The organism is Pseudomonas sp. WS 5027, from assembly GCF_012985695.1.
Taxonomy (GTDB): Bacteria; Pseudomonadota; Gammaproteobacteria; order Pseudomonadales; family Pseudomonadaceae; genus Aquipseudomonas; species Aquipseudomonas hygromyciniae.
On sequence record NZ_JAAQWU010000030.1, the window covers coordinates 1 to 56,986 of the forward strand.

The 56,986-nt window shown below is 62.6% G+C and carries 49 protein-coding genes and 1 pseudogene (1 of these 50 cut by a window edge); 13 read left to right on the forward strand and 37 right to left on the reverse strand.

What is annotated here, in order from left to right; all coding sequences use genetic code 11:
* Positions 1-246 precede the first annotated feature (246 nt).
* From HBO09_RS26005 to ureE, 5 genes are all read right to left on the reverse strand, one after another.
* Positions 247-1,368, reverse strand: coding sequence for an AGE family epimerase/isomerase (locus HBO09_RS26005; protein WP_169998511.1), 1,122 nt, complete (start codon positions 1,366-1,368; stop codon positions 247-249).
* Between the two features lie 175 nt (positions 1,369-1,543).
* Positions 1,544-2,116 (reverse strand): HupE/UreJ family protein, encoded by a 573-nt coding sequence (locus HBO09_RS26010; RefSeq protein WP_169998501.1) that lies wholly within the window; start codon positions 2,114-2,116, stop codon positions 1,544-1,546.
* A gap of 22 nt (positions 2,117-2,138) precedes the next feature.
* Positions 2,139-2,753 carry an urease accessory protein UreG gene (ureG, locus tag HBO09_RS26015; RefSeq protein WP_029300789.1) on the reverse strand — a complete coding sequence of 205 codons (615 nt, stop codon included), beginning with the start codon at positions 2,751-2,753 and terminating at the stop codon, positions 2,139-2,141.
* Positions 2,754-2,762: 9 nt separating this feature from the next.
* Positions 2,763-3,437: an urease accessory protein UreF gene (locus HBO09_RS26020; protein ID WP_169998499.1), complete on the reverse strand. Its 675-nt coding sequence runs from the start codon at positions 3,435-3,437 to the stop codon at positions 2,763-2,765.
* The gene (ureE, locus tag HBO09_RS26025) at positions 3,434-3,934 is read right to left on the reverse strand and encodes an urease accessory protein UreE (protein ID WP_029300785.1); all 501 of its coding nucleotides are present in this window, start codon (positions 3,932-3,934) and stop codon (positions 3,434-3,436) included. Before ureE ends, HBO09_RS26020 begins: the two co-directional genes overlap by 4 nt.
* Positions 3,935-4,244: 310 nt before the next feature.
* Between ureE and HBO09_RS26030 the strand changes: the two genes are divergently transcribed.
* Positions 4,245-4,766, forward strand: a complete 522-nt coding sequence (locus tag HBO09_RS26030; protein WP_169998497.1) for a C40 family peptidase — start codon at positions 4,245-4,247, stop codon at positions 4,764-4,766.
* A 5-nt stretch (positions 4,767-4,771) separates the two neighbouring features.
* On the opposite strand, the gene HBO09_RS26035 is transcribed toward HBO09_RS26030, so the two are convergent.
* Both HBO09_RS26035 and HBO09_RS26040 read right to left on the reverse strand, forming a co-directional pair.
* On the reverse strand, positions 4,772-5,404 hold the full coding sequence (locus HBO09_RS26035; protein WP_169998495.1) for a TetR family transcriptional regulator: 633 nt from the start codon (positions 5,402-5,404) through the stop codon (positions 4,772-4,774).
* 152 nt (positions 5,405-5,556) lie between these two features.
* A complete protein-coding gene (locus tag HBO09_RS26040) occupies positions 5,557-5,895 on the reverse strand; it encodes a hypothetical protein (RefSeq protein ID WP_169998493.1) in 339 nt (112 codons plus the stop codon).
* 368 nt (positions 5,896-6,263) lie between these two features.
* Between HBO09_RS26040 and HBO09_RS26045 the strand changes: the two genes are divergently transcribed.
* Entirely contained in the window at positions 6,264-8,333 is a 2,070-nt protein-coding gene (locus HBO09_RS26045; RefSeq protein ID WP_169998491.1) for an AsmA family protein, read from the forward strand.
* A gap of 112 nt (positions 8,334-8,445) precedes the next feature.
* Here HBO09_RS26045 and HBO09_RS26050 read toward each other — a convergent pair whose 3' ends face one another.
* Entirely contained in the window at positions 8,446-8,976 is a 531-nt protein-coding gene (locus tag HBO09_RS26050) for a ferritin-like domain-containing protein (protein ID WP_169998489.1), read from the reverse strand.
* Positions 8,977-9,151: 175 nt separating this feature from the next.
* Between HBO09_RS26050 and HBO09_RS26055 the strand changes: the two genes are divergently transcribed.
* Complete coding sequence (locus HBO09_RS26055; RefSeq protein WP_169998487.1) at positions 9,152-10,042, forward strand: triacylglycerol lipase; 891 nt, start codon at positions 9,152-9,154, stop codon at positions 10,040-10,042.
* Here the strand turns inward: HBO09_RS26055 and HBO09_RS26060 are convergent.
* Positions 10,039-10,917, reverse strand: coding sequence for a DMT family transporter (locus HBO09_RS26060; protein WP_169998485.1), 879 nt, complete (start codon positions 10,915-10,917; stop codon positions 10,039-10,041). The genes HBO09_RS26055 and HBO09_RS26060 overlap by 4 nt on opposite strands.
* Before the next feature lie 97 nt (positions 10,918-11,014).
* Here HBO09_RS26060 and HBO09_RS26065 point away from each other — a divergent pair, with 97 nt between their 5' ends.
* The 3 genes from HBO09_RS26065 (at position 11,015) to HBO09_RS26075 (ending at position 13,531) form a co-directional block, all read left to right on the forward strand.
* Positions 11,015-11,803: a helix-turn-helix transcriptional regulator gene (locus tag HBO09_RS26065; protein WP_169998482.1), complete on the forward strand. Its 789-nt coding sequence runs from the start codon at positions 11,015-11,017 to the stop codon at positions 11,801-11,803.
* A 71-nt stretch (positions 11,804-11,874) separates the two neighbouring features.
* The gene (locus tag HBO09_RS26070) at positions 11,875-12,174 is read left to right on the forward strand and encodes a PsiF family protein (RefSeq protein WP_169998480.1); all 300 of its coding nucleotides are present in this window, start codon (positions 11,875-11,877) and stop codon (positions 12,172-12,174) included.
* Positions 12,175-12,517: 343 nt separating this feature from the next.
* A complete protein-coding gene (locus HBO09_RS26075; protein ID WP_169998477.1) occupies positions 12,518-13,531 on the forward strand; it encodes an AI-2E family transporter in 1,014 nt (337 codons plus the stop codon).
* 136 nt (positions 13,532-13,667) lie between these two features.
* On the opposite strand, the gene HBO09_RS26080 is transcribed toward HBO09_RS26075, so the two are convergent.
* Complete coding sequence (locus HBO09_RS26080; RefSeq protein ID WP_169998475.1) at positions 13,668-14,936, reverse strand: Hsp70 family protein; 1,269 nt, start codon at positions 14,934-14,936, stop codon at positions 13,668-13,670.
* A 271-nt stretch (positions 14,937-15,207) separates the two neighbouring features.
* Between HBO09_RS26080 and HBO09_RS26085 the strand changes: the two genes are divergently transcribed.
* Positions 15,208-16,152, forward strand: coding sequence for a DnaJ C-terminal domain-containing protein (locus HBO09_RS26085; protein ID WP_169998472.1), 945 nt, complete (start codon positions 15,208-15,210; stop codon positions 16,150-16,152).
* Positions 16,153-16,389: 237 nt separating this feature from the next.
* On the opposite strand, the gene HBO09_RS26090 is transcribed toward HBO09_RS26085, so the two are convergent.
* From HBO09_RS26090 to urtA, 12 genes are all read right to left on the reverse strand, one after another.
* Positions 16,390-17,517, reverse strand: coding sequence for a HAMP domain-containing sensor histidine kinase (locus tag HBO09_RS26090; protein WP_169998469.1), 1,128 nt, complete (start codon positions 17,515-17,517; stop codon positions 16,390-16,392).
* Positions 17,518-17,612: 95 nt separating this feature from the next.
* Positions 17,613-19,313: an urease subunit alpha gene (gene ureC, locus HBO09_RS26095; protein WP_169998466.1), complete on the reverse strand. Its 1,701-nt coding sequence runs from the start codon at positions 19,311-19,313 to the stop codon at positions 17,613-17,615.
* 111 nt (positions 19,314-19,424) lie between these two features.
* Positions 19,425-19,730, reverse strand: a complete 306-nt coding sequence (locus HBO09_RS26100) for an urease subunit beta (protein WP_169998463.1) — start codon at positions 19,728-19,730, stop codon at positions 19,425-19,427.
* On the reverse strand, positions 19,727-20,260 hold the full coding sequence (locus HBO09_RS26105) for a GNAT family N-acetyltransferase (RefSeq protein ID WP_169998460.1): 534 nt from the start codon (positions 20,258-20,260) through the stop codon (positions 19,727-19,729). Before HBO09_RS26105 ends, HBO09_RS26100 begins: the two co-directional genes overlap by 4 nt.
* A 5-nt stretch (positions 20,261-20,265) precedes the next feature.
* A complete protein-coding gene (locus HBO09_RS26110; RefSeq protein ID WP_169998458.1) occupies positions 20,266-20,793 on the reverse strand; it encodes a GNAT family N-acetyltransferase in 528 nt (175 codons plus the stop codon).
* A 9-nt stretch (positions 20,794-20,802) separates the two neighbouring features.
* Positions 20,803-21,105 carry an urease subunit gamma gene (locus HBO09_RS26115; RefSeq protein WP_032862374.1) on the reverse strand — a complete coding sequence of 101 codons (303 nt, stop codon included), beginning with the start codon at positions 21,103-21,105 and terminating at the stop codon, positions 20,803-20,805.
* Positions 21,106-21,249: 144 nt separating this feature from the next.
* Positions 21,250-22,089 carry an urease accessory protein UreD gene (locus HBO09_RS26120; protein ID WP_169998456.1) on the reverse strand — a complete coding sequence of 280 codons (840 nt, stop codon included), beginning with the start codon at positions 22,087-22,089 and terminating at the stop codon, positions 21,250-21,252.
* A 30-nt stretch (positions 22,090-22,119) separates the two neighbouring features.
* Positions 22,120-22,818, reverse strand: a complete 699-nt coding sequence (gene urtE, locus HBO09_RS26125) for an urea ABC transporter ATP-binding subunit UrtE (protein WP_029297740.1) — start codon at positions 22,816-22,818, stop codon at positions 22,120-22,122.
* Positions 22,819-22,960: 142 nt separating this feature from the next.
* Positions 22,961-23,794: an urea ABC transporter ATP-binding protein UrtD gene (gene urtD / locus HBO09_RS26130; protein WP_169998541.1), complete on the reverse strand. Its 834-nt coding sequence runs from the start codon at positions 23,792-23,794 to the stop codon at positions 22,961-22,963.
* Positions 23,795-23,817: 23 nt separating this feature from the next.
* Entirely contained in the window at positions 23,818-24,897 is a 1,080-nt protein-coding gene (urtC, locus tag HBO09_RS26135; RefSeq protein ID WP_169998454.1) for an urea ABC transporter permease subunit UrtC, read from the reverse strand.
* Entirely contained in the window at positions 24,897-26,399 is a 1,503-nt protein-coding gene (gene urtB / locus HBO09_RS26140) for an urea ABC transporter permease subunit UrtB (RefSeq protein ID WP_169998451.1), read from the reverse strand. Before urtB ends, urtC begins: the two co-directional genes overlap by 1 nt.
* Positions 26,400-26,495: 96 nt before the next feature.
* On the reverse strand, positions 26,496-27,761 hold the full coding sequence (urtA, locus tag HBO09_RS26145; protein WP_169998449.1) for an urea ABC transporter substrate-binding protein: 1,266 nt from the start codon (positions 27,759-27,761) through the stop codon (positions 26,496-26,498).
* A gap of 293 nt (positions 27,762-28,054) precedes the next feature.
* Here urtA and HBO09_RS26150 point away from each other — a divergent pair, with 293 nt between their 5' ends.
* A complete protein-coding gene (locus HBO09_RS26150; RefSeq protein WP_169998447.1) occupies positions 28,055-35,929 on the forward strand; it encodes a DUF4329 domain-containing protein in 7,875 nt (2,624 codons plus the stop codon).
* Positions 35,930-35,937: 8 nt separating this feature from the next.
* Here HBO09_RS26150 and HBO09_RS26155 read toward each other — a convergent pair whose 3' ends face one another.
* From HBO09_RS26155 to cbiE, 13 genes and pseudogenes are all read right to left on the reverse strand, one after another.
* Entirely contained in the window at positions 35,938-36,948 is a 1,011-nt protein-coding gene (locus HBO09_RS26155) for an iron ABC transporter permease (RefSeq protein ID WP_169998445.1), read from the reverse strand.
* Positions 36,945-37,892, reverse strand: a complete 948-nt coding sequence (locus HBO09_RS26160; protein WP_169998443.1) for an ABC transporter substrate-binding protein — start codon at positions 37,890-37,892, stop codon at positions 36,945-36,947. The genes HBO09_RS26155 and HBO09_RS26160 overlap by 4 nt, the downstream gene beginning before the upstream one ends.
* Entirely contained in the window at positions 37,889-38,677 is a 789-nt protein-coding gene (locus HBO09_RS26165) for an ABC transporter ATP-binding protein (protein ID WP_169998441.1), read from the reverse strand. Before HBO09_RS26165 ends, HBO09_RS26160 begins: the two co-directional genes overlap by 4 nt.
* Positions 38,678-38,824: 147 nt before the next feature.
* Positions 38,825-40,933: a TonB-dependent receptor gene (locus tag HBO09_RS26170; RefSeq protein ID WP_169998439.1), complete on the reverse strand. Its 2,109-nt coding sequence runs from the start codon at positions 40,931-40,933 to the stop codon at positions 38,825-38,827.
* Between the two features lie 153 nt (positions 40,934-41,086).
* Positions 41,087-42,469, reverse strand: a complete 1,383-nt coding sequence (locus HBO09_RS26175; protein ID WP_169998437.1) for a PepSY domain-containing protein — start codon at positions 42,467-42,469, stop codon at positions 41,087-41,089.
* 38 nt (positions 42,470-42,507) lie between these two features.
* A pseudogene (locus HBO09_RS29100) lies at positions 42,508-42,594 on the reverse strand (outer membrane lipoprotein carrier protein LolA); the annotation flags it as partial.
* Between the two features lie 24 nt (positions 42,595-42,618).
* A complete protein-coding gene (locus HBO09_RS26180; protein WP_169998435.1) occupies positions 42,619-44,694 on the reverse strand; it encodes a TonB-dependent copper receptor in 2,076 nt (691 codons plus the stop codon).
* Positions 44,695-44,788: 94 nt separating this feature from the next.
* Complete coding sequence (locus HBO09_RS26185; RefSeq protein WP_169998433.1) at positions 44,789-45,211, reverse strand: DUF2946 domain-containing protein; 423 nt, start codon at positions 45,209-45,211, stop codon at positions 44,789-44,791.
* A 19-nt stretch (positions 45,212-45,230) separates the two neighbouring features.
* A complete protein-coding gene (locus HBO09_RS26190) occupies positions 45,231-45,713 on the reverse strand; it encodes a copper chaperone PCu(A)C (protein WP_169998431.1) in 483 nt (160 codons plus the stop codon).
* Between the two features lie 45 nt (positions 45,714-45,758).
* Positions 45,759-46,154 (reverse strand): DUF2946 domain-containing protein, encoded by a 396-nt coding sequence (locus HBO09_RS26195; RefSeq protein ID WP_169998429.1) that lies wholly within the window; start codon positions 46,152-46,154, stop codon positions 45,759-45,761.
* 102 nt (positions 46,155-46,256) lie between these two features.
* Entirely contained in the window at positions 46,257-46,580 is a 324-nt protein-coding gene (locus HBO09_RS26200; RefSeq protein ID WP_169998427.1) for a transcriptional regulator, read from the reverse strand.
* Positions 46,581-46,695: 115 nt separating this feature from the next.
* The gene (locus tag HBO09_RS26205) at positions 46,696-47,421 is read right to left on the reverse strand and encodes a cobalt-precorrin-6A reductase (RefSeq protein ID WP_169998425.1); all 726 of its coding nucleotides are present in this window, start codon (positions 47,419-47,421) and stop codon (positions 46,696-46,698) included.
* Positions 47,418-48,623, reverse strand: a complete 1,206-nt coding sequence (gene cbiE / locus HBO09_RS26210) for a precorrin-6y C5,15-methyltransferase (decarboxylating) subunit CbiE (protein ID WP_169998423.1) — start codon at positions 48,621-48,623, stop codon at positions 47,418-47,420. Before cbiE ends, HBO09_RS26205 begins: the two co-directional genes overlap by 4 nt.
* A gap of 111 nt (positions 48,624-48,734) precedes the next feature.
* Here cbiE and cobG point away from each other — a divergent pair, with 111 nt between their 5' ends.
* From cobG to HBO09_RS26235, 5 genes are all read left to right on the forward strand, one after another.
* The gene (gene cobG, locus HBO09_RS26215) at positions 48,735-50,039 is read left to right on the forward strand and encodes a precorrin-3B synthase (protein WP_169998539.1); all 1,305 of its coding nucleotides are present in this window, start codon (positions 48,735-48,737) and stop codon (positions 50,037-50,039) included.
* Positions 50,032-50,658 (forward strand): precorrin-8X methylmutase, encoded by a 627-nt coding sequence (locus HBO09_RS26220; RefSeq protein WP_169998421.1) that lies wholly within the window; start codon positions 50,032-50,034, stop codon positions 50,656-50,658. Before cobG ends, HBO09_RS26220 begins: the two co-directional genes overlap by 8 nt.
* Entirely contained in the window at positions 50,658-51,389 is a 732-nt protein-coding gene (locus HBO09_RS26225) for a precorrin-2 C(20)-methyltransferase (protein WP_029297692.1), read from the forward strand. The genes HBO09_RS26220 and HBO09_RS26225 overlap by 1 nt, the downstream gene beginning before the upstream one ends.
* On the forward strand, positions 51,389-53,026 hold the full coding sequence (cobJ, locus tag HBO09_RS26230) for a precorrin-3B C(17)-methyltransferase (RefSeq protein ID WP_169998419.1): 1,638 nt from the start codon (positions 51,389-51,391) through the stop codon (positions 53,024-53,026). The genes HBO09_RS26225 and cobJ overlap by 1 nt, the downstream gene beginning before the upstream one ends.
* 299 nt (positions 53,027-53,325) lie before the next feature.
* Positions 53,326-54,108: a hypothetical protein gene (locus HBO09_RS26235; protein WP_169998417.1), complete on the forward strand. Its 783-nt coding sequence runs from the start codon at positions 53,326-53,328 to the stop codon at positions 54,106-54,108.
* An 8-nt stretch (positions 54,109-54,116) separates the two neighbouring features.
* Here the strand turns inward: HBO09_RS26235 and HBO09_RS26240 are convergent, their stop codons facing one another.
* Complete coding sequence (locus tag HBO09_RS26240) at positions 54,117-54,713, reverse strand: MarC family protein (RefSeq protein ID WP_029297681.1); 597 nt, start codon at positions 54,711-54,713, stop codon at positions 54,117-54,119.
* A 297-nt stretch (positions 54,714-55,010) separates the two neighbouring features.
* A protein-coding gene (locus tag HBO09_RS26245; protein WP_169998415.1) for a hybrid sensor histidine kinase/response regulator crosses the window boundary here: on the reverse strand, positions 55,011-56,986 show its 3' portion. It continues 802 nt past the right edge of the window; the window shows 1,976 of its 2,778 coding nt (coding positions 803-2,778); the start codon falls outside the window, past its right edge — the gene reads right to left on this strand; its stop codon occupies positions 55,011-55,013.

Genomic DNA, 56,986 nt, shown 5'->3' on the forward strand with positions numbered 1-56,986 from the left:
CACAGGGCTGGGCGCGGCGGACAAGGCGCGTTGGCTGACCATCAGCTTTACCGGCGATCGCAAGTGGATTGCCGGATAGTCAGTTAGACCGCGGTGAGGCCATCGCAGGCATAGGTATCTACATAACTTTGCCGCAACGCCTAAATCCAGGCAGATAGCGCAGTTGTGGCAAGCCCGCTCGCCACGGGGGAGTTCGTCAGTTTCTGAAAGTTGTGTGATACCTATGCTGCGATAGGGCAGCAAAGATCAGCCGAAAAATTCGATCAGGCCCTGATAGCACGTCGCCAAATGGTAGGGCGTAGTCGAAGGCATATCCCGCCGGCTCACCTCACCCTTGGCATCCAGGCATTCATTCCAGCCCCTGGCATGCAAGAAATGCTGCTGCAACGCCAGCAACTGGCGCTCCAGCACCGCTTCGCTGCCTGGCCGCAGCGTCAGCGCGCGCAAATACTCGGCCTGGGCCCAGATGCGTTGGGTGCCGTCACGCACGGTACCGTCCAGCGCCAACATGCCACTGACGGCGCCGCTCAAGTTATCCACACCGGTTTGCTCGGCATAGGCAAATGCCCGGCTCAGCGACGCATGCAGCGCTGTGCCGCGCAGTACGGGCGAGGATTCGAGCAGGAAGAACCACTCGAACTGGTGCCCCGGTTCGAACCAGTTATCCACAGCGCCCAGCGGCTTCTCCATCATCACGCCATGCTGGCGTTCGATGAAACGCTGCTGCATGGCCGTCGCCAATGCCAGCAGGGCCTGTTGCACCGCCGCGTCTTCACGCACCGCGAGGGTGGCGAGGAAGCCTTCGGCCAGATGCATCAGCGGGTTCTGCAGCGGGCCGGACTTGAGGGACGACCAGTTGCGCTCCACTACCGCTTCATAAAGGCCGTCGCCCGTGGCAAAGCGTTCGGCGACGACTTCCAGGGCGGCATTGAGCACCGACTCCACCAGTGGCTCACGGACCTTGGCCCAGTAATGGGCGCAGGCGAAGATGATAAACGCGTGGGTATACAGGTCTTTGCGCTTGTCCAGCGGCTTGCCGTGGGGGTCGATGCTGTAGAACCAGCCGCCATGCTCGGCGTCGTGAAAGTGCCGCTGCAGCGAGCGAAACAATGCCGCTGCACGTTCTTCGGCAAAATCCTTGCCCGGCTCGCCGATCAGGCTGGCAAACACGTACAACTGCCGGGCACAGGCCATGGCGCGGTAGCGTTGGGGGGGCAAAGGACGGTGATCGGCATCCAGCGCCTCATAGGGCAACGCCAGCTCGGCATTCCAGCCAGGACCCTGCCAGAGCGGCACGATCAGGTCGTTGAAGTGCGTGAGCACAGCGTTCAATTGAGGCTTATTGGCAGAGCTTGGAGCGATGGGCATCGGCTGGCGTCGTCACGGCAGGGGTGTTTGCCGCGCATGGTAGCAGGCTTGTGATCGGTGGTGTCTTTGCGAGCGCTATCGCGGGCAAGCTCGCTCCCACATTTTTGAATGGTGAATCCGTTCAAATGTGGGAGCTGGCTTGCCTGCGATGAGTGCCTTACAGGCACTGCATGATTCAGCCCGCCAGCAACCAAACCCCAGTCGCCGCCGAAGCCGCCCCCGCCACCCGCACCAGCGGCGCAGCGGCTGCTGGCAGCAAGCGCACCACGGCATAACCGGCGGCGTGCAGCACAGCAGTGGCCCCGACAAACCCGGCCGCATACGCCCAAGGGCTGGTCATGTCCGGCAGCTCCAGGCCATGGGCCACGCCATGGAACAGGGCAAACACGGCTGTGGCAACCACGGCCATCGCCACCGGCGGGCGAATCGCCAAGGCCACCGCCAGGCCCAGGGCCAGCACCGACGCAGCAATCCCGCTTTCCAGGGCCGGCAGGGCCAACCCTTCAAAACCCAACACGCCGCCGAGCAGCATGGTGCCGACAAAAGTACACGGCAGCGCCCAACGCGCTGCGCCTTGTTGCTGCGCCGCCCATAGGCCGACGGCCAGCATCGCCAGCAAATGGTCGAGCCCGCCGAGTGGATGGCTGATACCGGCCACCAGGCCATTGTCGCCATGACCCGGATGGGCAAAGGCCAGGGCCGGGGCCAGTAGCAGGGTGGCGGCGGCAAACAGTTTGTTGAGGCTCATAAACAGCTCCTTGGTAAGGGGATCAGGCTGCGCTCAGCAGGCCTTGGCGTTCGATAAAGGCGACGATTTCTTCCAGGCCGACGCCGGTTTTCTGGTTGCTGAAGACAAACGGCTTGCCGCCGCGCATGCGCTGGGTGTCGCTGTTCATCAGTTCCAGCGAGGCGCCGACCAGCGGTGCCAGGTCAATCTTGTTGATCACCAGCAGGTCCGACTTGCAGATCCCCGGCCCGCCCTTGCGCGGCAGCTTGTCGCCGGCCGACACATCGATCACGTAGATGGTCAGGTCCGACAGTTCGGGGCTGAAGGTAGCCGACAGGTTGTCGCCGCCCGACTCCACCAGAATCAGGTCGAGGCCTGGAAAACGCCGGTTCAACTGGTCCACCGCTTCCAGATTGATCGACGCGTCTTCGCGAATGGCCGTGTGCGGGCAGCCGCCGGTTTCCACGCCAATGATGCGCTCGGGTGCCAGCGCCTGGTTACGCACCAGGAAGTCGGCATCTTCGCGGGTATAGATATCGTTGGTGACCACCGCCAGGTTGTAGCGATCACGCAGGGCCAGGCACAGCGCCAGGGTCAGGGCGGTCTTGCCGGAGCCAACGGGGCCGCCGATACCGACGCGCAGGGGTTGTGTGTTCATGGGGCTCTCCTAGGAACGGAACAGGCGGCTGTACTGGCGCTCGTGGGCCATGCATGCCAGGGACAGGCCGAACGCGGCGCTGCCAAAATGATGGGGATCGCGCTGGCGGGCGTCCTGCTGGGCTTGTTGCAGCAACGGCAGCAGTTCGCTGGTCAGGCGTTGGGCGGCCTGTTGGCCCAGGGGCAGGGTCTTCATCAGCACCGCCAATTGGTTTTCCAGCCAGCTCCACAGCCAGGCGGCCAGGGCATCGTCGGGGCTGATCGCCCAGGCGCGTGCAGCCAGTGCCCAGCCCAGGGCCAGATGGGGTTCGTGGGTAGCGTCGAGAAAACGGCGGGCCGGCTCATCCAGCTCCGGCAGGCCGTTGAGCAGTTGTTGCAGGGAGTAGCCCATTTGCCGGCTCTCCTGGAACAGCTCACGGGTTTCGCGGCTGGCGCGGTGTTCTTCACACAGTTGGCGCAGTCTCTCCCAGTCCTGGTCCGCAGCGGCCTGGCAATGGGCAAGCAGCAGCGGCGCTTCAAAGCGCGCGAGGTTGAGCAACAGTTGGTCGCTGATCCAGCGTCGGGCGCTGGCGGCATTGCTGACACGGGCGTTGTCCACGGCCATTTCCAGGCCTTGGGAGTAGCTGTAGCCGCCAATCGGCAATTGCGGACTGGCCAGACGCAGCAGCGCCCAGGCCGGGTTCACAGGCGCACGCCGAACTGGTGCAGTTTGGGCGGGTAGTTGAAGTCTTCATCACCATGGCGCGAGTGATGATGACCGCCACCATAGGCGCCGTGCTCTGGCTGGAACGGCGCTTCGAGGGTTTGGGTATGGGCGCCCAATTGCTCGAGCATGGCCTTGAGCACGTAGTCATCGAGCAGGCGCAGCCAGCCGTCACCCACTTGCAGGGCCACATGACGGTTGCCCAGGTGATAGGCCGCACGGGTCAACTCGAAGGCGCTGCTACAGGTGACGTGCAGCAGTTGTTCAGGACGCGCGCAGACACGTACGACACGTCCGTCTTCAGCCTGTAGGAACTCACCATCATGCAGCGGCGGCTGGCCGCGCTCCAAAAACAGGCCGACGTCTTCGCCCTCGGCACTGAAACAGCGCAGGCGGCTTTTGCTGCGGGCCTCGAAGTTCAGCAGCAACTCCGCAGCCCAGGTGGATTGGGGCGCAATTTTGCGGTGGATCACCAACATCGGGAAGCTTCCAGCTATGAGCGATAAACAGGCTAGAGCAAGGGGCTTGCCAACCAGGCTGGATGTAGGAAAACGCCGTAGGTGCGGGGCGTTGCGCCACTAAACGGGGCAAGGGGGCTGGGCTAGAGTGAGCCAATATGGTGCGCGATGGGGCGGGCGGGCACCCGAATTGGGCGATTTGAACGTGGCGTATTTATCAGTATTGATGTTTTGGGATTTGTCCTACGAGCATCTTAGATTTTCCGTTCATCATGCTACGCGTCGTTTTACTAGGATTTCGCCCCGTGTTTAATCCATTGCGACGTTCATTATGTTCAAGTCACTTTTATGTGTCGTTCTTGTCGGTCTGTTTGGCATCACTTCATCGGCCTCGGCCAACTTCAATAAGCGCGACAACACTGGCCTGGCGCCGTTCGGTTCCTCGCTGCAGGCCGTGCCGCAGCCGACCATCGAGAACGTGATCGACCGCGCCCATCAATTGCTGGGCACCGCCTACACCTGGGGCGGTACCTCCCAGGAGCAGGGGTTTGATTGCAGCGGCTTGCTGGTCTATCTGTTCAAGACCGAAGCCAACATTGTCATCCCGCGCACCACGGCGGCGATGCACCGTTCAACGGCGGCGACGATCAAGCGCAACGCGCTGCAACCCGGCGATGCGGTGTTTTTCCGGGCCAATGGCAGTCGCCAGATCGGGCATGTCGGCCTGTATGTGGGCGAGGGTAAATTTATTCACTCGCCGCGCAAGGGCAAGAGCGTGCGCATCGACTCGCTGGCCAACAATTACTGGAAGAAAAACTACACCACGGCCAAGCGTTTCCACGCGGTGCGTTGATCGCTTTACTCGGTGCTGCCCAGACCTTGCCAGTGCTTGAGGCCGATAAAGATAAAGCGCAGTTGCTGGGTGATCTTGGCCTGTGGCGTCAGGTGCGCCGGCAGGGCAGCGGCGGGCGGGTCGATGATGTCGGGCAGGGTGGCGAACACGCTCTTGACGATCAGGTCGGCCATCACATGCAGGCCCTCGGCATCCAGGTGCTGGAGTTTGGGCATCAGCGTCAGGTCGGCCGCCAGGTCCGAGGTGATGTCTTCGCGCAAGGCGCCGATGGCTTGGCGCACGGCCAGGCAGCCGCCGTATTGTTCGCGGGCCAGGAACAAAAATTGCGAACGGTTGGCCGTCACCACATCGAGGAAGATGCGCACCGAGGCGTCGATGATGCCACCCATGACGAATTCGTTGTGGCGTACCAGGCGGATGGTGGCGCGGAAGGTCTGGCCGACCTCACTGACGAGCACCAGGCCCAGTTGGTCCATATCGGCAAAGTGTCGGTAAAAACCGGTGGGCACGATCCCAGCGCTCTTGGCCACTTCGCGCAGGCTCAGGCTGCCAAACCCTCGGCCACCCTCCATCAGATGGCGGGCTGCGTCCATCAAGGCAAGGCGGGTCTGTTGCTTCTGTTCGGCGCGGGGGAGCATGGGCGGGTGGGCTTTGTAGACAAGGACAGCGACGCACTCTAGCAAAACAACTTTGCCGGCGTCGAACTTGAAACAGGACAAAGGTGCTGCCGGTTGCACAAAGTCAAAGCCCGATCTCAGGGGATCGGGCTTTTTTCAGGGCCAGCACCGGCTTAGCTCGTTGCTTTATGCATTTCATCCAGACGGTCGGAACCGCCTTCGGCGACGAATTCGCGTTGTTGCAGACGGTCTGAGCCACCTTCAACCAGGCCTTTTTGTTCCAGGCGATCACGGCCACCTTCGGCAACGAATTCGCGTTGTTGCAGACGCTCGGAACCGCCTTCAACCAGGCCTTTTTGTTCCAGGCGATCACGGCCACCTTCGGCAACGGTCTGGCTGATGTGTGCAGCGTCAGATTTGATTTGTGGAATGGCTTGTTCTGCGGCTGGCAGGGCAAAAGCACTGGTGGCCAGGACGGAGAGTGCAACACTGAGCAGTAATTGGCGTTTCATGATGAGTTGCTCCTTGGGAGGGCGATAAAGTGGGTACGGAGCCAATGCTACTCTCGATAACTCGATATAAAAGTTCATAAACACAATGGTAATAATCAACAGAATTGATTGTTCTGCGCTGAGGCTCTAACTCGCGGCTCTCAAGCACGGGCGTTTGCACCGAGGTGGGTATTTTCGACACGAGGATGGGTAACAACGGTGCGCCGTCGATCAAAGAAGCTGGCGGATGAGTCAGGAAAAGTGCTTTTCGCGGTTAATTCCACACGGCGGTTAAACCCCCAGGCCATTTGCCAGTCGTAGCCATATAAGCTTTAGTCCTTGCGCGCGTTGCCGGTGGCACGCGCAGTCGTAATCAGGAGCCCTGTGCAATGACGCGCACTCGTAAAATTCTCGCCTGGAGCAGTGCCTGCTTCGCTCTGTTAATCGCCGCAGTCGTACTGATCCTGGTGTTCTTCGACTGGAACCGGATCAAGCCGCAAATCAATGCCAAAGTTTCTGAAGAGCTGCACCGCGCCTTTGCCATCAATGGCAACCTGGCTGTGGTCTGGCAGCGCGAGCCGGACGAGGGCGGTTGGCGGGCCTGGGTGCCGTGGCCCCATGTGGTGGCCGAGGATTTGAGCCTGGGCAACCCCGAGTGGTCGAAACAGCCGCAGATGGTCACCCTCAAACGCGTCGAACTGCGCATCTCGCCATTGGCCTTGCTGGCCCAGCGCGTAGTGATCCCGCGTATCGACCTGACGCAGCCGAGCGCCGAGTTGCAGCGCCTGGCCGATGGCCGCGCCAACTGGGTGTTCAAGTTTGATCCCAAGGACCCGAATGCCGAACCGTCCAACTGGGTGGTGGATATCGGCGCCATTGGCTTCGACAAGGGCCATGTGACTCTCGACGACCAGACCCTCAAGACCCGCCTCGATGTGCTGATCGACCCCCTGGGCAAGCCGATTGCGTTCAGTGAGATCGTCGGCGAGGGCGATGCAAAAAAAGCCCTGGAGCAGGGCGCCACCCCCCAGGACTATGCGTTCGGCCTCAAGGTCAGCGGCCAGTACCACGGGCAGAAACTGGCCGGTAGCGGCAAGATCGGCGGGCTGCTGGCCTTGCAAGACGCGGCCAAGCCATTCCCCCTGCAGGCCCAGGCAAAAGTCGGTGATACCAGCATCGCCCTGGCCGGCACCCTGACCGACCCTCTGAACCTCGGCGCCCTGGATCTGCGCCTGAAACTGTCCGGCACCAGCCTGGGCAACCTTTACCCGCTGACCGGCGTGACCCTGCCGGATTCGCCGGCCTACTCCACCGATGGTCGCTTGATCGCCAAGTTGCATGAAGCCGGCGGCGCGTCGTTCCGCTATGAAAACTTCAACGGCAAGATCGGCAACAGCGATATCCACGGCGACCTCGCCTATGTCGCCAGCCAGCCACGGCCCAAGCTCAGCGGCGCGCTGGTGTCCAATCAACTGCTGCTGGCCGACCTGGCGCCGCTGATCGGCGCTGACTCCAACGCCAAGCAAAAGGCCCGTGGCGGTGAAAGCAAGCAACCGGCAACCAAAGTGCTGCCCGTGGAGGAGTTCCGCACCGAGCGCTGGCGCGATATGGACGCCGATGTGGAGTTCACCGGCAAACGCATCGTCCACAGCGCCGAACTGCCCTTTACCGACCTCTACACCCACCTGGTGCTCAACGATGGCCAACTGAGCCTCGAACCCCTGCGTTTCGGCGTGGCGGGCGGCAAGCTGGATGCGCAGATCCGCCTCAATGGCCGCATCACCCCGCTGGAAGGCCGAGCGAAACTGACGGCGCGCAACTTCAAGCTCAAGCAACTTTTCCCCACCTTCGAACCGATGAAAACCAGCTTCGGCGAGCTAAACGGCGACGCGGATATCGCCGGGCGCGGCAACTCGGTGGCGGCGCTCTTGGGCAGTGCCAATGGCGATTTGAAAATGCTCATCAACGACGGCGCGATCAGCCGCAGCCTGATGGAAATTGCCGGGTTGAACGTGGGCAACTATGTGATCGGCAAGCTGTTTGGCGACAAGGAAGTGAAGATCAACTGCGCGGCGGCAGACTTCGGGATCAAGACCGGCCTGGCCACCAGCCGGCTGTTTGTGTTCGATACCGAGAACGCGATCATCTATATCGATGGCACCGCAAACATGGCCAGCGAACAACTGGACCTGACGATCACGCCAGAGTCCAAGGGCTTTCGCTTGTTCTCACTGCGTTCGCCGTTGTACGTCAACGGGCCGTTCATCAAGCCCAATGCCGGGGTCAAGACAGTACCGCTGTTGCTACGTGGCGCGGGCATGGTGGCGCTGGGTGTGATCGTCGCACCTGCGGCGGGCTTGCTGGCGCTGGTGGCGCCCAGCGGGGATGAGCCGAACCAGTGCGTGCCATTGTTGCAGCAGATGAGGGAAGGCAAGGCGCCGAAAACTGTGAAGGGCTAAATGTGGGAGCGGGCTTGCTCGCGAATGCGGTAGATCAGTGATGAATATGTTGACTGATACACCGCATTCGCGAGCAAGCCCGCTCCCACATTAGTGAGTGCTGCTGGCAGGCTTACAGGTCTTTGAGAATGTCCGCCATATCGTCAGCGTGCTCTTCTTCCTGCGCCAGGATGTCTTCAAAGATCCGGCGGGTGGTCGGGTCTTTCTCGCCGATGTACTGAATGATCTCGCGATAGCTGTCCACCGCGATGCGCTCGGCCACCAGGTCTTCGTAGACCATTTCCTTCAAGGTCTTGCCGGCCACGTATTGGGCGTGGGAGTTCTTGGACAGCAAGTCCGGATTGAACTCGGGCTCACCACCCAGTTGCACGATGCGCTCAGCCAATTTGTCGGCATGTTCCAGCTCCTGATTGGCGTGCTCCAGGAACTCATCGGCGGCGACGCTGGCTTTCAGGCCGCTGGCCATGAAGTAGTGGCGCTTGTAGCGCAAGACGCAGACCAGTTCGGTGGCCAGCGATTCATTGAGCAGGCGCAGGATCTCTTCGCGGTCGGCACTGTAGCCTTCGGTCACTGCGCCATTTTCCACATTCTTGCGCGCACGTTCGCGAAGGGTGCTTACGTCAGACAGATGCTTGTCGGTCATTTCAATCTCCTGAGGCTAATCCGGTTTTGCGCCACACTCTCGGGGTGTGATCGCTCAAAGTTGTGAGTGCTGCGCGGCGCAAAAAGTTTTATCGGATGTTGCCGGGTGTCATATCGATTGCCCCAGGGCTGGTCTAGGATCAGCTCAATCGCCCCTTTCAAGGATGTTCGCCGCCATGGCGCAGACATTGGCTACACGTTATCCCCTGGTCCTGGTGCCGGGCATGCTCGGGTTTGTGCGGCTGCTGCTGTACCCCTACTGGTACGGTATCGTCCCGGCCTTGCGTGCCGGCGGGGCGCAGGTGTTTGCGGTGCAGGTGGCGCCGCTCAACTCCAGTGAGGTGCGCGGCGAGCAGTTGCTGGTGCAGATCGAGCAGATACGCCGCCAGACCGGCGCCGACAAGGTCAACCTGATCGGCCATAGCCAGGGATCGCTCACTGCCCGTTATGCTGCGGCCAAGCGCCCGGAATGGGTGGCCTCGGTCACTTCGGTGGCCGGGCCCAACCACGGGTCGGAGTTGGCGGACTACCTGCACACCCACTACCCGGCCGACAGCGCCAAGGGCCGCGTCATGAGTGCGCTGTTGCGCTTGGTGGGCATGGTGATGGGCCTGCTCGAAACCGGTTATCGCGGCCCGCGTTTTGCGGCGGACATCCACGCCTCCCATCAATCCCTGACCAGCGAGGGGGTGGCGCTGTTCAATCGCCAGTACCCCCAAGGCCTGCCAGACACCTGGGGCGGGCAGGGCGCCGAGGAAGTGAACGGTGTGCGCTATTACTCCTGGTCCGGCACGTTGCAGCCGGGCAAAACCGATCGCGGGCGCAACCTGCTGGACGGCACAAACCGCAGTTGCCGGCTGTTTGCGCGGACCTTCGTCAAGGAGAAGGGCCAGTGTGACGGCATGGTCGGGCGCTACAGCTCACACCTGGGCACGGTGATCGGCGATGACTATGCGCTGGACCATTTCGATATCGTCAATCAGTCCCTGGGCCTGGTGGGCAAGGGCGCCGAACCGATCCGCCTGTTTGTCGAGCATGCGCAGCGGCTGAAGGCGGCCGGGGTCTAGGCAGCGCGCCTGACCGGCGTCGTCCAGCGCTCCGACAAAATCACCCCACCCAACGTCAGCACACCTCCCACCAAGTGATACAGCGCCAACTGCTCCTTGAGCACCACCGCGGCAATCAGCGCAGTGATCAACGGCAGCAGATTGAAAAACAGCGTGGTCCGGCTCGGTCCCAGGTTTTTCACCGAATGCATCCACGCCAGTGGCGCGATCATCGAGGCCAACAGGCAGGCGTATACCACCAGGCCGATATTCGACGGGCCCAGGCCGACCTTGTCCGAGGCCAGGAACAGCGGAAACAGCACCACCACCGCCACCAACACCTGCAAATACAGCAACACCAGCGGCGGCAGGCGCAGTTGCCATTTTTTCAGCAGGGTGCTGTAGATCGCATAGGCCAGGGTGGCCACCAGCATCATCGCGTCACCCAGGTTCACCCCGTGTTGCAGCAGCGCGCCGAGGCTACCGGACGATACGACCACCGCGACCCCGGCAAACGACAGTACCGCACCGGTCAGGGCGCCAAAGGTCAGGCGCTGGCCAAGGCTGATAATGGCCGCGGTCAGGGCCATCAACGGCATCAGCGAGAGGATGATCCCCATATTGGTGGCGCTGGTCAGGCTCGCGGCGTAGTACGCCAGGCTCTGGTAGACCGCCATGCCGAGCACGCCAAGCACGGCGATCTTGCCCAGGTTGGGGCGAATCAGTGCCCAGTTGGCGATGACCGGCTTGAGCATGAACGGGGTAAACAGGATGGCGGCCAGCAACCAGCGATAAAAACCGATCTCGGCGGGGAAAATCGAGCCCACGGCGAGTTTGTTGACCACGGTATTGCCGGCCCAGATAAAGATGGCCAGCAGCGGATAAGCGTATTGCATTGCAAGGAACCAGGAACGTTAGTGAGGGTTGATTATCCTTTGTCTGGATCGAAGCCTATACTTCGATCCGGCCAAGCCACCTTTGGATCCAGACAACATGTCCAAAACCTACATCAACCTGCCCGATTTCGATGTACTGCCGGCCCCGGTGTACTTTCGCTACTCGGAATTTGCCGCCGACAGCCGCGCCTCCCGCCACCAGCATGCCTGGGGCTCCCTGGATTACTCGGCCCGTGGCGTGATGCGCTTTGAAGTGGGCGGCAACCGGTTTATGTCGCCACCGCAATACGCGGTGTGGATCCCGCCCAACACCCAGCACAGTTCCTACAACGCCCAGGCGATTGTCTACCGCTCGGTGTACCTGGCGCCGTCGCTGTGCGAGCAATTGCCTGCGCAACCCTGCACCCTGACCATCAGCAACATCCTCAAGGCCATCCTCAGTGATTTTGCCGAGCGCGATGTCAACATCCCCGCCAACGAAGCCGACGTGCGCCTGGCCCAAGTGCTGGTAGACCAACTGCGCCAGGCGCCGGTGCACGATTGTTTCCTGCCCTATGCCAGCAGTCCCGGCCTGCTCAGCGTACTCGAAGGCATGCAGGCTGAGCCTGGAGACAACCGCGCACTGGCGCAGTGGGCCCAGCAGGTGCACGTCAGCGAACGCACCCTGGCCCGGCAATTTGCCCGCGAACTGGGCATGAGCTTTGGCGAGTGGCGCCAGCGCCTGCGCTTTCTGGCGGCCATCGAAGCACTGGAAAGCAGCCGCAGCGTGCAGGAAGTGGCCTTTGACCTGGGCTACAGCACCGCCTCGGCGTTTATTGCGATGTTCCAGCGCCAGGCCGGCAGCACACCGGAGCAGTATCGGCGAACGAATCTACGAAGCAGGTGAAGGTGTAACAGGCTTTGTCTACACTGCAGGGGAGGCCGCGCCCCTCGGCGTGGTAACAGGGAGAAAACTCCATGAAGATGTTGCGTATTCCGTTGTTGATGATCGGTCTGCTGCTCTGTTCCCAAGGGTTTGCGGCCACTGCCCAGCAAAACAAAATGACCACCTGCAACGCCGAAGCCTCCACCAAGACCTTGAAGGGCGACGAGCGCAAGGCCTTCATGAAAACCTGCCTCTCGGCCCCGGCCGCCAACGACGCCAAGACCCTGACCCCGCAGCAGCAAAAAATGAAGGACTGCAACGCGTCGGCGAAAACCAAGGCGCTGACCGGCGATGCGCGTAAAACCTTTATGAGCACCTGCCTGAAGAATTAATAGCCCCGGACTACCTAAGGCTGCGACACTCGCACAGCCCTTACCCTGTAGGAGCGAGCTTGCTCGCGAAGAACGTTGACGATAACGCCGGCACTCTGGATGACCGGGTTGTCTGGACGTTTTTCGCGGGCAAGCCCTAATGCCGTTCAGTTAAGCGGATTCTGCTTTCTGTAGGAGCGAGCTTGCTCGCGAAGGACGTCAACGATAACGCGTGTTTGCTAGGTAAACACGGCGCTCTCAAGTTCTTCGCGAGCAAGCTCGCTCCTACAAAAAGGCTTAACTGAACGGCATTAGGGCTTGCCCGCTCCTACATGTCCTTTAACGCCGTTCGTTTAGAGGCTGTATGCCAACGTTTTCTTCGCGTCATGTGTTGTTGCTGGCCAGCTACATCATCATTTTCGGCGGCTTGTTGCTGGTCCTACCGTTAAAACTGCTGCCCAGCCTGTTGGCCGGCCTGTTGGTTTTCGAACTGGTCAACATGCTCACCCCGCAGCTGCAGCGCCTGATCGAGGGCCGACGCGCCCGTTGGCTGGCGGTGGCATTGCTCGGCACTGTGATTGTCAGCGTGCTGACCCTGATCTTCGCCGGCGCTATCAGCTTTTTGCTGCACGAAGCGGAAAACCCCGGGGCTTCCCTGGATAAATTCATGGGTGTGGTCGACCGCGCGCGCGGCCAGTTGCCGCCGTTTCTCGACGCCTACCTGCCGGCCAGTGCCGCCGAGTTTCGCGTAGCCATCGGCGAATGGTTGAGCAAACACCTGAGCGAACTGCAACTGGTGGGCAAGGACGCGGCGCATATGTTCGTGACCCTGCTGATCGGCATGGTCCTGGGGGCAATCATCGCCCTGCAACGGGTCCCCGACCTGACCAAACGCAAACCCCTGGCCGCGGCGCTGTTCGACCGCCTGCACCTGCTGGTCCAGGCGTTTCGCAACATCGTCTTCGCGCAAATCAAAATCGCCGCCCTCAACACCGTGTTCACCGGGATATTCCTCGCGGTGGTGCTGCCGTTGGCGGGGATTCACCTGCCGCTGACCAAGACCCTGATCGTCCTCACCTTCCTGCTGGGCCTGCTGCCGGTGATCGGCAACCTGATGTCCAACACACTGATCACCATCGTCGCGTTGTCGATGTCGATCTGGGTGGCGGTGGCGGCGCTGGGTTATCTGATTGTGATCCACAAGGTCGAGTATTTCCTCAACGCACGCATCGTCGGCGGGCAGATCAGTGCCAAGTCGTGGGAGTTGCTGTTGGCGATGTTGGTGTTTGAAGCCGCATTCGGCCTGCCGGGCGTGGTGGCGGGGCCGATCTACTATGCGTATTTGAAGAGTGAGTTGAAGCTGGGCGGGATGGTCTGAGGATTGAGGGGGCCTGGACTGGCCCTTTCGCGAGCAAGCCCGCTCCCACATTTAGACTGCATTCCCAAGGTGGAACTCGGTCTAAATGTGGGAGCGGGCTTGCTCGCGAAGGGCGCACCACGGTCTTAACTAAAGATCAGTAGCCGTAGCGCTTACTGGCCTCAATCGCCAACCCACTGCCGATGCTGCCGAAGATATTACCTTCCACATGCTGGGCATTGGGCAGCATCGCCGAGATGCTTTGGCGCAAGGCCGGGATGCCGCTGGAGCCGCCGGTGAAGAACACCGTGTCGACCTGGGCCACGTCCACCGAGGCGTCGTCGAGCAGTTGGGTCACGCTGTTGCGCACCCGTTCCAGCAGGTTGTCGATGGAGGACTCGAACAGGGCACGGCTCAGTTCCACGCTCAGGCCTGGTTCTACCCGGTCCAGCGGCACATGGCGGCTGTCGTCGTGGGTGAGGTGGATCTTGGTTTCTTCCACCTCCATCGCCAGCCAGTGCCCGGCGCGCTGTTCGATCAACTTGAACAGGCGGTCGATGCCACCGGTGTCTTCGATGTCGTAGCGCATGCTGCCCAACGCAATCTGGGATTTTTGCGAGTACACCGAGTTGATGGTGTGCCAAGTGGCCAGGTTCATGTGATGGCTGGTGGGCATGTAGGCGCCGCTTTTCATGCGGCTGCCGTAGCCGAACAGCGGCATCATGCCGGCCAGCGAGAGCTGTTTGTCGAAGTCGGTACCGCCGATATGCACACCGCCAGTGGCGAGAATGTCGTCGTGGCGGTTGTCGTGCTGGCGTCGCTCAGGCGACAGGCGCACCAGGGAGAAGTCGGACGTACCACCGCCGATGTCGACAATCAGCACCAACTCTTCTTTTTCAATGGTGGACTCGTAGTCGAAGGCCGCGGCAATCGGCTCGTACTGGAACGAAACTTCCTTGAAACCGAGCTTGCGGGCCACGTCTACCAGGGTATCTTCGGCCTCTTTGTCGGCCATCGGGTCGTCGTCGACGAAGAATACCGGGCGGCCCAGTACCACTTCCTCGAACTCACGGCCGGCGGCGGCTTCGGCGCGGTTCTTGAGCTGGCCGATAAACAGCCCCAGCAGGTCCTTGAACGGCATGGCCGTGCCCAGCACGCTGGTGTCGTGCTTGATCAGCTTGGAGCCCAAAAGGCTCTTGAGCGAGCGCATCAGGCGGCCTTCGTAGCCTTCCAGGTACTCGTGCAACGCCAGGCGGCCATAGACCGGGCGGCGCTCTTCGAAGTTGAAGAACACCACTGACGGCAGGGTGATCTTGTCGTCCTCCAGCGCGATAAGCGTTTCCATGCCGGGACGGATCCAGCCGACAGTGGAGTTGGACGTGCCGAAGTCGATGCCGCAGGCACGGGCTGGGGAGGTGTTGTTCATGTCTAACAGGTTCCGGTTAAAAAACGGCCGCGCAGTGTATGTCACTCGCGTGCAGATGCGTAGGCCGACTATCCGCTAAATACAGCAGACTTGTTACCTTGAAAGGTCGGCTCTTTGCCCCCAACTCCTGTGCATACGGTTGGTGGCTGTCGAAAGGATCAAGTTTGTCCTGCAAGCCGCCGATAATTTTCTGACGCACCTCGAATCGCCCCGCGATGCCCCGGCAGGCAGGGCCCGACCGTGCGATCTCGATAACGGATGGTGATGCCCCATGGATTTCAAAGACTATTACAAGATTCTTGGTGTCGAGCCGACGGCCGATGACAAGCAGATCAAGGCCGCTTATCGCAAGCTGGCCCGTAAGTATCATCCCGACGTCAGCAAGGAAAAAGACGCGGAAGCGAAGTTCAAGGATGCTTCGGAAGCCTATGAAGCGCTGAAAAGTGCCGACAAGCGCGCCGAGTACGACGAGTTGCGCCGCTATGGTCAGCACGGTCAACCCTTCCAGGGGCCGCCAGGCTGGCAGAGCCGTGGCGGGTTTGGCGGTGGCCAGGATACGGGCGAGTTTTCGGACTTCTTCAGCTCGATCTTTGGCTCCCGTGGCAACGGCTTTGGCGGCGCCCAAGGGCGCAGCCCCGGCCGTCGCGGCCAGGATGTGGAGATGGAGCTGCCAGTGTTCCTGGAAGAGACCTTGTCTACCGAGTCCAAGGCGATCAGCTTCCAGGTGCCGCAATACAACGCGGCGGGCCAGCACGTCAGCAACACCACCAAGAGCCTGAACGTGAAGATCCCGGCCGGCGTGGCCGATGGCGAACGCATCCGCCTCAAGGGCCAGGGCGCGCCGGGGATTGGCGGTGGGGCCAATGGCGACCTGTACCTGATCATCAAGTTTGCGCCGCATCCCAAATTCGAAGTCGACGGCGAAAACCTGATCATCAACCTGCCCCTGGCACCCTGGGAGCTGGCGTTGGGCGCGGAAGTCGCGGTGCCGACGTTGACCGGCAAGATCAACCTCAAGGTCCCGGCCGGCAGCCAGAATGGCCAGCGCATGCGCGCCAAGGGCCATGGCTTGCTGAACAAGGCCGGGCAACGCGGGTATCTATTTGTGCAGCTCAAGGCCGTGATGCCTAAAAGCAGCGACGACGAGGTCAAGGCGTTGTGGCAGGAGCTGGCGAAAAAGGCCGATTTTGATCCGCGGGAAAACTGGGGCCGCTAACGGCGCGAGCGGGCTTGCTTGTTGTGGCAGACGGGCTTGTTGTGATGAGTGGGCTTGTTGTGGCGAGCGGGCTTGCCCCGCGCTGGGCTGCGAAGCAGCCCCAATAAAGTCACTGCATTCTTCCAGAGACACCTCAGTGTTAGGGGATAGGGCTGCTTCGCAGCCCAGCGCGGGGCAAGCCCGCTCGCCACAACAAGCCCACTCATCACAACAAGCCCACTAGTCACCACAATTGCATTAGCTCTGGCGCGGCAGCACCACGGTAAATGTGGTGCCCGCCGCCTCGCTGGAGGTCACTTCAATCGTGCCCCGATGGGCCTGCACCACTTCCTTGACGATAAACAACCCCAACCCGAGGCTGGTCGAGGTGCCGCCCAGTTCTTCATTGGCGCTGCGCACCAGTGGGTCGAAGACGGTGCCCAGCGCTGCCTGGGGGATCGGTTTGCCGTAGTTATGCACACTCAATTCCAGGCTGTCGGGCGTGCCGTTGAGGCTCAGGGTCACGGCCTGGCTGCTGAGGCCATGTTGCAACGCATTGCCGATCAGGTTCTGCAACAGTTGATTGATCCGCCCGCGATCCCATTGCCCGTGGGTGTCCCCGGCGATACGCAAGTGAACCTGGCCATCCGGCCGGCCCGCGCACGCTTCGTCGATGGCCGCCTTCGCCGCATCGGCCAGGTTCATCGGCTTGGGTTCGATGGGCAGGCTGCTGCCCAGCCGGCTGCGTACAAACTCCAACAGGTCGCTGATCATCGCCCCCATGTGCCGGGCGCCATTCTGGATGTTGCCCACCAGGCTCAAGCCCTTGCTGTCCAACGGCACCTTGCGCAACAGCATCTCGGTGGACATCTTTACCGCCTGCAACGGTGCACGCAGGTCGTGGCCGAGGATGGCGAGGAAAATATCCCGTGAACGAATGACCTGCTCAGCGTAGGCCGCCGTGGATTCGGCCAGGGCCTCGTCGATGGCCTCATTGAAGCGGATCATGTCCTGGAAATACGCCAGGTCCGGCGATTCCAGACTGTCGACCCACAACCGGATCACGCAAGCGCGCAGGTGACGGAATTCGGAGGTCATCTGCACCAGGTCAAAGCCCACCGTATGGCGCAGTTCGCCATGGCTGGCGGCGGCTTCGTCCAGGCTCGGGGTTTTCTCCGGGCCTTCGCCCTTGGCCTTGGCCGCCTGTTCGGCGGCGCTTTGGCGGGTATTCATGTCGCGCGCGGCGGCCAGCAGCATCGAATGGGCATGGTCGCGCAGTTGCGTGCGGTTCAGGCTGTCGGCCGCCGGGGTCAACGTTTCGGCAAACTGCTCCCACTCATCGACGATTCGCTCGGCATGCAACACGATGAATTCGGATAGGCCCATAGCCAGGTTCCCAAGTGCAAGACAGTAAAGACGCGCATCGTAGCGCCTTACGCCTCTTCGCTTCACTGGCACGTAGGGTTAATGCCGATGAACGGTCAGAATAGAAAGTATCGTTGGGCCATCGGCAAAACATCCGCAGGCTCGCACCACAACAACTCGCCATCGGCCTTGACCTGATAGGTCTGCGGGTCGACCTCGATCTGCGGCAGGTAGTCGTTGTGGATCAGGTCGGTTTTCTGCACCTGGCGGCAACCCTTGACCACCCCGATCTGCTTTTTCAGGCCCAAGGCTTGCGGTAGGCCCTCGGCCAGCGCAGCCTGGCTGATAAACGTCAGGCTGGTGGCGTGCAGCGCGCTGCCGAAGCTGGCGAACATCGGGCGGTAGTGGACAGGCTGCGGCGTAGGAATCGAGCCGTTGATATCGCCCATCAGGCTTGAAGCAATCGCCCCGCCCTTGAGAATCAACGTGGGCTTGATCCCGAAGAACGCCGGGCGCCACAGCACCAGGTCGGCCCACTTGCCCACTTCGATCGAGCCCACTTCATGGCTGATGCCATGGGTGATCGCCGGGTTGATGGTGTACTTGGCGATGTAGCGCTTGGCGCGGAAGTTATCGTTGCCTGCTCCGTCCCCCGGCAGCGGCCCGCGCTGTTTTTTCATTTTGTCGGCGGTTTGCCAGGTACGCATGATCACCTCGCCCACACGGCCCATGGCCTGGCTATCGGAGCTGATCATTGAGAATGCGCCAAGGTCGTGCAGGATATCTTCGGCGGCGATGGTTTCGCGGCGGATGCGGCTTTCGGCGAAGGCCACGTCTTCGGCGATGCTCGGGTCCAGGTGATGGCAGACCATCAGCATGTCCAGGTGCTCGTCGATGGTATTGCGGGTGAACGGCCGGGTCGGGTTGGTGGAGCTGGGCAGCACGTTGGCGAAGCCACAGGCCTTGATGATATCCGGCGCATGCCCGCCGCCGGCGCCTTCGGTGTGATAGGTGTGGATGGTGCGGCCCTTGAGTGCGGCGAGGGTGGTTTCGACAAAACCGGACTCGTTGAGGGTGTCGCTGTGGATCGCCACCTGCACATCGTATTCGTCGGCCACGCTCAGGCAATTGTCGATGCTTGCCGGGGTGGTGCCCCAGTCTTCATGCAGCTTCAAGCCAATCGCCCCGGCCTTGACCTGTTCGATCAAAGGCTCAGGCAGGCTGGCGTTGCCTTTGCCGGTAAAACCGATGTTCATCGGGAACGAATCGCTGGCCTGCAGCATGCGCGCCAGGTGCCACGGGCCCGAGGTGCAGGTGGTGGCATTGGTACCGGTGGCCGGCCCGGTGCCGCCGCCGATCATGGTGGTGACGCCACTGGTCAGCGCTTCTTCGATCTGCTGCGGGCAGATGAAGTGCACATGGGTGTCGATGCCGCCGGCGGTGAGGATCATGCCTTCGCCGGCAATCACTTCGGTGCTGGCGCCGATGGCCAGGGTTACGCCGGGCTGGATATCCGGGTTGCCGGCCTTGCCGATCCCGGCGATACGCCCGTTCTTCAGGCCCACGTCGGCCTTGACGATGCCCCAGTGATCGATGATCAGCGCGTTGGTGATCACTGTGTCGACCACTTCGGCGGCCAGCAGTTGGCTCTGGCCCTGGCCGTCGCGGATAACTTTGCCGCCGCCGAACTTCACTTCTTCGCCGTAGGTGGTGAAGTCCTGTTCCACTTCGATCCACAGCTCGGTATCGGCCAGGCGGACCTTGTCACCGACGGTGGGGCCGAACATGTCGGCGTAGGCTTGGCGGCTGATTTTCATAGGAGTGTCCTGAAGAATTTGTGTTGAATGTGAATCCGCTATCGCAGGCAAGCCAGCTCCCACATTTGAAATGCATTCCCATGTGGGAGCTGGCTTGCCTGCGATGAGGCCCTAAAGATCACCCATGATCTTCCCGGCAAACCCGAACACCCGGCGCAACCCCGCCAGTTCCACCAGTTCCACCTCGCGGCTCTGCCCCGGCTCAAAGCGCACCGCCGTGCCCGCCGGGATGTTCAGGCGCATGCCGCGGCTCAGGGCGCGATCAAAGGTCAGCGCGTCGTTGGTCTCGAAAAAGTGATAGTGGGAGCCGACCTGGATTGGCCGGTCGCCGCTGTTGGCCACGCTCAGGCTCAACGTGCGCCGGCCCACGTTCAGTTCGATGTCGCCAGGCTGGATCTGGAATTGGCCAGGAATCATGCAGGTTGCCCCAGGGTCTTGTAGTAGATGGCGGTCGGGCTGTAGCGCCCGTCCGGGCTTTGGCAGTAGTCCGGCAGCTCGCCGATCTTGGTGTAGCGCAGCGCCTGGTAGAAGGCTTCGGCGGGGGAGCCGGCTTCGGTGTCCAGGTACAGCAGGCCGCGCTTGTGCTGGCGCGCGCACAGCTCCAGGGCGCTCATCAATTGCTGGCCCAGGCCGTGGCGTCGGGCGTCATTGCGCACCAGCAGCTTTTGCACCTCGGCACGGTTGAGGCCGTTGGCCTTCTGGCACAGCGCCAGTTGTACGCTGGCCAGCACCTGTTCTTCGCGCACCACCACCCACAGCAGTAGGCTGGCGTCCTCGACACCGGCCTGTACGCCGTCGAAATAGTCGCGGGCCTGGGCTGCGTCGAGATCGGCCATGAAACCCACCGATGCGCCGTGCTGCACGGCGTCCAGCAACAGCTCAATCAAGCCCTGGCGGTAATGGGCAAAACTTTCGGTATTCACTCGACGCAGTTGGGCGGCGCTCATCGCTGTTACTCCTTGTGAACCGCCGGCGGCTGGGCGCCAGGGTTGAGCATCAGTTGCATAAAGGTCAGGTCCAGCCAGCGGCCAAACTTGGTGCCCACCTGGGCCATCTGCCCGGTGATGCCAAAGCCCATGCGCTCATGCAGGCGGATCGAGGCCTGGTTGCCGCTTTCGATGGCGGCGACCATCACGTGTTTGTCGCAGGCCCTGGCGCGTTCGATCAGGGCCTGCATCAGCAGCGGGCCCAGGCCTTTGCCGCGCTGGTCGTTGCGCACGTACACCGAATGCTCGACGGTATGGCGAAAGCCGTCGAAGGGCCGCCAGTCGCCGAACGAGGCATAGCCGACCACTTGCTCTGCCTCCACCGCCACCAGGATCGGATAGAACTGCGCCTGGCGTGCACTGAACCAGGCCTGGCGATTGCCCAGGTCCACCGGTTGGTCGTTCCAGATCGCCGTGGTGTTGAGCACGGCATCGTTGTAGATATCCCGGATCGCCGGCAGGTCGCCGTGCACCGCGTCACGAAGTAGGAGCATGGTCGGGCCTCAGGCGATGGGTTGGTGGACGGTCACCAGCTTGGTGCCGTCGGGGAAGGTGGCTTCGACCTGGATATCCGGGATCATCTCCGGGATGCCTTCCATCACTTGCTCGCGACTGAGCAGGGTGGTGCCAAAGTGCATCAGGTCGGCTACGGTGCGCCCATCGCGCGCGCCTTCGAGCAGGGCGGCGGAAATGTAGGCGATGGTTTCCGGGTAATTGAGCTTCACCCCGCGCGCCAGGCGGCGCTCGGCCACCAGGCCTGCGGTGAAGATCAGCAGTTTGTCTTTTTCCCGTGGGGTCAGGTCCATGGTCAGCAATCCGTTTTGAAAAACAATTATTAACAACACAGGTCCAATGTGGGAGCGGGCTTGCTCGCGAATGCGGTGTATCAGTCAACATATCCATTACTGACCCACCGCATTCGCGAGCAAGCCCGCTCCCACATTTTGATCTCATGTGTTCCAAATCCTTGGTGGTATGGCCTCACGCCCCAGCAGCGCCGGGCGCAACAGCCGCCATAAATCAATCAACCAGGCCCTGGCCTGCAAGGTCTCGCTGGCCAGGCAGCGCGCCACCAGCAAACCCGGCAGTTGGGTCAGGTCGCCACGCACTGCATGGGGCAGCGCACGGCATTGTTCAAGCAGTTCGGTATCGATTTCACCGCTCACCAGCAACGTGGCAAATACCGGCTGGCCATCCAGGCCAATGGGCGAGTCGAGCAGGCCGTCGTCGCCGACGATGCGTTGGCGCTCATGCCACAGCAACTGGCCGTCGCGGCGGATATCCAGGTGCGACTGAAAGTGCCCACGGTCAAAACGCTCGCCGCTGGCCGGGCGCCCCAACGCCACCAAGTCCCAGTAGAACAACCGGGCGTCGCCTTCGAGGTTGATGCGGGTGCTGAGTTCGGCCTGGGCGGCGCTGAACACGATGGTTTCCTGGGGCAACCATTCCAGGGTGGCGCCGGCCTCGACCGTCAATACCACCTGCTGGTAGGCCGGCCCGCTGGCGCGATACCACTTGGCGGCGCCGGGGCTGGTCAATTGCGCCCACGCGCCCTCAGCCAGGTGGGCGGTGATATCCAGGCGATCCCCGCCGGCAATCCCGCCCGGCGGGTGCACGATGATGTGCTGGCACACCTCGGGGCCTTCGGCATACAGGTGTTTTTGCACCCGCAGCGGGCCAAGGTGGCGGCGCAGCACCGGGCGCGTGGTCGCGCCGAATCGCGCATAGCCCAACTCCAGCGCGGCGTGCCAGCTGGGGGTGAACAGGGCGGTGGGGGCAGGAGCGGTCATGGTTTGGGCTTATCGACAAGACGCTACAGATTAGATGGTAACCAGGCCGCGTACACCCTCGGCCTCCATATTTTCACCACGGCCTTGCTGGACGATTTCACCCCGGGACATCACCAGGTATTGATCGGCCAGCTCGGCGGCGAAGTCGTAGAACTGCTCCACCAGCAAAATCGCCATGTCGCCGCGCTCGGCGAGTTTTTTGATCACCGCGCCGATCTCCTTGATCACCGAGGGCTGGATGCCTTCCGTGGGTTCGTCGAGGATCAGCAGGCGCGGACGGCTGGCCAGGGCGCGGCCGATGGCCAACTGTTGCTGCTGGCCGCCAGACAGATCGCCACCGCGCCGGTGCTTCATCTGCAGCAGCACCGGGAACAGCTCGTAGATAAATGCCGGGACTTGTTTGGCTTCGCTGCCGGGAAAGCGCGACAGGCCCATCAGCAGGTTTTCTTCCACCGTCAGCCGGCCGAAAATCTCCCGGCCCTGGGGCACGTAGGCGATGCCGGCGTGTACCCGCTGGTGTGGCTTGAAGCCGGTGATGGCCTTGCCTTCCCAGTTCACCGCGCCTTCCTTGGCGGGCAGCAGGCCCATCAGGCATTTGAGCAGGGTGGTCTTGCCCACGCCATTTCGACCGAGCAGGCAGGTGACTTCGCCGACTTTCACGTCAAAGGACAGGCCGCGCAGGATATGGCTGCCACCGTAGTACTGGTGCAATTTGTCGACTTGCAGCATGTTCAAATTCTCCTCAATTCCCTGTAGGAGCGAGCTAGCTCGCGAAAAACGCCAAGGCACCGCGGGCATTCAGGCTCGGCGCGTTATCGTTGACGATCTTCGCGAGCTAGCTCGCTCCTACAGAGAGCAATCCGCATCAGGTTTAGCGACCGAGATACACCTCGATGACGCGCTCGTTTTCCTGCACCTGCTCCAGCGACCCTTCCGCCAGCACGCTGCCTTGGTGCAGCACCGTGACGTGGTCGGCAATCGAGCCGACAAAGCCCATGTCGTGCTCCACCACCATCAGCGAATGCTTGCCCGCCAGGCGCTTGAACAGCTCGGCGGTGAACTCGGTTTCGGCGTCGGTCATGCCGGCTACCGGCTCGTCGAGTAGCAGCAGTTGCGGGTCTTGCATCAGCAGCATGCCGATCTCCAGGAACTGCTTCTGGCCGTGGGACAGCAAGCCGGCCGGGCGTTGCACCGATGCGCTAAGGCGGATGGTGTCGAGCACCTCGTCGATGCGGTCCTTTTGTTCACCGCTCAGGCGTGCGCGCAGGCTGGCCCAGACCGATTTGTCGGTCTTTTGCGCCAGTTCCAGGTTCTCGAACACGCTCAGGGCTTCGAACACCGTGGGCTTCTGGAACTTGCGGCCGATGCCGGCCTGGGCGATCTGCACTTCGCTCATGCGGGTCAGGTCCAGGGTTTCGCCGAACCAGGCTTTGCCGTGGCTGGGGCGGGTCTTGCCGGTAATCACGTCCATTAACGTGGTCTTGCCCGCGCCGTTGGGGCCGATGATGCAGCGCAGCTCGCCAACACCGATGTACAGGTTCAAGTCGTTGAGGGCCTTGAAACCGTCGAAGCTGACGCTGATGTCTTCCAGGGTCAGGATCGTGCCGTGGCGGGTGTTCAGGCCTTTGCCGGCGGCCTGGCCGAGGCCGATGGCATCGCGGCTGGTGCCCTGGTCGCGGTTCGGTTCGATGATCGGTTCGAGCATGAACTGGTCGGTTGCCGTGACTCTCATTGTTCGCCCCTTTTCTTCAACAGGCCGATGATGCCCTTGGGCAGATACAGGGTGACGATGATGAACAACGCACCAAGGAAGAACAGCCAGTATTCAGGGAAGGCCACGGTGAACCAGCTCTTCATGCCGTTGACCACGCCGGCCCCCAGCAGCGGGCCGATCAGCGTGCCGCGCCCGCCGAGGGCGACCCACACGGCGGCTTCGATGGAGTTGGTCGGCGACATTTCGCTGGGGTTGATGATGCCCACCTGCGGCACGTACAACGCGCCGGCCAGGCCGCACAGCACCGCGCTCAACACCCACACAAACAGCTTGAAGCCACGGGGGTCGTAGCCGCAGAACATCAGGCGGTTTTCGGCGTCGCGCAGGGCGGTCAGCACGCGACCGAACTTGCTCCGGGCCAGGCGCCAGCCGATAAACAGGCTGCCCACCAACAGCAGCACCGTGGCCAGGAACAGCACCGCGCGAGTGCCGGGCTCGGTGATGCCAAAGCCCAGGATGCTGCGGAAGTTGGTAAAGCCGTTGTTGCCGCCAAAGCCGGTCTCGTTGCGGAAAAACAACAGCATCCCGGCAAAGGTCAGGGCCTGGGTCATGATCGAGAAATACACGCCCTTGATCCGCGAGCGGAAGGCGAAGAAACCGAACACCAGCGCCAGTAAACCCGGGGCCAATACCACCAGGCACAAGGCCCACAGGAAGTACTGGGTACCGACCCAATACCACGGCAGTTCGGTCCACGACAGAAAGGTCATGAACGCCGGCAACTCGCTACCGGCGGCCTGGCGCATCAGGTACATGCCCATGGCATAGCCGCCGAGGGCAAAGAACAGGCCGTGGCCCAGGGACAACATGCCGGCGTAGCCCCACACCAAGTCCAGGGCCAGGGCGACGATGGCGTAGCAGAGGATCTTGCCCACCAGGGTCAGGGTGTAGGCCGAGACGTGGAATGCGCTTTCTGCGGGCAACAGCGACAGCAGCGGCAACGCCAGCAGCACGGCGAGGATTACCGCGCCCACTGCAATTGTCACCTTGGGGCCGGCCTTTTGCGCGGCCGTGAGCATCAATGGCTGGTTCATCAGTCGATCACCCGTCCTTTCAGTGCGAAGAGTCCTTGCGGGCGTTTCTGGATAAACAGAATGATCAGCGCGAGGATCAGGATCTTGCCGAGCACGGCACCGATCTGCGGTTCAAGAATCTTGTTGGCGATCCCCAGGCCAAACGCGGCCATGACGCTGCCGGCCAACTGGCCGACACCGCCGAGCACCACCACCAGGAACGAGTCGATGATGTAGCTCTGGCCCAGGTCCGGGCCGACGTTGCCGATCTGGCTCAGGGCCACGCCACCTAAGCCTGCGATGCCCGAGCCGAGGCCAAAGGCGAGCATGTCCACGCGCCCGGTGGGCACGCCGCAGCAGGCGGCCATGTTGCGGTTCTGGGTTACGGCGCGCACGTTGAGGCCCAGGCGGGTCTTGTTCAGCAGCAGCCAGGTCAGCACCACCACGCACAGCGCAAAGCCGATGATGACGATGCGGTTGTACGGCAGCACCAGGTTGGGCAGCACCTGGATCCCGCCCGACAGCCAGGCCGGGTTGGCCACTTCGACGTTCTGTGCGCCGAACAGCAGGCGCACCAGTTGGATCAGCATCAGGCTGATGCCCCAGGTAGCCAGCAGGGTTTCCAGTGGCCGGCCATAGAGGTGGCGGATCACCGTGCGCTCCAGGGCCATGCCGATGCCTGCGGTGACAAAAAACGCCACCGGCAGCGCGATCAGCGGGTAGAACTCGATGGCCTGGGGCACGTAGCGCTGCATCAGCAACTGCACCACATAGGTGGAGTAGGCGCCGAGCATCAGCATCTCGCCGTGGGCCATATTGATCACCCCGAGCAAGCCGAAGGTGATCGCCAGGCCCAGGGCCGCGAGCAACAGGATCGAGCCCAGGGACATGCCGCTGAACGCTTGTCCAAGGATTTCGCCCACCAGCAGCTTGCGCTTGACCTGGGCCAGGCTGGTTTCGGCGGCGGTGTGCACCCCGGCATCGGTTTCCACGCCGGGCGCCAGCAATGCTTCCAGGCGCGTGCGCGCCAGTGGGTCGCCGGTGCTGCCCAGCAGACGTACGGCGGCCAGGCGCACGGCCGGGTCGGGATCGACCAGTTGCAGGTTGGCCAGGGCCAGGCTCAGGGCGCTGTGGACGTCGTCGTCAGTTTCGCTGGCGAGTTGCTGGTCGAGGAATTTCAGTTGCGCAGGTTGCGCGCTTTTCTGCAGGGTTTGGGCGGCGGCCAGGCGTACCTTGGGATCGGCGGCGAGCAGTTGCTGGCTGGCCTGCACGTTGTTGATCAAGCCGCGCAGGCGGTTGTTCAGGCGTACGGTCTTGGTTTCGCCGTTGACGCTGACTTGGCCTTGTTGCAGGGCGTTGACCAACTCGATGCGCGCCGGGTCGGGCTGGGCGGCCCAGTCTTGCAACAGTTTGGCCTGTTGCATGGGGTTGGCCGCGAGGAAGTCTTCGGCATCGCCTGAGTGTGCGGCCAGGGGCAGCAACAGCAGGCAGGCCAGGATGAAACGGTGGAGGGCAGTGGGCATAAACAAATGTCCTGGTCATGCACGGACTAGGTTTATGTGGGAGCGAGCAAGTCGAATCGTCGCACCGCCGCTCCCACATTTGATCTGTGTTGGGGCTTAGTTGCTCTTCACCGCGTGATCCGGCTTCTTGTCATTGCCAGGGATGTACGGGCTCCACGGCTGGGCGCGGATCGGTCCTTCGGTCTGCCACACCACCGAGAACTGGCCGTCCGACTGGATCTCGCCAATCATCACCGGCTTGTGCAGGTGGTGGTTGGTCTTGTCCATGGTCAGGGTGTAGCCCGACGGCGCGGCGAAGGTCTGGCCGGCCAGGGCTTCACGCACTTTGTCGACGTCGGTGGACTTGGCTTTCTCCACGGCCTGCGCCCACATATGGATGCCGACGTAGGTGGCTTCCATCGGGTCGTTGGTCACGGCCTTGTCGGCGCCCGGCAGGTTTTTCGCCTTGGCATAGGCTTTCCAGTCGGCGACGAACTTGGCGTTGACCGGGTTCTCTACCGACTGGAAGTAGTTCCATGCTGCCAGGTTGCCCACCAGTGGCTTGGTGTCGATGCCGCGCAGTTCTTCTTCGCCTACCGAGAACGCCACCACCGGAACCTCGGTGGCTTTCAGGCCCTGGTTGGCCAGTTCCTTGTAGAACGGCACGTTGGAGTCGCCGTTGACCGTGGACACCACCGCAGTCTTGCCGCCGGCCGAGAACTTTTTGATGTTGGCCACGATGGTCTGGTAATCGCTATGGCCGAACGGGGTGTAGACCTCTTCGATGTCCTTGTCGGCCACGCCTTTGGAATGCAGGAACGCGCGCAGGATCTTATTGGTGGTGCGTGGGTACACGTAGTCGGTGCCCAGCAGGAAGAAGCGCTTGGCGCTGCCGCCTTCTTCGCTCATCAGGTACTCCACCGCCGGGATTGCCTGTTGGTTGGGCGCCGCACCGGTGTAGAACACGTTGGGCGACATTTCTTCGCCTTCGTACTGCACCGGGTAGAACAGCAGGCCGTTGAGTTCTTCGAACACCGGCAACACCGATTTGCGCGACACCGAGGTCCAGCAGCCAAACACCACCGCCACCTTGTCCTGGGTCAGCAACTGCCGGCCTTTCTCGGCGAACAGCGGCCAGTTGGACGCAGGGTCCACGATCACCGGCTCCAGCAGCTTGCCGTTCACGCCGCCCTTGGCGTTGATCTGGTCGATGGTCATCAACGCCATGTCCTTGAGGGACGTTTCGGAAATGGCCATGGTCCCGGACAGCGAATGCAGGATGCCGACCTTGATGGTCTCGGCGGCCTGGACAGTCCAGGTCATGCCCATGGCGGCAATGGATGCCGACAGAGTGAAAGCCTTGATCAAGCTGCGACGCTTCATGGTGTGGTCCCCGTGACGTTTATTTTTCTGATGAGCAGATGTGAACGCTAAAGGGCTATTTGCAAAGGCTGTGCCCGATAGCCGAACGCCCGGTTTTACGGGGCGGCACGTGCCGGCGGGCGTGGGCGCGCACCAATAGCGGGCGGCCTGGCGGCGCCGGTGCAGGCAATGCGCCGAAAGAGTGCCAGGGCGCAGGGCCCCCTAACTATGCAGCGCCATGGCGCGGGTGCATGGGAGGACGCTTTGCCAGGGCTTGCATTCGCAAGCTCACTACAAGCGATCAAGGGGGTGTCATGGAAGAACAACGATCCAGGGAAAAACGGGCTGCGGTAGCGAAGGCCGCGAAGTATCAATACAGCCCAGCGTTTCTCACGGCCGATGATGCCGCGCGGTATGTCCACGAACGCATTGGCAACAAGCGTGACGTGGAATACGGCAGCGTCATTTTGCAAAGGTTGTCGGATCAGCGGATTTACGCCACGCAGCCGATTCCCGGCAAGGCGGCCACGTTTGACTTCGAGCTGTTGCTGGAGCGCGGCGCAGGCAATTCATTTGTGGAACCGCCTGGCTATAAGTTGGTGGGCGGGATTCACTCGCACCCCCAGCAATTTGACTTCCTGAAGCGCTCAAACCCGCGCTATACCGATCGGCAGGTGCGGGTCTTCAACGATTTTTTTTCCGAGCGGGACGTGGTCTTCAATCACTACGAAGGGCGATCACTGGTCACCGCCTATCTATCGGGGCCCAACGGCACGCTACTCAAGTACCAGCCCAGTTTCTCCGAGGCCGAGCGGCAGTTTGTCGACTGGCTCGATGACGTCAAAACGGCCCTGCCTGCCCATGGTCATGACGGCACGCTGGAGGGTTACATCAAGAAGCTGGCATCGCTGGGGCGCTTGTCCCTACTTCTGGCCAGTGATGATTGGGGCGGCGCTGCGGGGCTGATTGACCAGGGTTGGCAGCCTTATCTGCCGCTGGTCGAGCCTCAGGGCACGGTGGCGTGTGGCCCGCTGTTCCAGGATGTGACCAAGGCGCTGAACGCGGCCCAGGTGCGCATGCGCCGCAAACCTGAACTTCGCCAGATGGCCATGCTGCTCAAGCATGAACAGCGCAGTGAATTTGTCGCGACACAGGCCCTGGCATTGGGCGCCGCAGAGCTGGTTCCGGCCGATAACCGGTTGCCTTCGCTGGCGGGCGGACCCTTGTTGCCGGAGGGGTTTCATGTGCACGGTTTCTTCTACCTGTCGCAACCGGTGCTGGCGCAGACGCCCAGCATAGAACCCTGGTTGTACCAGCAGTTTTTCAGCCCCGGCGAGCTGGCGGCCTACATTGCCAAGGCTCGTCGCTACCAGCAGGCACCGACCTCTGCACTGGGCATTTCCCTGTACCTGCGGACCAAGGACGATGCGCTGCTGCGTTACCGGTTCAGCGGCTCGCCGGCAGAAACGCAGTTGTTCAAGGAGGATGATGCGGGTGGGGTGTCCGACCAGGGGATTCAACAGGCCCTGGAGCGCGGAACGCTGACGCCTGCCCAGTTTGTGGCGCGGGTGGCTGCTGCGGGTGAGTTGAGTGTGGAGAAAACCAGTGCACTGTGGGACGTGGAGGGGGTGGTCGAGAACAACTGGACGCCCTTTGCGAGTTTCCCGCAAAAGGCGCTCACCCTGAGCCAGCCCTTTGCCTCCGCCGATGAGGCCGCGCTGTACGCCCATGCCCAGGTGGGAGGTCGTCGTGGTCGTGAATATGGCGCGCTGATTCTCAAGCAGGCCGACCATCGTTATGTGTTGACCCAGCAACTGGAAACCCCCGGCAATCCATACGCATTCCAGGGGTTCTATCCTTGGGAACCGTACTCCAAGCAATTGGCGCTGCCCGATGGTTACCAACTGCACGCCTGGTTCGGCTCCCACGTGGCGCCCTCGCTGTTGAACCTGGATGCCCAGGCCCGGGCGAACTGGTCGAGCGATGAGGTGGATGTCTACGCCCAGGGTTTCACTGCCGAGGAAGCCTATCGGATCCACCAGTTGCAAGTGCCGGGCTACCTGTCCGGAGCCAAAGACAGCCTGATCGTCCTGGACACCCGTGGTGCGAAGAGCAGCGAATTCCTCGGCTTTTTCGAAGCGCCCAGGGGCGGCAGCCTGGTTGCCAGGAACCTGGCGGACGGCACCTACAAACCCGCCGATGCCATCCGTACGCTGGCAGAGGTCAGCCATTTGCGCGTAGTGAAGGGCAATAGTTTGTGGGGGCCGGCTGGATCAATCGACAAGCACTGGGTGCCATTCAAGGACCGGGCAACACCGGGTACAACGGTGCCCCTGCCTGCATTGAGCCCGGCTTTTATTAAAGCCGATGACGCGGCGTTGTGGGCGCACCGGCGCATCGGTGCACGGCGTGACCGTGAGTACGGCGGCGTCATCCTGCGCAACCTTCAAGGTTACTTTTTTGCCACCGAGCCGGTCAGTGGCCAGGGGCTTGAGTTTGACATCCGCGACGTCCTCAGCACCCGCGAGGATGGCAGCTTCTTGCCGATTGCCGGTTACCGCCGCGCCGGGCTTTATCATTCCCATCCTGCGGATTACCAACAGGTTGCCAGCGCCAACCCGAAGATGTCCGAGCAGCAGGTGAGGGTTCATCTGAATTTCTTTTCCCCATGGGATGCGGCTGGGGATATCACCTATCAGCACAACTTTGCATTGTCTTACTTGTCGGGTCCCGATGATTCCCTGGTGCGCTATCGCCCCAGTGGGTCGTTCGCCGAGGCGCAATACGCCAAGTGGATTTTGGGCACGGTCAGCGACGCGCAGTGGGGGACGGATGGCTCGCTGGAAGGTCATCTGAAAAAATTGCTCGAGGTGGGTGAGTTGAGTTTTGTCACCAGCAATCCGTTGTGGGGTGGCTCTCGAGGGGTAGTTCCGCAGAACTGGGAGCTCTATCGGGCGTTCGCTGCGCCAGCGCCGGGGTTGTTGCCGCTGTTGTCCCACGTCTGCGCCACGGTCAGCGATGCCATTGCAGCGGGCGTGGCGCTCGGTACCGGCCCAGGGACGGCCTGGCGCCTTGGGCTGGTGCTCAAGCGCGACGGCAAGGACGAATTTGTCGCGACCCAGGCCCAGGTGCTCGACGAACCACGCTTTTACGTGAACCACCTGTTATCCACGGATGCGGACGGCAACTACCTGCTGCCGGACGAGCACCGCATCGTCGGGTTCTACTGCGAATCACCTGCCGAACGCAGTCGTCTGGCCATGCATCAGCCCTGGCTGTACCGCAGCTTTTTTGCACCGCAGGCGTTGGGCAGCGCGGCCCAACAGGCGGGCCTGATTGCCAACCTGCAGGTACCGGAGCAGCCGCTGGGGCTTTATCAGCAAACCGCCGGTGGGGCGCTGTTGCGCTATCGGTTTGGCTTCTCGACCGCAGAAACCGAGCTTTTTGGCAGTAGCCCCGAGGCCGATAGCGCTTTGCTCAAAGGCAGCCTTACCCCCCAGGAGTATGTGCTGCAGGTCGCGGCCGTCGGTGAGCTGACGGTGCTGGCCACCAACCGGATGTGGGACCGGGCGGGTGTGGTCACGGCTACGTGGCGCCCGTTTGCCGATATCCCGCTGGTGACGGTGGGGCCGGCGTTCACCCAGCCCGACGACGCTGCGCGCTGGGCGCACAATCAGATCGGCACCCGGCGTGACAAAGAGTATGGCGGCCTCATTCTCAAGCGTGGCAACCGCTACTTCGCCACGCATCCGGGCAGCGGTGCCCATGCCATGTTCGATTTCTACACGATTCTGGCGGCCGATGAGCAGGACAACTTCATCGCGCCCCATGGCTACGAGTGCCACGCGCTCTACCACTCGCACCCGGCCGACGCCGGTCAGATAAGGCAATTCAACCCCGGCTTCACCGACGACCAGGTCGAGTTGTTCAACAGCTTCTACTCCAACGCCGACCAGGTGTTTGTCATCACCCATCGTCACTTCGCTCGGGTGCATTACCTGTCGGGGGCGGTCAACTCGCTGCTCAAATATGTGAGCAGCGGCTCGGCCGAGGAGACAAACCTCGAGGCTCAACTGACAGGCACGCAGGCGGTGGTGCCGTTCACCGCGTTCGAAGGCGCTGTCTGGCGGTTGGCGCAAGCCGGCGAGTTACACGTGGTGGTGCCTTCACCGGTATGGGGCGGTGTACGCGGCAAGGTGCCTCAAGGCTGGACCTTGCGCAGCCCCGTGAGCAGCGGCGGGGCCGCGCAGGCGCAACCGTTCTTCACGCCCATGCTGAGTACCGCGCATGCAGCGGTGTTGGTTGCCTTGAGTGCGACTGCGGGGTTGCGTCAGACGGGCTATCAGGGGGTTGTCCTCAAGCACCTGACGGCTTTGACCTATATCGCTACCGAACCCACGGCCCTGGGGCCTTCGTTGACCGGGTTGTTCCCGCTGCGCAATAACGGCCAGCCGCGGCTGCCCTCCAACTATCGCCTGGTGGGCTTCTATTACTCCCCCGCACCGATGGCGGATGCGCCGTTGCCCGCCACGGAGCCCTGGCTGTACAAGCGCTTTGTCAGTCCACAGTTGCTGGTCACGGCGATGAATCAGGCGGCCGGCACCCAGAGCCTGCAGATTGCCGACCAGGGCTTGAAGCTGTTTTTGCACACCGGCGACCGGGCGCTGTTGCAATGGCAAGCGCCCGACGCCAAGGCGGCCACCGAATTGTTCAGCGTGGCCACGGACGGCACGGTGACGGATAACGGCAACCAGGCCGCCTTGATGGACGGTTCGTTGTCACCCCGGGCGTTCGTGCGCCGGGTTATTCGTGCAGGCGAGCTGACGGTGCTGCAGGTCGGCCAGCTCTGGACCCAGCGGGGGGTGTTGTATGACGGTGAAACCCTGCCGCTGGGTGCCAAGGACCAGAGCATCGACGCCACCTTCCTGAGTGCCGACGATGCCGCGCGGCATGCCCACGAACGCATCGGCGTACGGCGTGATATGGCCTTTGGCGGCTACATCTTGCGGCTCCCCGATCAGCGCTTTGCATTCACCGAACCGGTACGTGTCCAGGGCGATGGATTTGCCGGGGACTTGCTGCTGTCATCGGCCGATAACGGGCTGCTGGTGCCGCCGGCCGACCATGTCATCCATGGGCGCTACGCCTCCCATCCACCGCTGTCCCAGGCTGAGCTGGAGCGTTGGCGGCGCCTGGGGTGGACGCTGACCGACCTTGAAGTCAGCGCCTCGATGTTCAGCGATCAGGAAATCCGCTCGGCGATCCTCTCTGGACTGCCTGCGTACTTGAGCGGGACGCCCAACAACCTGATCTGTTACCAGCCCAGCGGTTCGCAAAAGGAAGCGTTGGTACTGGCCAACACCCGTCGAGAGCCCGGGGTCGATAACTACCGTCTTCGCCTGGAGCGCGGTGTGCTCAAGCCACAAGACATCGTGACTCGCGTGGCGGACGCGGGTGAACTGCGGGTGCTCGCCCACACCCGGTTGTGGGGCCCGCGCCTGCGGGTCTATGACGACTGGACACCGAATTTCGAATACGCCGAGGTGGCCCCGCAAACGCCGTCCTTGAGCGCCATTTTCACCAGCCCGGACGCTGCGGCGATCAATGCCCATAAGCGCGGTTATGGACGAAACCTGGCTGCCCAGGGGTGTACCGCGTACTTGCTCAAACACCCGCAAAAAAGTGAATACGTGGTCAGCGAACTGGCGCCCGAGGCCTCCAATGCCTGGTTGAGTGACTCGTCCATCGGTGCGGCCTATCTGGAGGGGGGTGGGTTTGCCCACGGTTTCGTGTTGGTCGGGATGTTCTATTCCCAGCAATGGCTGCCCAGCGGCCTGCCTTCCACCGAGGCCTGGCTGGCGCGCTTTTTCGCGACCCCGCAATTGCTGCAACGGGCCGAAAAAGACGCCCGCTCTTTGCCCCGCGCAGGCTCCAGCGACGTGTTACCGGTTTATCTGTCGACGCTTGAAGGCGCGTTACTGCGCTATCAGCCGCCCGCGACCTCGCTGTTCAGTGGCGGCGGCAATGGTGACGAAGTCAGCGTACAGGGCATGAGTCTGAGCAGCGGCACCCTGGATATTCGCCGTTATGTTTCGTTGATGGCCAAGACCGGTGATTTGACGGTGCTGTATTCCAGTCAATGCTGGGACCGCCGGGGGCCGGTGAGCAAGGAGCCTTCGCAGTGGCGACCCTACGCGCACTTTATCCGCCGCCGTCTGGGGCCAGTGTTCAATGAACAGGATGACGCGGCTCGGTATGCCCGTTCCCGTCTGCCGGCCAGCAATGGCGGGCGACTGTTCGGCGGCCTGATCCTCAAGCGCCCGGACGGTCTGTTCGTCGCCACGGAACCTGTGAGCGTGCCCCGCGAAGATTTCGAGCACACCTGGATTTTTCCCGATGAGATGGTGGCCGTGGGTGGCTTTCCCGCAGCCCATACCCTGGTGGCACGCTATCGTTCAAGCCCGGGGCGCGAACTGCCGTTTACCCTGGATGCCACGCAGCGGGATATCTACCGCAATATGCTCTCGACCCGGGTGATCAGTGCGGTGCTGAACAGCGCCCATGCCAACCTGAGCCGTGAATACCTGTTCGGTGCCGACGCCAGCATCATCAGTTACAGCCGCAGCGACTCGGCGCTGGAAACGGCCTTGAAGAATGATCTGCAGCCCCTGAACCTGGTGCGCGAGGACCGCCTGGAGAACAAGCTTGAGCAACAGATCCGCGCTGGAAAACTCACGCCAGAAGCGTTCGTCCAGCGCCTGAGCAAGGCCGGGCGCTTGCGCGTGGTGGACGGCAGCGAGGTCTGGGGCCCGCCGAGGTTACTCCAGGGTTTTGTCCCCAATGCTTATCGCGCGCCTGGAATCTTGATCGAAAATGCGCTGGCGGATCCTGCCTTCAGTCCGGTTTTTGCCCAGGAGCAGGCGGCTGTGCGCTACGCCCATGAGCGCTGCCAATACGGGCCGGCGTTGCAGTTCGGCTACGTGTTCAAGGATGCGCGTAAAGATCAATACATGGTGACGATGCCGTTGGTGCGTAGCAGTTATTGGAAATTCGAGCAGGTGTTTCCAAGCGGCCTGCTGCCCCAGGGCTATGTCATGGAGGGCCTCTATCTGTGTGCCGCCCTTGAAACCCTGACCCCCTTGCAAGACCCCCATGAGCGGATGATTCATTCGCCCCTGGACGTCGACAACGGCATTCGCTTTGCCCGTCATGGCGTGAAGGGCAAGCGGCTGGCGCTGTACCTGTCCTGCCCGGAGGGGGCGCTGCTCAGGTATCAGTACCTGCAAACGGACGAGGAACAGGACGATCGCAACCACTTCCCGATGCTTCGCCAGCAACTGCGCGAGGGCAAGATGACGCTGCTGTGGTATGTGCAGGAGCTGGCTCGACTCGGCAACCTTGATGTACTGGTCGAGGGCTCGGTCTGGGCGGGGACGCGGCGGATCACGCCCGATTGGTGGCCGGGAACGGGAGAGGGGTTCTTCGATTACCCAATGGGTTGCGGCCCGTTGTTCTCCCATGCCGATGATGCCGCCCGCTACGTGCAACGTCGGCTGTTGACGCGCGGGGGCCACAACTATGTGGCGGCCATCCTGGCCAATCCGAACAGCTCGTCGTTTATCGCGACCCTGCCGTTGTGGCCGGGGCTGGATGCGACACGTCTGTTCCGCCTGTTTTACACCGGGCGTTCGGGGCCGGTGCAACCGATCTCGCAGCCTGCGAGCGGGCCGGTACCTTATCCGGACTTTCCGGTTCTGTACCGGGTGGTGGGCGCGCAGTTGGCCTATAGGGATTCGGCGCCGGTCGACAGTGCTGATTCCAGGGATGAGGTGCTCATCAGCAACTTTATCGAGCCATCGTTCCTGGCTTATTTCATCCGCGTTCTCAAGGCACAGTCAGAAACTACGACGAGCCTTTACCTGGTTACCCGGGGTGGCGCGCAGTTGAAATACGTACCGGGTTTTTCACCCCTGGAAAACCAGCTGATGGCCACTGCGGCCAGTCTCACGCCCCTGGAGTTTCTCCAGCGTTTGACCGGGGTTGGTCAGCTGTCTGTGCTCGACAGGGATACCTATTGGCAGAACGAAGGGCTGATTTCCGAGGTGCAAAAGGACAGCCGCAATGGGGTGCAGACCGACGCTCCGCTGATTGACGAACCCCTGCAACTGCGCGACCGCGACGAGCTGTAATCGAGTGCTCAGCGCTTGCGCATCAGGCCAATGAAAAACAGCCCACCGATCGCCGCCGTGGCCACGCCGATAGGCAGATCCTCGGGGGCGATCAGGGTGCGTGCAGCGACATCGACCCATACCAGGAACAGGCTGCCCAGCAACCCGCAGACCGGCAACAACCGTCGATGCTCGGCGCCCACCAGGCGCCGGGCAATGTGCGGCACCATCAGCCCGACAAAGCCGATGGAGCCGCTGACGGACACCAGCACGCCGGTCATCAGCGACGCAATCAGGAACACCTTCAGGCGCACAGTGCGCGCATTCAGGCCCAGGGTGACGGCGGTTTGTTCGCCGGCCATCAGCGCGTTGAGTGGGCGCGCCATGCCCAGCAGCAAGAGCAACCCGCACAGCACCGCCGCAGCGGGAATGGCCAGTAGCTCCCAGCGTGCCAGGCCCAGGCCGCCAAGCATCCAGAACATCACCGCCGACGCCGCGCGATGGTCGCCCATGAACAGCAGCAGGTTGGCCACCGCCATCATCACAAACGACACCGCGACGCCGCACAGCAGCAGGCGATCACTTTCCAGGCGGCCGTTGCGGCTGGCCACGGCCAGCACCACAAGCATGCTCAACAGCGCACCGATAAACGCGGCCAGCGGCAGGGTCAGCAAGCCGATGAGCTGACCGACATGCAGCACCACGATCACCGCGCCCAACGTGGCGCCGGAAGTCACGCCCAGCAGATGGGGGTCGGCCAGCGGGTTGCGCGTCACCGCCTGCAGCACCGCGCCGATCAGTGCAAGGCCTGCGCCCACCAAGGCGCCGAGGAGCATACGCGGGACGCGGATCAGCCAGACGATATGTTCCTGGCCGGCGCTCCAGCTCACCTCGCCGATGCCCATTGCCTTGTGCAACAGAATCCGCCACACCACCTCCAGCGGCACCCGCGCCGGACCGAACCCCAGCGACACCACGCAAGAGACCAGCAACAGCGCGCCAAGGGCAATCAGCAGCAGGGCATAGCGGCGCTCGATCATTGGCCGTGGAACCCCTTGGCCAGGGTTTCAACCGCCAGCACGTTGTCGATGCCCGGCGTGGCCTGCACGTAGGGAATCACGATAAAGCGCTGGTGCTTGATGGCGTCCACCGATTGCAGCGCTGGGTTATCCAGCAAAAACTGCTGCTTCTGCGTGGCGCTGATTTCGCTGTAGTCGACGATCACGATCACCTGTGGGTTGCGCTCGACCACGGTTTCCCAGTTGATGCGGGTCCAACTGGCGTCCACGTCATCGAGGATATTGCGCCCGCCCGCCGCCTCGATCAGCGCTTGCGGCATGCCTAGGCGGCCCGAGGTCATGGCGCGGTCTTCGCCACTGTCGTAGAGAAATACCCGGGGCTTTTCCGCCGGCAGGTTTTTCTGCACCTGGGCGACCTGTGCCTGCATCTGTGCGATCAAGGTATTGGCGCGGTCCTGCACGTCGAAGATCTTGCCCAGGTTGCGCAGGTCGTTATAGGTGTCATCCAGGGTCGCGGCCGGGCGCTTCATCACAAACGCACAGGACTCAGTGAGCTCCAGCACTTTGATGCCCAACGGTTGCAGGGTTTGCGGCGTGAGGTCGCCGCCCACGCGCATGCCGTAGTCCCAGCCGGCGAAGAAGAAATCGACGTTGGCATTGAGCAGGGTTTCCACCGATGGGTACTTGCTCGCCAGCTCCGGCAGACCGTCGAGCAACTGGGCCATTTGCGGGGTCACGGCTTTCCAGCCGGTCACGCCGCTGTAGCCGACCATGCGCGACTTGAGCCCCAGGGCCAGCATCATCTGGGTCATGTTGATGTCGTGGCTGACGGCGCGTTCAGGCGCCTGGTTGAACGTCACCTCGCGGTTGCAGCTCTGGATCTTCAGCGGGTAGTGGGTCGCCTCGGCAAATGCCTGGGCAGTGCCCAGCAGCAGGGCGAGGGAGAGCAGCGAGCGCAGGATCATGGTTGGGTTATCCAGGTGATTCGGGGGTAGCCGGACAAGGGATGGGTATCGATCAGCGCCTCGACACCGAAGACCTCGCGCAGCAACTCGGCGGTCAGTACTTCGTGGGGCGTGCCGCTGGTGACGATGCGTCCGTGGTTGATCACGTACAGGCGGTCACAGAAGGCCGCCGCCAGGTTCAGGTCGTGGATGCTGGCCAGGGTGCCGATCTGCAAGCGCTTGACCAGCTTGAGCAGCTCAAGCTGGTAGCGCGGGTCGAGGTGGTTGGTCGGCTCGTCGAGGATCAGCAATTGCGGTTGCTGGGCCAGGGCGCGGGCGAGGATCACCCGTTGTTTTTCACCGCCGGAAAGGGTGGCGAAGGCGTGGTCCTCAAAGCCCAGCAGGCCGACGGATTCGAGGGCCTGTTGAATCAGTTGGCGGTCGTGCGGCGTATCGCTGTCGAACAACCCTTTGTGGGGTGTGCGGCCCATGGCGACCACTTCATCGACCCGCAGGCCGAAGGCATCGGGGAATTCCTGCAACACCACGGCGATGCGCTGGGCGCACCAGCGTGAAGGTTGCTTCCAGACGTTCCGGTGATCGAGGCGCACTTCGCCCTGTTCGGGTTTGCTGAACCGATAGGCGCAGCGCAACAGGCTGGTCTTGCCGCTGCCATTGGGCCCGATCAGCCCGACAAACTCCCCGGCGCCCACCTGCAGGCTGGCATCACGCAGGTGGAACTGGTGATGGCAGTGGCCGTGGCCCAGGGGGGACCAGGCGAGGTGGTTGAGGTGGAGTGTGGTCATCATCGGTCTCAAGGTTAACGCCGGCCCAAAATGTGGGAGCGGGCTTGCTCGCGAATGCGGTGGGTCAGTCAACATATTCATCTCTGACCCACCGCATTCGCGAGCAAGTCGAATCGTCGCACCGCCGCTCCCACATTGTGGGGGTGGTTAGAAGGTGTAGTCGGCCGTCACAAAGAACGAGCGCGGCTCACCCAGTATCCATTGCTGGCCGTCATTGTATTGGCTCACGGCATAGGTGCGGTCGAACAGGTTATTCAATTGCAGGCCCAATGTCGTGTTGTGCAGGGCTTTCCACGAAACACTGGCATCGACCACGGTGTAGCTGGGCAGCTCGTTCTGGTTGGCCATGTCGGCGTAACGCGCATCCACATAACGCACGCCGGCACCGGCGCGGATGTCTTCGGTCACGGCCTTGCTCAGCCACAGGTTGGCAGTGCGGCGCGGCACGTCCACCGGGCGATTGCCATCGCGTGAGACCTGTACGCCGCCGACATTCTGCTGGAAGTCATCGTACTGCGCCCGCACGATGGCTGCATTGGCTTGCAGTTGCCAGGCGTGGGGCAGTTGCAGGTCGAGGCTGGCTTCCAGGCCGTCGGAAGATTGCTGGCCCACCTGTTGTTTGTATTGCGGGTTGCCCGGCACATCGGTCAGCAGTTTCTTTTTGACGATATGGTAGGCCGCCAGGGTCCACTCGCCGCGCTGGTCCCAGAAAGCCTGTTTGATACCGATCTCGGTCTGCTTGGCGGTGGAGAGGTCGAACGCTTGCTGGCTTGAGCTCAAGGAGATCAAGCCGCCGACGCCATCGGTGCTGGTGGCGTACTGGCCGTAGATCGAGGTGTCCGCAGTGAGGGCAAACACTAGGCCGGCCTTCCAGTTGTTGCCGGTGAGGCTCTTGTCGTTGCGCTCGCCGCTGCGCAGTTCATCGCGGTCCAGGTGCACGAAGTCGCGACGGATGCCGGTGATCAGCGAGAGCTGGTCGCTCAGTTGCAGGCGGTTTTCGGCAAAGCCTGCGAACTGCTTGGTGGTGGTGGCGAACAGCGGCCGGAACGGATCGGCACTTTCAAACGGGGCCTGGGCCGGGTGTTTCACATCGATGGGTTGGCCAGCGGTCACCACGTCTGTAAACGGTGAGTTGCTGGCCAGGCGAAAGCGAATGCGGTTGTATTCCACGCCGGTCACGGTCTGGCTGTCGAGGCCGAACAGCGTGTGCTTGAAGGTGAAGGTCTGGCGATCGCCGACCTGCTCCTGGTTGTGCTTGATGCCGTAGAACCCGCTGCGGGTCAGTTGCCCGGCGCTGAAATTGTAGTTCTCGGCGTTCTGCCAGCGGCGCTGGGCCTTGAGGTAGTACAACTCGTTGCGCGCGCTGACGGCATCGTTGATCTGCCATTCGCTGCTCAGGCGCGTCCACTGGTCGTTGTAATGCTGGGTGTCGTTGCTGACGTTGTAGTTCTTGTCGCGCAGGCCCTTGTGCAAGTGGCCGTTGAGCAGCGGTGTACCAAAGTAGTTCTGTGGGCGCTGGTCGCCGTAGTCGTGGGCCAGGGTGAAACTCAGGTCATCGGCGGCCTGCCAGCGCAGGGCGCCGCTGGCAAAATCGCTGGCCGAGTCGCCACGGTCGATAAAGCCATGGCTGCGCAGGCGGTTGAGGTTCAGGCGATAGCTCAGGGTGTCGGTCAGCGAACCGCCGCTGTCCAGGGCTTGTTGCTGGCGATCATAGGACCCGTAGCCCAGGCGCAGGTGGTTTTCGATCTCGCCAGTGAAGGGCTTCTTCGAAATCGTGTTGACCACTGCGCCGGTGGCGCCTTCGCCATACAGCACCGACGCCGGGCCGCGCAGCACGTCCACGCGCTCGACCGCCCAGGTGTCGACCGGGAAGGTCGAGGTGCCCATGCCGTTGTACAGGCGGTTGCCGTCATACAACTGCATCACCGAGCCCTGGCCGGTAAATCCACGGGCTTGCAGCGAGGTGCCGCCGTCGCCCGGGGTGCCGGTGCGGCTAATGCCGGTGGCGCGGGAGATTGCGTCCTGCACACTGACGTCGCCCCGTTCGCGAATCTGCGTGCCGGTCTGGCTTTCGACACTGCCGGGGGTTTGCAGGGCTGTGAGGCCCAGGCGCGAACCGGCGGTGGTTGGGGTGCTCAGGTCGATATGTGCGTTGTCCACCGCTGGTGCGGTCACGGGGCTGGCGGGCAGGGTCAGGGCCTGGGCGCTGTTTTGCAAGGCAAGCAGGCACAGGCCGCTGGCAAGGTACTTGTTCATCGGGCGGCAGATCGCTTCTTCGAGACGACACTCGCCGCTGGGCGCGGCGAGTGGGGATGGTGCAATAAGTGTTATAAGTTAACACTTCTTGCGTTTGGGATGAAAGCCCGCGTAAGACTACATAACGTCTCTATGTAGGGCATCTCGCCTACCTCATGCAGAAGATGAGGCTGACTCACGTTGTTTGAAAAGGCGCGCCAGCACCAGCCGATCCAACATCCACACCACCAGCAACGACGCGCCGACCAGCGGGAAAATGATCGCCAGGGCCAGCATGATCACCATGGCGGCTTTCCACTTCGGCAGGTCATGGCGCAACGGCGGAACCCCCAGGCCACCCTGTGGCCGACGTTTCCACCAGATCACCACACCGCTGACCGCACTCAGCAGAATCATCAGGCACACCAGCAGCACGATGATCTGGTTGATCACGCCGAACATCTTGCCCTCGTGCAGCATCACCCCGGACTCGGTAACCCGCGCCACCGTGTTGTAGTGCTGCCAACGCACATCGGCGAGGACCTTGCCGGTGTATTGGTCGACATGCAGGGTTGCGTCATTGCGCGGGTCGTTGGCGAACACGGCGATGGTGAACACGCCCGTGGCCGTGGTCGGGAAGGTGATGCTGTAGCCCGGCTCGACCTGGCGCGCGGTGGCCAGGTCCACCACCTGTTGCAGGCTGATCGAGGGCGCGGCCGGGCCGTGGTGCATGCCGCCGTGCTGCATGTGTTCGGCATGCTCGCCGGACAGGGGCATGGGCGTGTTTTCCATGGCCCAGGGCACGGTCTGTTGCGTCGCGGTGTTGAGGCTGCGGGCCTGTTGGTCGGACTGCGGCACGTCGTTCCACATCGCCGCCGGAAAGCGGTTCCACAGGTCGGCGTACTGCTTGCCCCAGAAGCCGGTCCAGGTCATGCCACTGAGCAGCATCAGCAGCAAAAACGCCGCGCCCCAGAACCCGGTGACCGCATGCAGGTCACGCCAGAACAGACGCCCGCGACTGCCCAGGCGCGGCCACAGAATCCCGGCAGCAGAGCGACCGCGCGGCCACCACAGGTACAGGCCGGACACCACCAGCATCACCCCCCAGCCGGCGGCGAGTTCAATCAGGCGATCGCCCGTGGTGCCGATCATCAATTCACCATGCAGGGCACGGACGATGGCTTGCAGGTTGTAGGTCGCGTCCTGCTCGCCGAGCACGCTGCCGCGATAAGGGTCGACAAAAACAGTCAGCTCGTTGCCTGCGTTGTGCAGCACAAACTGCGCGCTGCTGCTGGCGTCCACGGGTGGCAGGTATTTGCTGAGGGTGGCGTGTGGATAGGCGGCCTTGGCGCGCTGCAGTTGCTCGTCGGCGCTGAGGACGTGCGCGGCAGGTTGCACGTTGAGCAGTTGGCCGTACATCAGCGGGTCAAGCTGGGGCTTGAACAGGTAGATGATGCCGGTCACTGCCAGCAACACCATGAAGGGGGCGACAAACAGCCCGGCGTAGAAATGCCAGCGCCAGGCCAGGTTGTAGAAGGAAATCTTTGGAGGGTTCATCAGGGTGCTCCGCAAGGACGTTATTTTTGTGCATGACTTGTAGGGGCGAGCTTGCTCGCGAAAAGCCTGAGGTTGCCGCGTTGAGTCTGATTGACCGCGTCATCGTTCACGTTCTTCGCGAGCAAGCTCGCTCCTACAGCGGTGCTGGGCTAGAAGCTCATATCCACCTTGGTCCAGAGCGTGCGCCCCGGTTCATTGATGGCTTGCGGGTCGTTGGCCGGGTAGCCGAACCCGGCGTTGCCGGCCAGGTTCAGGTGCTCGGCGTAGGCCTTGCCGAACAGGTTGTCCACGCCGGTGCTGACCTTGAAGTTTTTGTTGATGCGGTACGCGGCGTTAAGGGAGAACACGCCAAAACCACCGCTCTTGGCGAAGTCCTTGCCGACCACGTTGCCTTTGTTCTGGTCGATGCGGTTCTGCGCTGCGACCACACGCCACAAGGCGCCGGCGCTCCAGTCGTCTTCGCTGTAGGTCAGGCCGAAGCGCGCATCCAGCGGTGGCATTTGCGGCAGGGCCTTGCCGTCGCTGCTGTTCTTGCCCCAGGCGTAGGCCAGGGTGGCGTCGGCTTTCCAGTTGGAGGTCAGCTTGTAGGCGGCGCCCAATTCACCGCCCATGATCCGCGCATCGATGTTCTTTGCCTGGGAAGTCATGCCCATCATCCCCGGGGTGTAGTTGAACAGGATGTAGTCACGCACCTGGCCGACATAGCCGGAGGCCCAGGCTTCCAGCTCGGCGGTCTTGTATTGCAGGCCGAAGTCCAACTGCGTGGTTTTCTCTGGCTTGACCGCATCGAAGGCATTCAGCGAACCCGCTGGGCCCTTGCCGGGGGAGAACAGCTCCCAGTAGTCCGGGAAGCGTTCGGCGTGGCCGAGGCCGGCGTAGAGGGTCGTCGGGCTGTCGGCCAAGTCATGTTCATACCGGACGAAACCGGACGGCAGCGTGTCGGCACGGGTGTCGCCGGCGGTAGGGTTGGCGCGGCTCATCATGCCGCTGCCGGTGCGCTGGCGGTAATCCTTGGCCGAGGCGCGATCCAGGCGGGCGCCGGTAATCAGCCGGTCGTTGTCGGCGGCGTACCAGGTCAACTCGCCAAACACGCCATAGTTATGAAAGTCGGCGTCCTTGTTGCGCGGCAGGTTCTTGTAGGTATCGACCCCGGCGCTGCCGCGCTGGCGGTGCTCGTTGGTCTGCGCATCGATGCCGCTGATCAGTTGCACATCGGCCCAGCGCCAGGTGGCCTTGATCCGCGCACCGAGGGTGCGGCGGTCGACGTTGGAAGCCATAGGCCCGGCCATCATCCCGGTGCCCGAGGGCGTGCGCAGGCTGTAGTTGTCCATCACATGGTCGGCGTAGTTGTAGTAGACCTGGGCTTCGACCTTGTCGAGTACCTCGCCGATATTGGACTTCTCGAAGCGCAGGCCGAGGCTTTCGCGCAGGAACTGCGAGCCGTCCATGCCGCGTCCGGCGTAGCGCGCTTCACCATCGCCACGGCCGGCGGTGAGTTCCAGCAGGGTGTCGGCGTCCGGGGTCCAGCCGAGGGCGACGTCGCCATTCCATTTGTCGTAGCGCGAGGCGACGGTGTCGTGGTTGCCGTCCTTGTAGTCATCGGCGTGGGCCTGGTTGCCGATCACGCGGATGTACCCCAGCGAACCACCGGCGGCGGCATCCAGCACTTTATCGAAGCGCCCGTTGGAGCCGGCGAGGATGCTGGCGTTGACCCGCGTGCCCAGTTCGCCGAACTGCTCCGGCTCGCGGTCGAACAGCACCGTGCCGGCCGAGGCGCCAGGGCCCCAGAGCACGGTTTGCGGGCCTTTGATCACGGTGAGTTTGTCGTAGGTTTCGGGTGAGATGTAGGAGGTGGGCGCATCCATGCGACCAGGGCAAGCGCCGAGCATCATGCTGCCGTTGGTGAGGATATTCAGGCGCGAGCCGAACATGCCGCGCAGCACCGGGTCGCCATTGGTGCCACCGTTGCGCACCAGGGCGAAGCCTGGGATGGTCTTGAGGTAGTCGCCGCCGTCACTGGCCGGCACCGGCTGGCGTGGGTCCTTGGGGTTGGTGACGATGGTCAGTGGGGAGCTTGGGGCAACGCCGGTAATCACCGTCGGGCTGAGCTCATTGTGGTGCTCTGTGTGGTCGTCGGCATACGCCTGTGGGGCCAAGAGTGCGCCGCACAAAACGGCGAGCACGGGGGTACATCCCATACGGGTGTCAGCAGGAAACCTGGACATGAAAAATTCCATCAATCAGTCGTAAACAACACGGCCAGCAGCCTGCGGCTGTCTGTGTGAAGGCGGCCGTGCGAAGTTGTGTGTTATTGGCGGTTTACGACTGGCTGGGCGGGGCGCGGCTGCGGGCGCCGGGGAAAATGCTCTGCCGGGCATGGCCCAGGCGCGTTGCAGGGGTGAGGGCGTTGGCCGGTGGTGGGGTGCCAAGGGCCACGAATGAAACACTGCCAGGCAGGGCCGGGCAACTGAACAACAGGCTGCAATAGCCGCATTTCTCCCACATGACGTGGTCGGCGGCGGGAGTCTTGGTGTGCTCGGCGGGATGCTGGGGCGCGGCATGGCAGGTGTCGTCCATGGACATCTGCATGGACATGCCGGCGTGATGATCCATCGGCATCGCTTGGGAAATCAGCGGTCCGATAAAGATCATCAGCATGGCGAACAGGCTGATCCAGCTGCCGCTGGCCAGCCTCAGGGGCTGGCGGCGGCGCGTGGTGGACCTGTTGGCGCAAGCACCCATGGGGAGCGGCCTGGGGTGGTTAATGGGCGTGCTTGTGCTCGTGGCCGGCCATCGGCGGTGCTTTTTGTACCGATACTTTCACTTCTACCGGCCCGGCCTTTTCGAAGTTCAGGGTCAGGGGGAAGTGCTGGCCGTCGCGCAACTGGCTGCGATCCTTAAGGTCCAGGAGCATCACGTGATAGGCCATCGGTGCGAAGGTCAGCTCGCCCTTGGACGGTACGGTTACGCTGGGCACCTGTTGCATTTTCATCAAATCGCCCTGCATGACGTGCTCATGCAGCTCGGCCTTGGCCGCCACTGGCGTATCGACGCTGAGCAGGCGGTCCGGGGCTTCACCCTGGTTATGGATCACAAAGTACGCGGCCACCGTCGGCGCATTGGGCGGCAATTCCTGGGACCAGGGATCGCTGACCAGCAGGTCGCCGGCCTTGTAGTCCTCGGCATTGGCGGCACTGAACACAGGCAGCAGCAAGGCCGCCAGAAGCAGGGAAGATTTGAGCATGGCAGTTCTCCAGAACGATTCAAACGCAGTTCAATTGCGAAGTGATCAAACGGTAGGAGAGGCGCGGGGGTTGAGGCTCGGCCATTGCTGGCGCGGGGTAGGGGTTTGCAGGGCGGGTGCTGGCAGGCCAGGCACCGGGTCGATCCGAGTGAGATACAGCTGTGGCACATGCCCAGGAAGCGCTACCAGCGGCGGCGAGCCCGAACAGCACCAGCAATGTTGCATGGTGGAGTGCTCGTCCTGCTGCGGCGCCGGTATATCCAGCTTGCCCAGGGAAATCGCCACCAGCTTGCTACCGTTGGACGAGCAGAAACTGCCCCACAGCAATTGCTCGGCAGGGCTTTGGCCCTGCTGCATCGCCCCGGCCATCGGCATGGCAAACGCGTTGAACAGCACTGCAAGGCAGGCGATCCAGGCAAATGCAAAGCGTTGACGGGCCATGGCGGACAATCCGTAGGGTTAAGCGATCAGGTGGGTATTTAGCCTGATCGGGGGGCATAAGTAAAAAGTGGCGGTGTGGTTTGGTGTCGCAGTGATGTCAAGTTATGCGGCGGGAACGCCATGAACCTGCATATCAACGCCAAGTCCTTTTCGCAGTACCGCAAAAATCGCAGCCAGGTTATCCATGCTTGGGTTGCCATGGGCCGAAAGCATGCGATGCAAGCTTTTGCTCGGTTTGGCCGTCTCCCTTGCCAAACTCTCAAAACCTACAGTGGCGTTGACCAGGTCGCGCAGAATGATGCGGGACAATTCTGGCTCACCGTTGAGAAATAGCGTAGCAGCCTCGTCGAGGAGTGCCTGGGCAAACTCTGGGTCGCGCTGGGCGGCTTCGGCAATCGTGAGTTTATAACTGCGGGTAAGTGCCATGCTGGCTACCTCTTTTGTTCCAGTTTTTTGTCGCGTTTATATTCCTCAATCTCAATCATCGCCCGCCCCGAAGGTAACTAATAGGTTACGAATAAAGCAGGCGGGTGATCCTGACTTATTGAGTGAAACTTGCCAACGCTGTGAGTGTTTCTTGGGGCGTCAAAAACTCCCGATCCACCCCCACCAACACCGGCCGCTGCAAGACCAGCACCGGCACGCCGCGCTCGCGGGCCACTTGCAGCTTGGGTTCGGTGGCGCTGCTGCCGCTGTTCTTGCTGATCAATACATCGATCTGCCGGCGTTCGAACAACGCCCGTTCATCCTCGAGCAAAAACGGCCCACGGGCGCCGATTACTTCGCAGCGTTCGTTGCCGGGGTAGGTGTCCAGTGCGCGCAAGGTCCAGAATTGCCCGGTGGGGATTTCGTCGAGGTGTTGCAGCGGTTCGCGGCCGAGGGTGAACAGCGGGCGCTGGAAGGGTTTCAATGCCTCGATCAGCCCGGCCCAGTCACTGACTTCGCGCCAGTCATCACCGGGTTGTGGCTGCCAGGCGGGACGGCGCAGGGCCCAGCAGGGGATATTGCACAACTGTGCGGCCTGGGCGGCGTTGCCACTGATTTGGGCGGCGTAGGGGTGAGTGGCGTCGAGGATCAGGCTGATGTTTTCGGCGCGGACAAACTGCGCCAACCCCTCGGCGCCGCCGTAACCACCGACGCGCACCTGACATACCAGGTCGCTGGGCACCCGGCCGACCCCGGCCAGGCTGTAGATATGGTGCGGGCCCAAGGTACGGGCGATGGCCAGGGCTTCAGTCACGCCGCCCAGCAGCAGGATGCGCTTCATAGCGGCTTGATCACTTCCAGCAGGGTGATGGGCAGCGCCTGGCGCCAGGTGTCGAATTCGCCCAGGGGCTGGGCCTGGGCCACATGGATGCGGGTCAGTTCGCCGCCGTGTTGTGCGCGCCAGTTCATCAAGGTCATTTCACTTTGCAGGGTCACGGCATTGGCCACCAGTCGCCCGCCCGGGCGCAGGTGTTGCCAGCAGGTATCGAGCACGCCGTCGCGGGTCACGCCGCCGCCGATGAAGATCGCATCGGGCGCTTCCAGCCCCGCAAGGGACTGGGGCGCGTTGCCGCGAATCAATTGCAGGCCGGGCACGCCGAGGGCATCGCGGTTGTGTTCGATCAACTGCTGGCGACCGGCGTCGGCTTCAATCGCCAGGGCGCGGCAACTGGGGTGGGCGCGCATCCATTCGATGCCGATGGAGCCGCTGCCCGCGCCGACATCCCACAGCAGTTCGCCGGGGGTGGGGGCGAGGCGCGCGAGGGTCATGGCCCGCACGTCGCGCTTGGTCAGTTGGCCGTCATGCTTGAAGGCCGCATCCGGCAGGCCGGCCAGGCGTGACAGGCGTGGGGTGTCGGCGTCGGCGAGGCAGTCGATGGCGATCAGGTTCAGCGCCGCAATCGGCGGGTCCTGCCAGCTTTCGGCGTTGCCATCAATGCGCCGTTCAGCACTGCCACCGAGGTGTTCAAACACACTCAGACGGCTCGGGCCAAAACCGCTGTTGCGCAACAGTGCGGCGATAGCGGCCGGGCTCTGGCCGTCGTTGCTCAACACCAGCAAGCGCACACCGCTGGCCAGATGGGCATTGAGCGCGGCCACCGGGCGGGCGACTACCGACAGTGTCACCACATCCTGCAGCGGCCAGCCCAGGCGTGCTGCCGCCAGCGACACGGATGAGGGCGCCGGCAGGATCAGCAGCTCATCCGCCGCCACCTGCCGCGCCAGGCTGGCGCCGACGCCGTAGAACATCGGGTCGCCGCTGGCCAGTACGCATATCGGTTCAAAGCGCCGCGCCAGCAGCGGTTCCAGGGAAAATGGGCTGGGCCACAGCTGGCGTTCGCCGCGGATGCATGCCGGCAGCAAATCCAGTTGGCGCTGGCCGCCAATGATACGAGAGGCGAGCAACAGAGCATGCCGGGCATTTCTGCCCAGGCCCTTGAAGCCGTCTTCACCGATGCCTACTACCGTCAGCCAGGGCGACATATTGATTCCTTGAACGACATCCGACGGGCAGGCTTTTCATGCCGCCGGACAAAGCAGGCATAATACCGCGCCTTTACCCGTGAACCGGTAGCCCCCGTGAAGCCACTTCCTCTGTCCAGCAGCAAACGCCCCTCGGGTTGCCCGGGGTTGTTGCGCATTGTCCAGGCGTTGGACGGTGGGATTTGCCGGATCAAATTGGCCGGTGGGGCCATCACCGCTGCGCAGGCATTGGCCGTGGCGCACGCCGCGCAGACTTACGCGGGTGGGGTGATCGAGGCGACCAATCGCGCCAACCTGCAGATTCGCGGCATCGGCCCGCAGCATGATGGTTTGATCGCGCATCTAATGGCCGCCGGCTTGGGCCCGACCACCGCCGGCGGCGATGACGTACGCAATGTGATGCTCAGCCCCGGCGCTGGCATCGACCGCGCCATGCTGCTGGACACCCGGCCCCTGGCGGACCAGATCCTCGCCACCCTGCAAGCCCATCCACGGTTTCATGAGTTGTCGGCCAAGTTCGCCGTGCAACTGGATGGCGGTGAGGCCCTGGCGATGCTCGACCATCATCACGACCTGTGGTTGTCGGCCTATGCAGCGCAGGGCCAGACACTGTTGGCGTTCGGCCTGGCCGGTTGCCCCGCGCGCGACCTGCCGCTGGCCGCTGTCCCCGTGGACCAAGGGCATGACCTGGTCGTCGCGGTGCTGGAGCTGTTTCTCGACCTGGCCCGGCCCGACCAGAACCGCATGCGTGACCTGCTCACGCAAACGTCTGTGGATAACGTTGTCGGGCGTTTGCACCTGCCGTTGCTCGCCGCCGATGGCTATCGTCGCCGCGCCAGTGCGAGCAGCTTGCGCCTGGGGACTTATCCACAGCGCCAACCCCAGCTGTGCTACGTGGCTGCGGTCACGCCATTGGGGCGGCTGGACTCGGGCATGCTGCGTGGCGCCGCGCAACTGGCCCTCGACCATGGCGACGGGACATTGCGCTTCACCCCGTGGCAGGGCTTGTTGCTGCCCAACCTGGCGCCGGACGCCGCGACCCGCGTGACTGAAGGCCTGGCGCAGTTGGGCTTTCTTTGTTCGGCTGACCAGGCCCTGGCGCGGATGATTGCCTGCACCGGCTCCAGTGGTTGCGCCAAGGCCCAGGCCGACACCAAGGCCGACGCCTTGCACCTGGCCACGCTGCTCCAGGACCACGGCCAGGGCCTTGACGTGCACCTGTCTGGCTGCCCGCGCACCTGTGCTGCGGCGCACATTGCCCCGGTCACTTTGCTGGCGGTGGGCGTTGGGCACTACGACCTCTATTTTCGCGATGCAGGCCAGCCGGGTTTCGGCCGCCTGCACGCGCACAACCTTTCTATTGAAGCGGCGGGCGCCGTGTTGCGTGCCCGTCCACGGAGCAACACCGATGATTGATTACATCCGCGACGGTCAGGAGATCTATCGCAACTCCTTTGCGATCATTCGCGCAGAGGCCAAGCTGGATCGCATCCCGGCTGACCTGGAAAAACTCGCCGTGCGGGTGATTCACGCCTGCGGCATGGTCGAGGCGATCGACGGTCTGCAGTTCTCCGAAGGCGCCGGCAAGGCCGGGCGTGATGCCCTGGCCGCTGGCGCGCCGATCCTGTGTGATGCGCGGATGGTCTGCGAAGGCGTGACCCGGGCACGCCTGCCGGCCAACAACCCAGTGATCTGCACATTGCGCGACGACAGCGTGCCGCAGCTGGCGCTGGAATTGGGCAACACCCGTTCCGCTGCCGCCCTGGAGCTGTGGCGCCCGCACCTTGCCGGCAGTGTGGTGGTGATCGGCAATGCGCCCACCGCCTTGTTCTATCTGCTGGAAATGCTCGATGCCGGCGCACCCAAGCCGGCGCTGATCCTCGGTTTCCCGGTGGGTTTTGTCGGCGCCGCCGAGTCCAAGGCGATGCTCGCCGCAGACAGCCGTGGCGTGCCGTTTGTGATCATGCAAGGCCGCCTGGGCGGCAGTGCGATGGCTGCCGCAGCGGTCAACGCCCTGGCCACGGAGGTCGAATGATGCAGGCGCGTGGACGTTTGATCGGCCTGGGCGTCGGCCCCGGCGACCCGGAGCTGATTACCCTCAAGGCCCTGCGCCTGCTGCGCGAATCGCCGGTGGTGGCGTACTTCGTCGCCAAGGGCAAGAAGGGCAATGCGTTTGGCATTATCGAAGAGCACCTGGTGCCCCAGCAGACGCTGATGCCACTGGTGTACCCGGTGACCACTGAAGCCTTGCCGGCGCCGCTGTCCTATGAACAAGTGATCAGCGATTTCTACGACGCCGCCAGCGTCGACGTGGCCGCGCACCTGGATGCCGGGCGCGATGTGGCGGTGATCTGCGAAGGCGACCCGTTCTTCTACGGCTCCTACATGTACCTGCATGACCGCCTCGCCGAACGCTACGACGCCCAGGTCATCCCCGGTGTGTGCTCGATGCTCGGCGGTGCTTCGGTGTTGGGCGCACCGTTGGTGTATCGCAACCAGAGCCTGTCGGTCTTGTCCGGGGTGCTGCCCCATGACGAACTCAAGCGGCGCCTGGCGGATGCCGATGCGGCGGTGATCATGAAGCTGGGGCGCAACTTCACCAAGGTGCGCCAGGTGCTTGAGGAACTGGGGCTGGCCGGGCGTGCGCTGTATGTCGAGCGCGCCACCATGGCCAATCAGAAAATCGTCGCGCTGGATCAGGTCGAACCGATGTCGTCGCCGTATTTCTCGTTGATCATCGTGCCGGGCGAAAGGTGGCAAGGGTGATGACGCCGGCGATCGTAATCCTCGGCCAGGGCAGCCTGGCCACGGCTCGCAGCATTCAGCAGGTGTATCCCGGCGCGCAGATCCATGGCTTGGCCGGTCGGGTGGAAGGCGCCGACCAGACCTACAGCGAATTTGGCGCGACCCTGCGCCAGTTGTATCAGCAGGGCACGCCCATCATTGCCCTGTGCGCGGCAGGCATTGTGATCCGCACGTTGGCCGCACTGTTGCTGGAAAAAGGCGAGGAGCCGGCGGTACTGGCTGTCGCTGAAGACGGCAGCGCGGTGGTGCCGTTGCTCGGTGGCTTGGGTGGGGTCAATGGCATGGCGCGGGAAATCGCGGCGGCCCTGGGTGTGGCGGCCGCGATTACCACCAGTGGCGAGCTGCGCTTTGGCACCTGCCTGCTCAACCCGCCCCAGGGCTATCAACTGGCCGACCTTGAACTGGGCAAGCGCTTTGTCTCGGACCTGCTGGCCGGTGAGCAGGTGCGTATCGAAGGCGCGGCACCGTGGTTGGACCAGGCCAATCTGCCGCAGGATCAGCAGGCGCGCCTGAGCATCCATGTTGGCAATGCCGAACGTGCGCCAGCGGCCAACGAGTTGCTGATTTATCCGAAGAACACCTGGGTCGCCTGCCGTCCGGGCGCCGAGCTGGCGGCACGGATTCGCCAGGCGTTGCAGCAGGACGGCATCGCTGTGCAGTCGCTGGCATGCCTGTTGACCGATGAGGCCGACATGGCCAGCGGCCAATTGCAGGAAGCTGCGCTGGAACTGGGTGTGCCACTGCGGTTTACGGCGCTGGCTGCCGGGCCGGATATCGTCGTCCATTGCGCTGCTGCGCCGGTAGACCTGGCGCAACTGGGCCGCCCCCGTGGCCGTCTCGCCGTGATCGGCCTGGGCCCCGGCGCTGCCGAACTGATGGTGCCGGCGGTCAAGGCCGAACTGGCTCGTTGCACCGATGTGCTGGGCTACGAAACCTATGTGCGCATGGCCGGGCCGTTTCGTGCCGACCAGGTGCAGCACTGCACCGACAACCGAGAAGAGATGCAGCGGGCGCGGCACGCCTTCGAGCTGGCGGCCCAGGGGCGTTCGGTGGTGGTGGTGTCTTCTGGCGACCCTGGCGTATTCGCCATGGCTGCGGCGGTGCTGGAGGCGCTGCATGAGTCCAGCGACCCGGCCTGGCAGCGGGTCGAGCTGGAAATCCTGCCGGGGGTCTCGGCCTCCCTCGCCACAGCGGCCCAGGCGGGTGCGCCGCTGGGGCATGACTTCTGCGTGATGTCGCTGTCGGACAACCTCAAGCCCTGGTCCATCATCGAAAAACGCCTGGACCTGGCATGCCAGGCCGACCTGGCTCTGGCGTTCTACAACCCCATCTCCCGTTCGCGCCCATGGCAATTGGGACGCGCCCTGGAAATCGTCGCCCAGCACCGTGTCGCCGCAACGCCCGTGGTGTTGGGGCGTGATATTGGTCGCCCCGGGCAGACGCTGCGCACCCTCACCCTGGGCCAACTGACACCGGACCAGGTGGACATGCGCACCATGGTGCTGATCGGTTCATCCACCACCTGCGCGTTCCCGCGGCTGGGCGGTGGTGAGTGGGTGTACACGCCGCGCTGGTACGGTGAGAAGCCAATCTGCTGATGCAACAGCGGCCCCGCAAGGGGGCCGCTGCCGGGTATGAAAAGGCCAGCCCCCCGCGGCGACATTTCCGTATCCAATAGGGCTGTTTCGACACGTCAGTCATGGTTTCTCGCCTTACCGTTACAGAAAGCAAACCTGCGCTTTATCAGGCTTGGCGCCCTGCCCAGTGTTTGCGGGAGCTGGCGCTGACGGGTGTTTTTTGCGCACGGCTTTCTGCCCGGTCCAGGGCCCTGAAAAAAAACGTCTGGGCCGGCTAGTGTTGGCAGTAGACCCGTGTGGGTTTTTGTGGAGATACATTCATGGAGAGAAAACATAAACGAATCAATGTGGCGAAAAAGAGCAAGTTGATTGCCGCCTACCGTTTACCGGTGAGCGCGCAGTCGTCGGGATCGCAATTACCCGCCGAGGCACAGGTTGACCTCAATGGCGCGGTGATTAACAACAGTGTGTTCTCGTTTGTCGCGGGCATGAGCCATCTCAACAAGGAGTACACCCGCAAGAGTTACCTGTTGGCCAGCAGCTATGTGAGTGAAGTGCTGAAAGTAAAGCGCGGCAGCCAGGACTGGTATGACGAGTTCATCAAGGTCATGACCAGCCTGGGGTGGTTGCCGATACGCAGCAGCTTCGAGCGGGTGACAACCTCAAGGAAAGGCCTGACGGTGCAGATGGCGGCGCTCAATATCATCACGTCCACCGTTGCCTCGACTTCCCTTGCTGGCCCGTTGGCTATGGCGCTGCCCAAGTTGGCGGCGGATGCCTTCGACGCGCTGAAGCAGGCGGCGGCGCCGTTTGATCTGTTCAAGCGCAACATTGTCACCCATGAAGGCGGTGACTTTGGCCTGGCGTCCTGCTCTGAAATTGATGGCGAAGTGCTGATGATTTTAGTGACCTACAGCGCCCAGGGTGTGAGCAAGAAACTGGGCATCCCGTTTTTCGAATGGGACAGCTCCACGGTCGAAGCCTTCAGTGGTCAGACCTGCCTGATGCTCAACCCGGCGGTGGTCAATGAGGCAACCCTCAACCAGTTGCGCAGGAGTGCAGGCGACAAGGTCTTGCAGGCCATAGCCCAATACCGGATTTGACCGCTGCCTCAGGGCACCAGATAACCGCGTATCCCGGTAAAGATGATCTGCGCGGCCAGCGCGCACACGAACAGGCCCATCAGGCGGCTGACAATCTGCAGGCCCTGGTCACCAAGGATGCGTTCGATCCGATTGGACAGGTACAGCACCACGCCTACCGTCAGGCTGGCCAGGGCAATGCTGAGAATCGCCATGAACTTGTCGTCCCAATGGGGCTGGCTGACCCCCATCACCAGCAGTGCGCCGATGGTGCCCGGGCCGACGGTCAGGGGAATGGTCAGGGGGACGATGGTTACGTCCTGCTGCACATTGTCGGTCTGCACCGCTGACTTGCCTTGGGCCATGCCCAGGGCCGAAATGAACAACACACTGCCGGCGCCGATGCGAAAGGCGTCCACGGTGATGCCAAACACACTGAAAATCACCCGGCCAAACAGGTAGAGCAACACGCTCGACACCAGCGTCGCCAGGGCGACCTTCCAGGCCAGGCGCCGCCGTTCCTTGCTGGAATAGCCGCGGGTCAGGCTGATAAAGCAGGACAGGACGAAGAAGGGGCTGTACAGCACCAGCATCTTCAAATAAACGCTGAACAACACATGGAGCATGGTGGAAGCTCACAGCGAAGGAAGGGCGAGGGGGAGTCTATCAGGCTTGTGGGCTTTCTGTGGCTAGGGGGCTTTCTCTGAAGAGTAGGCTTTTTGTGGAGAGTGGGCTTTCTGTGAAGAGTAGGCTTTTTGTGGCGAGGGGGCTTGTCCCCCGTTGGGCTGCGAAGCGGCCCTAAAACCTGATATCCGGATTTAACTGAAAGAACTCAATGAAGCGGGTGGGGCCGCTTCGCGGCCCAGCGGGGGACAAGCCCCCTCGCCACAGAAAGCCCACTCTCCACAGGGAGCCTCCTTGCCTCAGGAAGTGTGCGCCTGCTCCGCCGGCTGCTCACGTTGTGTCACCCAGTACTCCACCAGTTCGCGCAGTTGCGACAACTCCACCGGCTTGGCCATATGCCCATCCATCCCGGCCTGGCGTGCGCGTTCCTTGTGTTCCGAGAGAATGTGCGCGGTCAGTGCCACCACTGGCGTGCGGGTGCGCTGGTTGCTGACTTCCCAGACCCGCAGCTGCTGGGTCGCGGAGAAGCCATCAAGGATCGGCATTTCGCAGTCCATCAACACCAGGTCGTAACGCTGGGCCTTCATCGCCTGCAACGCTTCCTCGCCATTGCTGGCGGTGTCCGGTTGCAGGTTGAGCTTGCCGAGCATGCCGCGAATCACTTTGGTGGAGATGCTGTTGTCTTCGGCCACCAGGATGCGGAAATCACTGGGCACGGTGACGGCTACGGGAACGTTCGGCGTGGTGTGGCGGGGTTGGACCACGCCTTTGCTGCGCTGGGTCAGTTCGTCGGCCAGGGTGGTCTTGAGGGTGTAGCCCGCGACCGGCTTGGCCAGGATGCGTTTGATCCCGCAGTTGCGCGCGATGATCTTGCTCGGTGCGTTGCTGATGCCGGTGAGCATGATCAGCAGGATGTCGTGGTTCAGGCTCGGGTCTTCCTTGATCTTCGCCGCCAGTTGCATGCCGGTCATGCCGGGCATGTTCTGGTCCAGCAGCACCACGTCGAAATAGTCGCGCAGGTGCGCCTTGGTGCGCAGCAAGGCCAGGGCTTCCTTGCCCGACGGCACGGAGCTGACATTCAGGCCCCAGGCGGTGCATTGCTGCACCAGCACCTTGCGGCAGGTGTCGTTGTCGTCCACCACCAATACCCGCGCGCCTTGCAACGGGCCGTCGAGATCGGAGGTCGGGTGCTCCAGGCGCTCGGGGTCCAGCGGCAAGGTCAGCCACAGGGTGCTGCCTTGCTGGCTGCCAGCCTTGATGCCGAACTCGCCATTCATCAACAGGATCAGTTGGCGGGCGATCACTAGGCCGAGGTGGCCGCTCAGGCGGGTGGCCGAGAGGAAGTTCTTGCTGTGCAGTTCGCTGTGCAGCAGGGCGTCGCGCTCGGCGGCTTCCATCGGCAGGCCGCTGTCTTGCACGGCGATGCGCAGACGCGGTTTGCTGCTGCGCTCATCCAGGGCGACCACGATCAGCACTTCACCTTCGTCGGTCTTTTGCAGGGCATTTTCCAGCAGGCTCAGCAGGGCCTGGCGCAGGCGCGTGGGATCGCCACTGATGACCCGTGGCACCTGGGGCTGGATAAAGCTGATCAGTTCGACGTTCTGCTGCTCGGCCTTGGCGCGGAAAATACTCAGGCAGTCTTCGATCAGGGCATTGAGGTCGAACTGCACATCGTCCAGTTCAATCTGCCCGGATTCGAGCTTGGAGATGTCGAGAATCTCGTTGATCAGGGTCAGCAATTCATTGCCGGCGCTGTGGATAGTCTGCACGTAGTCGCGCTGCTTGACCGACAAAGGCGTGCCCAGCAGCAATTCGGTCATGCCCAGTACGCCGTTCATGGGCGTGCGGATTTCATGGCTGATTTTGGCCAGGAACTCGGCCTTGGCCGCGATTTCGGCGTTGCTGGCAGCCAGGTCGCGACTGAGGCTGAAGCGATCCTCGACGATGCTGCGCTGACGCTCGCCCAAGGCCTGGCTCATCAACAGGCCGCTGACGCAGATCACCGCCAGCAGGGTGATGATCAGGCCTTGCGGGGCTACCAGAGTCAGGCCTAGCAGGGCCGGAAGGATAATCAGCGTGCCGGTGTTGAACACCACCATGGCGAGCAAGAACAGGCGGGCAGGCCGGTAGCCTTTTTGCCAATGGTAGGCCGAGACAAACAGCATGCTCAGGCCGGCCAGCGCCACCAGGGCATAGGTGATGATGTTCAGCGGCAGGGTGTTGACGAACAGCAGCAACAGGCCGCACAGGACGATCAGCAGGATATCGGCCATCA

Bases quoted from the DNA above. Each gene is read 5' to 3' on its own strand.
- HBO09_RS26110 (WP_169998458.1), bottom strand. From the start codon at position 20,793: ATGCTCCTACTTCGTGACGCGGTGCACGGCGACCTGCCGGCGATCCGG.
- HBO09_RS26060 (WP_169998485.1), bottom strand. From the start codon at position 10,917: ATGCAATACGCTTATCCGCTGCTGGCCATCTTTATCTGGGCCGGCAAT.
- HBO09_RS26175 (WP_169998437.1), bottom strand. From the start codon at position 42,469: ATGAACCCTCCAAAGATTTCCTTCTACAACCTGGCCTGGCGCTGGCAT.
- urtA (WP_169998449.1), bottom strand. From the start codon at position 27,761: ATGAAGCGTCGCAGCTTGATCAAGGCTTTCACTCTGTCGGCATCCATT.
- HBO09_RS26120 (WP_169998456.1), bottom strand. From the start codon at position 22,089: ATGACCGCTCCTGCCCCCACCGCCCTGTTCACCCCCAGCTGGCACGCC.
- ureE (WP_029300785.1), bottom strand. From the start codon at position 3,934: ATGTTGGTGATCCACCGCAAAATTGCGCCCCAATCCACCTGGGCTGCG.
- urtC (WP_169998454.1), bottom strand. From the start codon at position 24,897: ATGAACCAGCCATTGATGCTCACGGCCGCGCAAAAGGCCGGCCCCAAG.
- HBO09_RS26225 (WP_029297692.1), top strand. From the start codon at position 50,658: ATGCAGGCGCGTGGACGTTTGATCGGCCTGGGCGTCGGCCCCGGCGAC.
- HBO09_RS26070 (WP_169998480.1), top strand. From the start codon at position 11,875: ATGAAGATGTTGCGTATTCCGTTGTTGATGATCGGTCTGCTGCTCTGT.
- HBO09_RS26200 (WP_169998427.1), bottom strand. From the start codon at position 46,580: ATGGCACTTACCCGCAGTTATAAACTCACGATTGCCGAAGCCGCCCAG.
- HBO09_RS26040 (WP_169998493.1), bottom strand. From the start codon at position 5,895: ATGAAACGCCAATTACTGCTCAGTGTTGCACTCTCCGTCCTGGCCACC.
- urtE (WP_029297740.1), bottom strand. From the start codon at position 22,818: ATGCTGCAAGTCGACAAATTGCACCAGTACTACGGTGGCAGCCATATC.
- HBO09_RS26080 (WP_169998475.1), bottom strand. From the start codon at position 14,936: ATGAACAACACCTCCCCAGCCCGTGCCTGCGGCATCGACTTCGGCACG.
- urtD (WP_169998541.1), bottom strand. From the start codon at position 23,794: ATGCTCGAACCGATCATCGAACCGAACCGCGACCAGGGCACCAGCCGC.
- HBO09_RS26205 (WP_169998425.1), bottom strand. From the start codon at position 47,421: ATGAAGCGCATCCTGCTGCTGGGCGGCGTGACTGAAGCCCTGGCCATC.
- HBO09_RS26085 (WP_169998472.1), top strand. From the start codon at position 15,208: ATGGATTTCAAAGACTATTACAAGATTCTTGGTGTCGAGCCGACGGCC.
- HBO09_RS26240 (WP_029297681.1), bottom strand. From the start codon at position 54,713: ATGCTCCATGTGTTGTTCAGCGTTTATTTGAAGATGCTGGTGCTGTAC.
- HBO09_RS26005 (WP_169998511.1), bottom strand. From the start codon at position 1,368: ATGCCCATCGCTCCAAGCTCTGCCAATAAGCCTCAATTGAACGCTGTG.
- HBO09_RS26010 (WP_169998501.1), bottom strand. From the start codon at position 2,116: ATGAGCCTCAACAAACTGTTTGCCGCCGCCACCCTGCTACTGGCCCCG.
- HBO09_RS26115 (WP_032862374.1), bottom strand. From the start codon at position 21,105: ATGGACCTGACCCCACGGGAAAAAGACAAACTGCTGATCTTCACCGCA.
- HBO09_RS26190 (WP_169998431.1), bottom strand. From the start codon at position 45,713: ATGCTCAAATCTTCCCTGCTTCTGGCGGCCTTGCTGCTGCCTGTGTTC.
- HBO09_RS26100 (WP_169998463.1), bottom strand. From the start codon at position 19,730: ATGATTCCTGGCCAATTCCAGATCCAGCCTGGCGACATCGAACTGAAC.
- HBO09_RS26185 (WP_169998433.1), bottom strand. From the start codon at position 45,211: ATGGGTGCTTGCGCCAACAGGTCCACCACGCGCCGCCGCCAGCCCCTG.
- HBO09_RS26165 (WP_169998441.1), bottom strand. From the start codon at position 38,677: ATGACCACACTCCACCTCAACCACCTCGCCTGGTCCCCCCTGGGCCAC.
- HBO09_RS26055 (WP_169998487.1), top strand. From the start codon at position 9,152: ATGGCGCAGACATTGGCTACACGTTATCCCCTGGTCCTGGTGCCGGGC.
- HBO09_RS26105 (WP_169998460.1), bottom strand. From the start codon at position 20,260: ATGAGCGCCGCCCAACTGCGTCGAGTGAATACCGAAAGTTTTGCCCAT.
- HBO09_RS26180 (WP_169998435.1), bottom strand. From the start codon at position 44,694: ATGTCCAGGTTTCCTGCTGACACCCGTATGGGATGTACCCCCGTGCTC.
- ureC (WP_169998466.1), bottom strand. From the start codon at position 19,313: ATGAAAATCAGCCGCCAAGCCTACGCCGACATGTTCGGCCCCACCGTC.
- HBO09_RS26195 (WP_169998429.1), bottom strand. From the start codon at position 46,154: ATGGCCCGTCAACGCTTTGCATTTGCCTGGATCGCCTGCCTTGCAGTG.
- HBO09_RS26045 (WP_169998491.1), top strand. From the start codon at position 6,264: ATGACGCGCACTCGTAAAATTCTCGCCTGGAGCAGTGCCTGCTTCGCT.
- HBO09_RS26035 (WP_169998495.1), bottom strand. From the start codon at position 5,404: ATGCTCCCCCGCGCCGAACAGAAGCAACAGACCCGCCTTGCCTTGATG.
- HBO09_RS26150 (WP_169998447.1), top strand. From the start codon at position 28,055: ATGGAAGAACAACGATCCAGGGAAAAACGGGCTGCGGTAGCGAAGGCC.
- urtB (WP_169998451.1), bottom strand. From the start codon at position 26,399: ATGCCCACTGCCCTCCACCGTTTCATCCTGGCCTGCCTGCTGTTGCTG.
- cbiE (WP_169998423.1), bottom strand. From the start codon at position 48,623: ATGTCGCCCTGGCTGACGGTAGTAGGCATCGGTGAAGACGGCTTCAAG.
- HBO09_RS26170 (WP_169998439.1), bottom strand. From the start codon at position 40,933: ATGAACAAGTACCTTGCCAGCGGCCTGTGCCTGCTTGCCTTGCAAAAC.
- HBO09_RS26050 (WP_169998489.1), bottom strand. From the start codon at position 8,976: ATGACCGACAAGCATCTGTCTGACGTAAGCACCCTTCGCGAACGTGCG.
- HBO09_RS26155 (WP_169998445.1), bottom strand. From the start codon at position 36,948: ATGATCGAGCGCCGCTATGCCCTGCTGCTGATTGCCCTTGGCGCGCTG.
- ureG (WP_029300789.1), bottom strand. From the start codon at position 2,753: ATGAACACACAACCCCTGCGCGTCGGTATCGGCGGCCCCGTTGGCTCC.
- HBO09_RS26160 (WP_169998443.1), bottom strand. From the start codon at position 37,892: ATGATCCTGCGCTCGCTGCTCTCCCTCGCCCTGCTGCTGGGCACTGCC.
- HBO09_RS26220 (WP_169998421.1), top strand. From the start codon at position 50,032: ATGATTGATTACATCCGCGACGGTCAGGAGATCTATCGCAACTCCTTT.
- HBO09_RS26235 (WP_169998417.1), top strand. From the start codon at position 53,326: ATGGAGAGAAAACATAAACGAATCAATGTGGCGAAAAAGAGCAAGTTG.
- HBO09_RS26065 (WP_169998482.1), top strand. From the start codon at position 11,015: ATGTCCAAAACCTACATCAACCTGCCCGATTTCGATGTACTGCCGGCC.
- HBO09_RS26075 (WP_169998477.1), top strand. From the start codon at position 12,518: ATGCCAACGTTTTCTTCGCGTCATGTGTTGTTGCTGGCCAGCTACATC.
- HBO09_RS26030 (WP_169998497.1), top strand. From the start codon at position 4,245: ATGTTCAAGTCACTTTTATGTGTCGTTCTTGTCGGTCTGTTTGGCATC.
- HBO09_RS26090 (WP_169998469.1), bottom strand. From the start codon at position 17,517: ATGGGCCTATCCGAATTCATCGTGTTGCATGCCGAGCGAATCGTCGAT.
- cobJ (WP_169998419.1), top strand. From the start codon at position 51,389: ATGACGCCGGCGATCGTAATCCTCGGCCAGGGCAGCCTGGCCACGGCT.